Below are 57,671 nucleotides of genomic sequence, written 5' to 3'. Positions count from 1 at the left end.
TCGGCCGAGCTGAACTGCGCCTTGCCGTCCTCGACGAGCTGCTTCCCGCCGGTCTCGGCGATGAACAGCGGGTAGAAGTCGAACCAGGACTGGAAGAACTGGCTGGCCGGCGAGGGATAGATGGCCGCCTGCGCCGCACCGGAGGACTTGATCTTGCGGCTCGTGTCGAGGAACTCCGCGTACGTGCCGAGCGGGGGATTCTCCGGGTCGACGCCGGCCTTCTGCATGACCGCCTTGTTGTAGACGATCATGACGGGGTTGGCCTTCCAGGGCATCTGGTAGTACTTGCCGTCCGGCGACCGGTACTGCTCGGCGGCCGAACCGGTCCGCTGTTCGAGGTGGCCCTTGGCGCCGTCGAAGTCGTCCAGCGCGACCAGCCCGCCCTGCTTCTGGAACTGCGGCACGGCGGCCGGGGCGGTGTTGAAGATCAGGCAAGGCGCGTTCCCGGCGGTGATCGCGGCGCCGATGACCTCCTCAGAGGACTTGCCGGCCGGGATCTCCTGCGCGGTGATCTTCTGGTCGGCGTGCTGGCCGTTCCACGCCTCGACCATCGCGTTGCCCCAGGCCAACTCCTCCTTGTTGTTCGACAGCCAGATCGTGATCGGCCCCTTGGTCGAGGAATCGGCCTTGGTGCCGGAGCCGCCGTCACCGCAGGCCGCGGTGAGGCCGAGGGAGAGGGCGAGGAAGGCAGCGGGGACGGTACGTCTCATATCGGTCTCCGATCTCGACTGCCGTGACGTTGCACCGACCAGGCCGAGGCGATGCCCGGGCGGTGGGTCACGGCGATTGGTGTGGTGTGGGTGGTGGTGGAGCGGTGGAGGCGCGGACGACGAGCTGTGCGGGGGGCATCTCGACGTCCGGGCCGCCCTTGCCGTCGATGAGGTCGAGCAAGGTACGGGCGGCGACGCCGCCCCAGCCGGACGGATCGGTCCGGACGCTGGTCAGCGCCGGGCTGATGTGGGCGGCCAGTTCGGTGTCGTCGAAGCCGGTGACCGAGAGTTGGCTGGGGACGTCGAGGCCACGTTCCCGGGCCACGGCCATGCCGGCCATCGCCATCACGTCGTTGGCGTAGATGATCGCGCTCGGCGAGTCGGCCAGGTCGAGCAGGTGGTGGGTGGCCCGAGCCCCACCGGCCGCCGAGAAGTCGGACGGCACGCAGGGACCGGGGGAGAGTCCGGCGTCCCGTAGCGCGTTCTCCCAGGCGTCCCGCCGCGCCGAGCCGTGCAGGAAGTGGTCCGGGCCGGCGACGTGCGCGACGTGCCGGTGCCCGAGCTCCACCAGATGCCGTACCGCGGCGGCGATCCCCGGCCGGTCGTCGACGAGCACCGCCGGGAACGGGGTGGGCACGTCGGGACGGCCGAGGGTGACGGCGGGCAGCCGCAACTCCTCCAGCAGGGCGATCCGCGGATCGGCGACCCGCAGGTCCAGCAGGAACACCCCGTCCACTCGACCGTCGGCGGCCAGCCGCCGGTAGCCGTCCTCCTCCGCCCGCTGACTGGTGACCACCTGGAGAACCAGCGCCTGGCTCTGCTCGACGAGGACGCGTTCCACACCGGCGATGAAGGCGGGGAAGAACGGGTCGGCGCCGAGCAGTTCCGGCGGGCGGGCGAGCACCAGGCCGACGGCGAACGCCCGGGAGGTGGACAGGGCCCGGGCCCGATGGCTCGGGGTCCAGCCCAGCTCCTTCGCCACCGCCAGGATCCGCCGGCGGGTCTCCTCGGCCACCCCGGGCCGGCCGTTGAGGGCGAAGGAGACCGCTCCCTTGGAGACTCCCGCGGCACGGGCGACGTCGATGATCGTCGGTCGACGTTGGCTCACCGACTCGACCTCCTTCCCGTACCTGCGGGTCCTGGAGCGAGCGCCGGTCGCTAAACCGGTTTTGGAAAATGCTAGACCGGTTTAGCAAGCGGATCAATGGCTGGCTCCGGTGGACTCTCCGCCGGGCGCAGTCCTTTCTGGTACGCCGCACCGTCCGCTCCGGGATCGGGCAGCCCGTCGACGAGCCGCTCGACGTACCTGCGGGCCGCCCCTTATGGAGTGGAGGTAGGGGTCGGGGTGACCGCGCCGATCACGCCGCCGAAGAAGACCATGACGGTGAGCGCGACCGCCGGGGCGACGAAGACGTAGCCGAGCACCAGCCCGGCGACGGCCATGCCGCGCCCGGACTTCAGACCGTCGCGGGTCTCGTGCAGCCCAATGTGCCCGAGGATGACGGCGAGCAGGCAGGGCAGGCCGAACACACACCATCCGCCGAGCACGCCGACGATGCCGAGCACCATCGCGGCGGTGGCGCTGCCGGACGTGGGCAGCGCCGCGACCAGCAGCGGCGTCGGATACCGCACGGCCGGCGGAGACTGCACGGCGGGCGGGTAGGGCCTTGCCGGCGGGTACGGGCCGGCCGGCGGATAGGGACCTGTGGGGACGGCCGAGATCGGTGGCAAGGGCCGGGTCGGCTCCTGGCCGGGCTGAGGGTAGGTCATCGTCGGGATTCCTGTCCTTTGTCGAGTCGGTGCAGCAGGGCGGCGACCTCGCTGTGCAGGCGGCGCAGCTCCGCCGCCGTCGGGGCCAGCTCGTAGCAGTGGTGGTGGGTGACGGCCGACAGCGTCGCCCAGGCGTAGGTGACCCGGCGGGCCACCTCGGCGCCCGGCCCGAGCCGACCGCGCAGCATCAGCTGCTTGGCCCGGCCCTGCCGGCACGCCGCCACAGCCGGCCGGACCCGCCGCCAGTAGTCGTCGATGCCGCCTTCGAGGGCGAGCCGGATCAGGCAGGCGCAGGCCCGTGGCCACCAGCCGGCGGTCACCGCCGACGCGCCGAGCGAACCGGCGCCGCGCAGGAGCTGGTCGGCCGCCGCCAGGCAGCGGCGGGGCATCGGCGCGGTCACGCCAGCACCTTCGCCAGGGCGCGGGCGTCCGTGACCAGACCGGGCAGGTCCGCCAGGTACGCCCCGTGCACGCCCTCCCGGCATGCCCGGTACGCGCCGACCGCCCAGCCGCCGTGCCGTCCCAGCCAGCCGAGCACGTCCCCGCCGCGGTCCGCGTCGTCGAACACGGCCAACGCGACGATCGTGGTCAGCCGGCGGGAGGCGTCGACGATCGCCGCCTCGATGTCGTCATGGGGCACTCCACGAGTCACCCGGAGCCGCCACACCCGCAGGTGGCAGGCCGCCTCGATCGCCGACCGGCACAGCTCCGCCACCACCGGCCCACGTACGTCGGCGGGCAGCTCGTCGTTGCGGGCCAGGGCCCACGCGTCGTCGAGGTAGCGGGTGACCGGGTCGGAGCCGGCCCGCAGGGTCACCACGGATCGCTCGGCGCGCTGCACCTCCAGGATCCGCGCCCGCCCCAGGTCGAGCCGGCGCACCGCGTCGGGCAGCCGGGTGTCGTGCGTGAACACCACCACCTGCCGGTCCTCGGCCAGCTCGGCGAGTACCCGGGCCAGCCCGTCCACCTTCGACGGGTCCATGCTCTGCACCGGGTCGTCGACGACGATGAACCGGAACGGGCTCTCCGGGGCGCAACTGCGCGGCAGGAACGTCGCCAGCCCGAGGGCCTGCATCTCACCCTGGCTCATCACGCCCAGCGCGGTGCCGTTGTCGGCGCCGTCCACGCTCACCGGGAAGACGACCCGTCGCCGGGTGTTCGTCCCGGCGAGGGTCATCGCGCCCAGCTCGACGTTGCTCTCCTGCCGCAGCTGCTCCCAGATCCGCTGCGAGTGCGCGGCGAACGGCGCGATCCGCTCGTCCCGAACCGCCGCGCCGGTCTCCTTCAACCAGGCCCGCGCGGCCTTCAACCGGGCCAGCGTCGCCTCCCGCGCGGCCACCCCGCGAGCGGCGGCGACCCACTCGCGCAACTCGGCCGCCGCCGCCCGCCACCCGGTGTCGCGCTGCCGCAGGAACCCCTCGGCGTACGCACGGGCCGCGTTCGCCGCCGCCACCACCGCCGGGTACCGCGCGGCCAGGTGGTCGGCCAGGTCGGCCGGTTCCCCGGGTACGCCCCGCAGCGCGGCCACGGCCTCCCGCAGCGCCCCGAGCAGCGCCTCCGCGCCGTCGCGCTCGTTCAGGACCGCCATGCCGGCGCTTCCGCTTTGAGCTCCTGCGCTAGCGTGTTCGCTCCGGGCTCCCGCACCGCCGTTTCCGCTCTGGGCTGCCCCGCCGGCGTTTCTGCTCGGTGCAACCATGCCGGCGCTTCCGTTCGGGGCTTCCGCACCGGCGTTCCCGCTCGACGCCCCCGTGGCGATGTTCTCGGCAAGGGCCGCCGCGCCGGTCCCGTGGCGCGGCGCTTCCATACCGACGCTCCTGAGCGGCGCCCCGATCGCCGGCTGCGGGCCGGGGCCGGCGGGCACGGCCAGGTCGTCGATCAGGTGGTGCGCCTGGCGCAGCAGCGCGGTGAGCCGGGTCGCCGCGGTCTGGGCGGCGACGCTGCGCTGCCGCAACTCGATCAGGCTCTTGGCGGCGGTCGCCCGCCAGCCACCGTCGAGGGCGCCGGTGGCGCAGACGGGACAGGGCCCGTCGCCCCGGTCCTCGTGGTGTTCGATCGCGAGGCGGAGCAGTTCCGCGCTGCGCAGCGCCGCCCGGGACCGACCGCCGTCGTACCGGAGGGTTTCGGTCGCCGCGTCCCGCAGCTGCCCGGCCAGCCGCGTCACCTCGTGCACCGGCGGCGGGTCGAGGGCGGCGAGTTCCCGGCAGAGCAGCACTGCCTCGTCGGCGGTCGCCTCGTCCGGCTCGTCGAGGATCGCCGTCATCGCCGGCAGGTCGACCGCGCCCCGTCCGCGCAGCAGCACGGCGGCCCGCCGGGCCCGGTCGTCGGCGACCTCGGCGAGCATGTCGGCCAGGGCGGCGCGCTGTGCGCGTACCTCCTTGACGGCCGTGTCGTGCGGCCGGGCGGCGCGCATCAGACGCTGGTCGGCGTCGGTCAGCGCGTCCAGGCCGAGGATGGCGAAGAGCGCGTCGAAGAGTTGGCTCTGCGTGCCGGCGGCGAGCCGGCCCAGCTCGGCGGCGGTGAGGAACGGCCGGTACAGCTCCAGCGGGCGGGCCAGGCCCAGCTCGGCGAGGCCGTCGCGTCGCCCCCGGGCGCTGGTCACGGTCACCTCCGCGTCGGCCAGCTCGCCACCGGCGGGCCAGGCCCGCGCCACCCGGGTCGGCGTGGCCTCGCCGTCGACCCGCAGCTCCACACCGATGCGGCACGGGTCGGGGGCGTGCAGGTTGCGCCACCCGGTACGCCACACGCTGGTCTTGTCGGCCCAGCGGGCGCTGTCGCCGGTGAGGGCGAGTTCGACGGCCTCGGCGAAGCTCGACTTGCCGGAGCCGTTGCGGCCGACGACCAGGGTGATGCCCGGCCCGGGGGCGATGTCGAGGGTGCGCTCGGGGCCGACGCCGCGGAACCCGGCGACGGTCACCGACTTCAGCCAGATCCGCTCCGACGGCTCGTCATTCGCGGGGGAGCGTGGATCGAGCTGGGTCGGGCTGCCGGCGAGGGCGGCGGTCAGGTCGTCCTCGCCAGCGAGCGCGGCGAGGACCAGCTCGGCGGTGTCGGCCGGCACGTCGCTGTCGGCGGCGAGCCGGTCGAAGATCAGCTCGATCAGCGGCGCGGTGGGCTGTTCGGGGAGGGTCATGGTGGTCTCCAGGCGCGTGGTGTCCGCAGGCCGACGGGTCGTCGGCCCGCCCGGGCTGAGCGGTGGAAGTGGGGAGGCCGCTGTCGGCCCGGCTGGGGCGAGCAGTGGAGTCGGGAGTCGGTGGTGGCCGTCGGACGCTGTGGAGCTGATGTCGCAGACGAATCAGCGGCTCAACGCCGGCCGCCTCCGCTTCGGGCGCCGTGAATGAGCGGTCAGAGCGTGGCGTTCGCGTGCCAGTCGCGCAGGAACGCGTCGACCAGGGCGTGCGCCCGAGGACGCAGGTCGAAGGACTCCTCCCGCCGGCGGCGGGCCATGTGCGACAGACCGTCGGCGGCCTCGTTGAGGGCGTGGCCGCTGTGCCCCTTGACGTGCGCGAACGTCAGGTCGGGGCGGCGGGCCACCTGCTCGGCGAGCCGGACCAGGGTCGGCTGGTCCGACCAACGCCGCTCCCGCAGGCTGTAGCCCGCCGGCATCGCGCCGGTCTCGCCGGCCTGCCAGCGGTGCAGGTAGCGCAGGGCGGCGAGGCAGTCCAGCAGCACCGTCATGCCCACCGGCGCCTCGTCGTACCCGGTCAGCAGGTAGTCCACCGCGCGCAGCTCGTTGATCAGCACCCGGGAGGCGCCGGTCGGGTCGAGCCGGCCGGTGCCCCGGCCGAGCAGGCCGTAGTGGCCGTCGCTGACGACGTACCCGATGCCGCCGACGCGGCCCTTCCAGCTGGCGTCGGTCGCGGCGACCAGCGGCGCGGACGTCGCCGCCCAGCGGACCACCCGGCCGCGGCCACGCTGCTGGTCGTCGCCCGACCGACGGTGGATGCCGTGGTCGGCGGCCAGCCGCTCGGCGGTGTCGAGCAGCTCGCCGGCGGAGGTCAGCTCGTCGTGGTGGGCGGCGGTGAGCGCCAGCCGGACGGCGTCGCCGATGCGCTGACAGTCGTCGCAGCGGGTAGGGCGGGTGAAGGCACGCAGGGTGAGGGCGCGGTCGTGCAGGGGAGCGGGGAGCAGGGCCAGGGTGCGGAGGAACTCATCGGGACGCACGACGCCTCCTGACGTCTCGAGGGGACTTGTCTCAGCGGGCGGGGCGCCACTCGCCGCAACGCTCCGAGCTGAAGGCGTAGTCGGAGGAGCGGATGGTGACCTGCACGCGGCGGGCGCTGTTGGTGAAGTAGTTGTCGATCGTGCCGCCGGAGCTGTTCTGCCGTTCCCAGTAGCAGCCGTCCACGTCGGTGGTGACGTAGGTGCCGGGCTTGATCTCCTTGCCGACCCGGAACGTGCCGGAGCCGAAGAGCCGGCCCTGGGCCGCCAGGTCCACGTCGACCTGGCCGCGCTTCACCGTCTCGCGCCACTTCTTCGCGTACGGATAGGTGGGGCAGAGCATGAGGGCCGCGTTGATCTCCGGGATCTGCTCACTGCTGGCGGCGAAGCCCGCCTCCACGTAGGTGTCCTCCGGGTCGACGGCGGCACACATCTCGTACAGCGTGGAGATGTCGCCGCCGTCGTACTTGGAGGTCTTGAGGGCGGCCTTCTCGGTGGCGCTCACTGCAGTGATCGCCTCCTGGGCATCGCAGGACGTCGGCTTCGCCGCCCACACCTCGGTGAAGTCAGGCCTGCCGTCCTTGCCAGGCTGCACCGTCAGAAGCACAGGAATGTCGTTGCCCATGTCGCACTCGAAAGTGAGCGGCGCTTGCTGCGGGATGTTCTTCGGGTCGTCGGGGTAGGTGTCGCTGGAGTCGGGGATGCCGTCACTGTCCCGGTCGGGCAGCGGGGTCGGGCTCGCGGTCGGCGACGCGCTGGGGACGGCGGACCCGCTCGGGGAGGCGGTCGCCGACGCAGCGGTCGGGTCCGCCTCGTCGCCGCAGCCGGTGAGGGTCGTGGCCAGCAGGGCGGTCGTGAGCAGGGCGCCGGCGGCGCGGACGGTTCGGCGCAGGTGGATGGTGGCGGCCGAGGCACGCCGGGTGCCGTGCGGGTAAGAGAGGGCCATGGTCGTCTCCAGGCAGGGAAAGTCAGCGGTCCGGGGAGGCCGGACAGGGGGAAGGGGGAATCAGACGCTGTAGAGCTGATGACGTGAACGAATCAGTCGGAGAGAGTCAGGACCATCTGCAGGCCACTGTCCGGGTGGTAGCTCCACGACGCGTGGATGTCCCCCCAGTCGCCGGTCTGCCGTCCGTCGAGGGCTCGGGTGGCGCCGACCTCGGCCTTCACCGCGTCAGACATGTCAAGCGCCGACCAGTAGCACTCCAGCATCGAATAGCTGAGGCCGCTGCTCTCCTTGCCGGCGCCATGCAGGGTGAGCGTCTTTCCCTGGTCGCCCAGCTCGGCCCCGCCGGCGGAGGCGCTTCCGCACCTCTCCTTCGCTGCAACGAACGGCGTCTTCGTGTCAGTCGGGCCACTCTGCGTCTCGTCTCCCCGCGTCGCAGCGATGACACCGACGAAGACCAGGAGAAGGGCAGCAGCGCCGGCCGCGCTCACCAGTGCGAGAGTGCGTCTGCCGCGCTTGTGCTCAGCGGCGGCGGTTTCCGTCGACTCGTGCGGCGCGGGTCCGCCGTCGACCGCCGGGACAGCCGGCGGGCTCGCGGGCGGAGGTAGCGGCTGATCGAGCGGCATCCCGGCGGTCGGGTCGGTCATGGCGTGCTTCCTTCTGTGAACAGGTGACGGTGTGAACAGCCGGGGCGGGTCGTCCGGACCCGCCCCGGGGCGCGGGGAGAGGTCAGCTGAGGGCGACCTCGATGCCGCCGGAGAACATCGAGTCGTGGAGCTCGAGCTTGGTGAGCTTCACGTTCTTCGGGATGTCGAAGACGAACACGCCCGTCACCTGGTTGCCGGGGTTGATCTCCTCGAAGAAGGTGCTCTGCTCCTTGTTGGCGTAGAGGCCGGCCTCGGTGTCGGACGAGTACTCCGTGCCGTCGGCGGCGTAGGCCTTCTGGCTGCTGCCGTCGAGGGTCTGCGGCTCCTTACCGATGTTCTTGACGTTGATCGTGACCAGGCAGAACTGGCCCTGGGCCTTGTCGCCGAGCATCGAGGTGCCGACCTTCGAGACGCCGCACTTCGACGACTTCACCGTGAACTCAAACTTCCCGTCGCGGGCCGCCTGGCCGATCTTCGCGGTCTTCGCCGGCTTGTCTTCGCCCTTGGCGCTCCCGGCGTCGTCCTTGCTGCTGGTGGCGTCGTCGGTGGCACCGGAGCCGCAGCCCAGCGCGATGAGGCCGGTGGCGAGCAGGGCGAGAGTGGTGGTCTTGCGCATCGTTGTCCTCCTGATGTGAACGTTGCGGCGTCAATGAGAGCATCATCCGTGAACACTGTCAACAAGCAGCATGCTTGACAGGTGTGACACACTTCGGAGGTGCAGGAGACCCCGACCATCACGGCAGCGGAGATCGCCCGGCTCGCCGGGGTCGGTCGGGCCGCGGTCAGCAACTGGCGCAAACGGCACGCCGACTTCCCCGCCCCGGTGGGCGGCACCGCCGCCAGCCCTGAGTTCGACCTGATCCAGGTCGAGCAGTGGCTGCGCGCGCAGGGCAAGCTCCCCGAACTCGCCACGGCCGACCGGCTCTGGCGGCACCTCGCGGCAGCCAGCGAATCCCCGGCCGCCGGCCTCGCCGCCGTCGGTGCCCTGCTGCTGGCCCACCAGCGCGGTGGCCGTCCCCGCCGGGCCGACCCGCACCTGGCGCCACTGTTGCCCGACGTCGACGCACTGGCTGACGAGCTGGGCCCGCAGGGCGCGTTCGACGAGTTGTGGCAACGGTTCTCCGCACCAGGCCCGGGCCGCCCGTTCGCCACCCCCGACGACCTGGCCGACCTCATGGTCGGGCTCGCCGACGTCGGCGGCGGCTCCGTCCTCGACCCCGCCGCCGGCTCCGGCGCCATCCTGCGGGCCGCCGTACGCGCCGGCTGCACCTCTGCGTACGGGCAGGAGTTCGACGAGGACCTCGCCACGCTCGCCCGACTCTGGCTGGCCCTACGCGAGGTGCCGGGTGAGCTCGTCGCCGGGGACTCGCTGCGGGCGGACGCCTTTGCTGGACGCGCCTTCGACGCGGTCGTCTGCCATCCACCGTTCGGTGCCACCAACTGGGGCGACGAGGAACTTGGTCACGATCCCCGGTGGATCGTCGGCACCACGCCACGTACCGAACCGGAGCTGGCCTGGGTGCAGCACGCGCTCGCCCGCCTGCGGGTCGGCGGACACGCCGTACTGCTGATGCCGCCCACGGTGGCCAGCCGGCGGGCCGGCAAAAGGATCCGCGGCGAGCTGCTACGCCGGGGTCACCTGCGCGCCGTCATCGCGCTTCCAGCGGGGGTGGCCGCGCCGCACGGGGTACCGCTGCACCTGTGGGTGCTGCGGCGGGCTGCGGCCGACGCGCCGCCGCCGGCGCGGGCGCTGCTGGTCGACGCCGCTGGCGGCGACCTGGCCGAGACCGCGCCGCGAGTGCTGACCGCATGGCAGGCCTTCGCCGCCGCCCCGGACGCCGAGGTCGAGGAGGCCGGCTTCGCCCGCTCGGTCCCAGTCATCGAACTGCTCGACGAGGAGGTGGACCTCACCCCCGCGCGTCGGCAGCCCGCCGTCGGGGGCGAGGCCACGGGAGAGTATCTGGTACGTACGAGAGAGCAGCTCAGCTCGGTCGTGGGGAAGCTGCCAGCGTTGATGCCGCAGGTCGCATCGGCGGCGGACGGTGCACCAGCGTCCGACACCCTGACGATTGCCGAGCTTGCCCGCACCGGCGCCCTGCAACTCATCGGTCCGGTCCGCACCGTGGCCGGCGTGGAGCAGCCCGACCAAGCGGCCACGGGCGGCGAGGGTCTCGTGCTCACCGGGCGGGACGTCGTCGAAGGGGTCGAGGCATCCGGGCGCGACGACGGCAGGCTGCCGGAACGCGTACCGCTGGCGGTCGGCGACGTGGTCGTACCGGTGGCCGCACGCCGGCTGACCTCCCGGGTCGTCACGACGGAGGGGATGTTCCTGGGGAGTGGCCTCTACCTACTCCGTCCCAACCCCGCCGCGTTGGACCCGTGGTTCCTGGCCGGGCAACTACGCAGTTCCGCCAACGACAAGCAGGCGACCAGCCTGTCAGGTACCCGGATCGACGTCCGGCGGGCGCAGATCCGGCGGCTGTCGCTCGACGAGCAACGCGCCCACGGAGAGGAGTTCCGGCGCCTCCTCGCCTTCGAGTCGGCGCTCAGCGAGGTCGGGTCACTCGGCGCGGAGCTGGTACGCCTCGCGGCAGACGGCCTGGCCGGAGGCACTCTCCGACCCAAGGGCGGCGCGAAGTGAGCGAGGTGTCAGTGACCGACCCATGTGTCGAAGCGATAAAGCTTCCCGAGGACGCCTCGGCCTACGACGCGGGAGTGGTGAACGAGGGGCTACGACGTGACGAGCGCGACTGGCTCGTGCGCCAGCGCCGGGTATGGGAAGCCGGGCACGGCGGCACCCCGGGCGAGGCCGAGAGGCTGGTGGACGCCCATCGCATCCTTGTCATAGCGACGAACTGGGAACGGTTCGGTGATGATCTGCGCGTTGCCGGGAGCGATCAGCCGCTCTTGGTGAGCCGAGGCGACGTCACGGGCGTGGCGCGGCAGTGCCGCGAAAGAGGTGACTGGCTGCCGCTCCTGGTCACCTCGTTCGCCTGGGGCTGGGGAACCCGCAGCATCGGCCCGACCCGGCTGTCCTGGGTCTTCCACGGCAGTCGGAGGATCCGGGCGCTGCCGACGGTGGAGATCGGGAGCCGACTGGCCGCCGCCGTCAACGTCCTCGACCGTCAGAGCGCCGAAGCCGCCTACCGGTGGCTGCTGAAGGACGGGCACATCCCCGCCCTCGGGCCGGCGTTCTTCACCAAGTTTCTCTACTTCGCCAGCCGGGCCGGCGGCGGGCGCTATCCGGCCCTGATCCTGGACGCGCGGCTGGCGCGGCGCATGCAGTGGTTCTGGGAACGGCGTGCGGGCGAAGAGTACGCGGTGGGCGGCCAGGCCGCCCGGTGGCTCTGGCGGGGGCCGCGCTGGTCGGCGTACCGCTACCAGGTCTACCGCGCGTTCATTTGCCGAGCGACGGCGCAACTGTCGGAGCCGGGGGAGCGGTGGACGACCGAACTGATGGAGCTACTGCTCTTCCAGTGCGATCCCCGAGAGGCCCTCGGTGGAACAGTGTCGCGTACATGACTGAGCGGTCCGATTGACGGGACGTCGGCGAGATGCTCGTCTTGCTGCCCGTGGCCGCGCTGTGAAGTGAACAAACAAACCTTTTGGCGGACTCCGGCGCTGTCAGCACAGGCGTACCGTGCGGATCGGCTTCGAGTGGGGCGAACCAAAAATGGGGGATGAATGCCGAGCGTGACGACGGCAAAGCCGGAAATCGGCAATCTGGTCGCGGTACGCGGCCAGCGCTGGGTGGTCAGCGACGTGCAGGAGGGCGAGCACAGCAGCCTGGTCAGCCTGCAGAGCGTCGAGGACGGCCGCTACGGCCACCACCTGGACGTCATCTGGGAGGTCGAACCGGGGCGCCAGGTGCTGCCCAGCGGCTCGCTGCCCGACGTCATCGAGGGAAAGTTCGACTCGCCGCAGCGGCTGGCCGCCTTCCTCGACGCCGTGCGCTGGTCGGCGGTCACCTCCGCCGACGTGAAGACGTTGCAGTCCCCGTTCCGCTCCGGAGTCGCGATCGAGGACTACCAACTGGAGCCGGTGGCCCGCGCGGTCGACGCACCCCGGGTCAACCTGCTGCTCGCCGACGACGTCGGCCTGGGCAAGACCATCGAAGCCGGCCTGGTCGCCCAGGAGCTGCTGCTGCGCCAGCGGGCCCGGCGCATCATGATCATCTGCCCGGCCGGTCTGACCCTCAAGTGGCGCGACGAGATGGCGGAAAAGTTCGGCCTCGACTTCACCATCATCGACGCCGAACGCTGCGCCACGGTCCGCCGTACCCACGGCTCAGCGGCGAACCCGTTCGAGGTCTACCCGCTGAGCATCATCAGCCTGCCCTGGCTGCGCGGGCAGAAGGCGCAGCGCCTGCTCGACGAGGTGCTTCCCGCCGACGGCCCCACCTACCCGCGCACCTTCGACCTCTTGATCCTCGACGAGGCGCACCACGTCGCCCCGGCCGCCCCCAAGCAGGTCTACGCGGTCGACTCGCAGCAGACCAAGCTGATCCGGCGGCTGGCGCCGCACTTCACCCACCGGCTATTCCTCTCCGCCACCCCGCACAACGGCTACCAGGCGTCGTTCACCGCCCTGCTGGAGATCCTCGACAACCAGCGGTTCGCCCGGGGTGTCGAGCCGGACCAGTCCGCGGTGCGGGACACGGTCGTCCGGCGGCTCAAGCGCGACGTCACGGACGCCGACGGAAAGCCCCGCTTCGTGGAACGGGTCGCCACCGCGATCCCGGTCACCTACCCGGAGAGCGAGCGGCAGATACACGCCCTGCTCACCGAGTTCGCCGAGCTGCGACGCAAGCGGCTGCACTCGCAGCGCGGACGCAAGGCGACCGACCTGGTCACGCTGCTGCTCAAGAAGCGGCTCTTCTCCAGCCCCGCCGCGTTCGCGCACACCGTCGGCGTCTACCTGGAGACCCTGCGCAGCCGCAAGGCGCCCGCCGTCCTGCCGGCCGATGACGACGTGCCGGAGTGGATGGAGGACTTCTTCGACGACGTCGCCACCTATGCCGACGATCAGCTCGCCGAGGCCGAGGACGACGCGCTCGGCCGGACCCGGGCCATGCAGCCCGACGCCACCGCCGACGAGATGGCCCTGCTGGAGAAGATGTACCAGTGGGCCGAGGCGAAGGAGGCGCTGCCGGACGCCAAGGCCCGTGAGCTAATCACCTACCTCGGCGCGGTCTGCAAGCCGGATGGCCGGCACTGGACCAACGAGCGCGTCGTGGTCTTCACGGAATACCGCGACACCCAGATCTGGCTGGCCGAGCTACTCCGCCAGGAGGGCCTGGCCGGGCAGGGGCTCGTGCTGCTGCACGGCGGTACGCCCGCCGAGGAGCGGGAGCAGCTGCGGCTGGCTTTCCAGGCTGACCCGACGAAGCAGCCGGTGCGCATCCTGCTCGCCACCGACGCCGCCAGTGAGGGCATCGACCTGCAGAAGTACTGCCACCGGCTGGTCAACTACGACATCCCGTTCAACCCCAACAAGCTGGAGCAGCGGATCGGTCGGGTCGACCGGTACGGCCAGACGACCGCCCCCGAGATCAAGCACTTCGTGGGCAGCGGCTTCGGCAAGGCCGTCGACTCCTACGAGGCGGACCTGGAGTTCCTGTCCCGGGTCGCCACCAAGGTGGCCCGGATGGAGGCCGACCTTGGTTCGGTCAACGCCGTGCTTGCCGAGGCCGTGCAGCGCCGGATGCTCGGCGAGCAGGTCACCGTGGACATCGACAAGGCGGGCAAGGCCAAGAGCACCCGCAGCCTGCCGACCGAGGCCAACCTGCGCGAGCAGGTCGTCCGGCTCCGGGCGGAGTTGGACAAGACCGTCGAGGAGCTGGGCATCACGCCGCCGGCGGTCAAGCGGGTCGTCGACACGGCGCTCGAACTGGCCCGTCAGCAGCCGCTGAAGCGGCACATCGACGACCGGCACCTGGTCGACGGCCTCTACACCGTCCCGCCGCTGACCGGTTCCTGGCAGCGGGCCGCCGCCGGGCTGACCGCGAAACTGCAGCGCGACGACGAGCCGCCCCGACAACTGCCGGTCACCTTCGACTCGACGGTTGCCAAGGACCAGGACGAGATCGTGCTCGCCCACCTGAACCACCCGCTGGTCGCCATGTCGACCCGGCTGCTGCGCGCCGCCGTCTCCAACCCGGACATCGGGCTGCACCGGGTCACCGCCGTGGTCAGCGACGACCCGGCGCTGGAGGACGTGCTGGTCGGGGCGTACTCCCGGTTCGTGCTGGTCGGCGCCGACGGCGTGCGGCTGCACGAGGAGGTGCTCTACGCCGGCGGCTGGGCGCCCGAGCACGGTCGGTTCCGCCGGCTGGAGAACCTCGGCACCCTCGGCGGCATCCTCGACCGGGCGCTCACCACCGGCAGCGCGGCCTCCGGCCTGGTTGAGGCCCGGCTCGCCGAGCGCTGGCCGCGGGTCGCCGACGGCCTGCTCTCCGCCATCGACTGGCGTGCCGCCACCCGCCGCGAGGCACTGGAGCGCAAGCTCGACCAGCGGCAGGCAGCTGAGCAGCAGCGCATCGTCGACAACCTTGACCAGTTCGCCGCCACCCTGCGCGGCGCGCTCGCCGACGACGACGCCGAGGACGCGCTGTTCAGCGTCGCGGTCGCCGCGAAGAGCAAGGAAGAACTGGCGCAGTACCGCAAGGATCGTCAATCCTGGGAGGAACGCTTGTCGGCCCTGGAAGTCGAGCGCGACCGCGAACTCGCGGCCGTCGCCGCCCGCTACCGAGACCCGAAGCCGCACCGGTTCCCGGTGGCCGTGGTCTTCGTCGTGCCGAAGCGGGAGGCCATCCGATGAGCCGTACCTTCCGACGTCCCGCCGCGCCCGACGGCGCCGAGCAGCATCGCAACTGGCTGAGCCTGGTCGAGGTCAGCGGCCCGTTCCTGAGCCTGCCGGTGCTCCGCGCCACCTGGCCGAGCCTGGACGCGCTCGACAAGAAGACCCGCGAGCGGCTGCGCCAGGAGCACGCCACCTGGCAGGCCGACATCAACGCGGGCCAGCAGCCCTGGATCGGGTACGTGCTGCGTGAGCTGCTCGGCTGGGGCGACACCCTGCACACCGACGGGCTCGACGGGCTCGGGCACACCGTCGCCGAGCACGACACCGAGCTGCGCCCGTCGTTCGCGCTCGTCGAGCCGGGCGAGGAGATCAAGCCCGACAGCGTACGGATGCTGGGGATGATCTGCCCGGCCGGCAGCCAGCCGACCGCCCGGATTCGTGATTCCGCGTGGGCGGCGACCCCGGTCGACCGGCTCGCCCACCTGTGCCGGCACCACAACATCGAGCTGGGTCTGGTCACTGACGGACGCTGGTGGACGCTGGTCTGGGCGCCGCGCGGCGGCGTCACCACCACCGCCGTCTTCGACGCCGTGGCCTGGCCCGAGGCGGCCGAGCGCGACGTGGTCCGCGCGTTCGTCTCGCTGCTGTCCCGGCACCGGTTCTTCGGCGTCCCTGACGCCGAGCGGCCGGTGCCGCTGCTGCGGGCCAGCCTCGGCAGCCAGGAGGAGATTACCGAGGCGCTCGGCGTGCAGGTCCGCCAAGCCGTCGAACTCCTGGTGGCCGCGATGGGCCGCACCGACGTCCGGGACCGGGAACTCGGCGGGCGCGGCCTCCAGGACGTCGACGCGCACGAGGTCTACCGGGGCGCTGTCTCCGTGATGATGCGGATCGTCTTCCTGCTCTTCGCCGAGGAGCGCAAGCTGCTCCCCGCCGACAACGAGCTGTACGTGAAGGCGTACTCGGCGGGGCGGCTCTGCGCCGAGATGGAGCAGCGAGTCATCGAGGGCAGCGAGGAGGACCTGGAGCACAGCTCCGCCGCCTGGCACCGGCTGCTCGCCCTGTTCAACGCCGTCTACCGCGGCGTGGACCACCCCCGGCTCACCATGCACGGCCACGACGGGTCGCTCTTCGACCCGGAAGCCACCCCGTGGCTGCCGCTGACCATCGACGACCGAACCGTGCTGCACATGCTCCGTGCCGTGCAGTACGTCGAGATCGGCACCGGCCGGTCCCGGGAGCGCCGAACGCTCAGCTTTCGCGCCCTCGACGTGGAGCAGATCGGGTACGTCTACGAGGGCCTGCTCTCCTTCGAGGGCTTCCGCGCCGAGGACGTGACGGTCGGGCTGATCGGCAAGGAGGGGCTGGAGGAGGAGGTCCGGCTCGCCGACCTGGAGGCCGTTGCGTGGCAGGTTGATGACGTGCCGGCGCTGGCCAAGGTGCTCGCGGAGAAGTACAAGGACTCGAAGATCGGCTCGGTCGCGGCGCTGACCAAGCGGCTGGCACCGCTCGACGGGGTGGAACGCGAAGAGGCTCGCAAGAAGCTGCTCGCCGTCACCGGCGGCGACTACCCGCTCTCTGAGCGGCTGCTGCCCTTCGTTGGGGTCGTCCGTGAGGACCTGCGCGGGCTGCCAGTGGTGATCCTGCCCGGCGCGCTCTTCGTCACCGAGTCGGCGCTCCGCAAGAACAGCGGCACCCATTACACCCCGAGGAAGCTCGCGGAGAAGGTGGTCGAGGGCGCCCTGAAGCCGCTGCTCTACGAGCCCGGACCCCTGCAGACGGCGGACAAGGATCGGTGGAAACCAAAGACCAGCGAGCAAATCTTGTCGCTCAAGGTCGCGGACATCGCGATGGGCTCGGCGGCTTTCCTGGTCGCCGCCGCTCGCTACCTCGCCAAGCACCTGGTAGGGGCCTGGATGCGGGAGGGCGACGAGCGGGCGCTCGGCTACCAGCAGCGCGCCGTCGATCGGCCCGTAGACGCCGACGATGACCCGCTAATCGTCGAGGCGCGGCGCCAGATCATCGAGCACTGCCTCTACGGCGTGGATATCAATCCGATGGCCGTGGAGATGGCGAAGCTGTCGCTATGGCTGGTCTCCATGGATCCACAGCGTCCCTTCACCTTCCTCGACGACCGCCTGGTCGCCGGCGACTCCCTGCTCGGCATCACCTCGTTGGATCAGCTCGAAACCATGCACATGGACCCGACACTGGGTCAGAAGCTCCACGAGGACAGCATTTTCGACTGGACGTCCGGCATCCGGTCGCTCGTCAAGGAGGTCGCCGAAGACCGGCGCAAGATCGCTCAGGTAGAGCTGGGTGATGACCCGATGGCGGCGCTGGCCAAGAAGCGCGAACTCCTCAAGACCTCCACACGTAAGACTGAGCAGCTTCGATTCTTCGCCGATTTGGCGGTTGGTGCGGCGCTCGCGTACGCCGGCAAGGGGGATCGAGGTCTCAACGGCGGCTCCGTTGAGGCGGCGAAGCTTGCTAACGATATTACCGACGGCCACATTGAGGGCAACGGTATTGAGCACCGGGCCACTTGGCTGGCAAAAGATAGCGTCTCGGGTGGCTTTCACCGCAGCCCCCTCCACTGGCCCTTGATGTTTCCGGAGGTGTTTGTAGACGGGGGCTTCCATGCTGTTGTGGGGAACCCGCCGTTCCTGGGCGGTGTTAAGATCTCGCCCGCTCTCGGTGACGCGTACCGAGAGTACCTCGTCCAAGTCGTTGCTGGTGGCCGCCGAGGAACTAATACTGACATCGTTGCCTACTTCGTGCGCCGAGCGGTGGCGTTGCTGCGTCGTATGGGCCTAAATGGCTTCGTCGCGACAAACTCGCTGGCGGAGGGTGCGACAGGTAAAGTGGCCTTTCACGACGTTGGTGGTCCTCTGACGATTATTCAGGCAGCTTCCAGCTTCGCTTGGCCAGCGAAGGGCGCGAACTTGACCGTAGTTAACTACACCGCCGTTAGGGCTGAGGGTATTGAGTTGCGTGGGTCGCGGACCTTCGACGGCCGTGTAGTGCAAGTGATTGATGGGTCACTCAGGCCGGCAACTAGCTACGCGAAGCCCTTTTCGCTTGCGGCAAACGCGGGGATCGCGTTCAATGGCGTCAGTCATATGGGCGACGGCTTCATTCTATCCGAGCAAGAGGCGAACGTACTCAGGTTCTCCGAAAGCGGGAAGGTGATTCGGTCATTCCTTGGCGGCGCCGACGTAACCGACAATCCTGGCGTAAAAGCCAGTCGGTACATCGTCGACTTCGGCGAAATGACTGAGTTGCAGGCGCAGAATTTCGTTTCTGCCTACCGCCTTGTAAAGGAGCGAGTACTTCCGTTCCGGCTCGGCAAAGACGCTAAGAAGTACCCGCGCATGGTTCATGAGTGGTGGAAGTTCTGGAACGGTAGGCCCGGCCTGCGCTCGGCCCTTCGTAACCGGCAGAATGCTCTCGTCATAACGCGGCACAGCAAAATTGCTCTACCGGTCCGAGTCTCTGCCGACCAAGTGTTCAGCGAAGGTGTCATTATCTTTGTCCCGCGCGAGGCCTCCGATGAGTTTGCGCTGCTGGCCTTCCTTTCCAGCGCTCCCCACTTTCTCTGGATGCTAGATCGGGCTTCGAGCCTTGAGACTCGAATCCGATATACGCCGTCTAGTGTTTTTGATCCCCTGCCCCTGCCGCCCTTCACGGCCGAACTGCACCAGATGGGCGAGCGGTTGGATAATTTGCGAAGAGATATCATGCTCGACAGGCGCAATGGAATGACTGACATCTACAACCTCTTCAACAGGGAGGACGGCCAGAGTTCGGATATCCGAGCACTCCGGGAAGTGCATCTCAGGATTGACGAAGCGGTATGCCGCGCGTATGGCTGGAGCGAACTCTTGGAGAGGGGGCTGGCTCACGGCTTTCACCAGCTCAATGGTGAGAGTCGATACACCGTCGGCCCAGCGGTGCAGCGGGAAATTCTCGATCGCCTGCTCGAACTCAACCATCAGCGCTACGCCGAGGAAAGGGCCAAGGGGCTGCACGACAAGAAAATCAGCCGCAAGGCGACAGTCGCCGAAGGGACGTTGTTCTGATGGTCGACGTACAGGGCGGTCTCTTCCCGCATCCCCGTGGCGAGCAGCAGATACTCTCCATCTCGGGCTCCAATGACGCCGATCAGTCGGTATTGATCCCGCCGTTGGACGTGCCGCAGACGTTCCCCAACGTGTCTTCCTACCAGGTCCGCGACGAGCTGGAGGAGCTGATCGGGCGGGATCTGCTCGGCCCGTGGGACGGCGAGCGCGAGGAGTTCCGCCCTGGTGCGATGGGCCCGCGCGAGCGGTACCTCGTCGGGATGCTCGGCCCGAAGCAGCGCCCGCGCTCCGACCGCCGCGAGGCGGCCGAGGTGGCGGACGTGGACGCCGCCGTCCAGGGTGACGGCGCGGAGGCCGAGCTTCCTGAGGTCGTCACCCCGCAGAACCTGGGCAAGATGTGGGCCTCGTCCATGGGCCTGTCGTTCGCCGTCCCCGGCGACGTCGACGTCCTCACCGTGACCGCCGACTGGGGCCGCTACGACCTGCGCGAGTCTGAGGACGAGAAGGGCAAGAAGCGCCGGGTCTGGTACCGCGAGCCGCTGTCGTATCGGAAGGAGGTCCGCCTCGACAGCGAGTCGTCCTACCGGATGCCGCTGACGGTGCCGGACGAGGACGATCCGGGCGTGCACCTGGCCGTCGAGGTCCGGCCGCGCGACGGCAGTCGGGTCGTGCAGCTCGCCCTGATCAATACCCAGCTGGAGGCGACCAGCAACGGTGACACGGCCTGGTTGTTCCAGGCCGCCCTCATGGTGAGCGCGCTGGACGGCGCCGCCGCCGTCTTCCTGCCGATCGACGACCCGCTGGACGGGGTGCACGGCGTCGGTGACGACTTGGAGGAGACGCACCTGCGGCTGCTCTACCGGTCGCAGCGCCGCTATGCCTCCGGCCGCAACGTCGCCGTTCACCCGTCGGTGCGCGAGGGCGAGCGCTGCGCGTACCGGCTTGCCACCACCTGGCTGCCCACCCACAACGTGCCGGCGACCGTCGCCCAGGTCGGCGCGGACAGCGGCCTGGCGGGCGTGGAACTGTCCATGGACGCCCTCGCCACCGCCGACATCGACCGGCTCCGCACCCGGCTCGCACCACTGGCCGACGGGTACGAGGACTGGCTGGACGACGAGGAGGCCAAGATTCCTGGCCTGCCGGAGCCGCTGCGCCCCGCCGCCGTGACTGCCGTCTTCAACGCGCGTCGAGCGGCCGAGCGGATCCGTGCCGGCATCGCGCTGCTCACCGATCCGGAGACCGAGAAGCACGCCGACGCCATCGCCGCTTTCCGCTTCGCCAACGAGGCGATGGCGCTGCAACGTCGACACAGCGAGGTAGCCCGGCTCCGCGAGGAGCAGGGCCTGTCGTACGCGAAGGCCAGAGCTGCCATCGAGGCGCGCGGCGCCGCGGCCGCCTCCTGGCGCCCGTTCCAGCTCGCGTTCGTACTGCTGAATCTGCCGTCGATCACCGACCCGGCGCATCCGGAGCGCGCCGCCGACCGGGACGCCACCGTCGATCTGCTCTTCTTCCCCACCGGTGGTGGCAAGACGGAGGCCTACCTCGGGCTGACCGCCTTCACCTTCGCGATCCGCCGTCTCCAGGGCGTGGTCGGTGCCGGTGCGGACGCCCGTAGCGGCGCGGGCGGTGTGGCCGTGCTGATGCGGTACACGCTGCGGCTGCTCACCGCGCAGCAGTTCCAGCGGGCCGCTGCCCTGGTCTGCGCCGCCGAGGTGCTGCGTAGGCTGGCGGAGCGCACCTGGGGTGCGGAGCCGTTCCGGATCGGGCTCTGGGTCGGTGGCGGGGTGTCGCCGAACTGGTTCACCGAAGCCTCCGAGCAGATCGCGGAGGCGCGCGAGGTCGGCAACGGCAAGTTCACCAACGTCCTGCAGACGTTGAGCTGCCCGTGGTGCGGGTCGAAGCTGCGCGCCGAGCGTGACCTGACCGTCCGCGAGGACGAGCGGCGGGTCCTGGTCTTCTGCCCGGAGGCCGAAGGCGCGGATGCCTGCCCGTTCTCCCGGACCCGCTCCGCCGAGGGCCTGCCGATCCTCACCATCGACGAGGAGATCTACCGGTACGCCCCGAGCCTGGTCATCGCCACCGTCGACAAGCTCGCCCAGCTGCCCTGGCGGGGCTTCGCCGGGATGCTCTTCGGCCGGGTCCGGGAGCGCTGCCCCCGGCACGGCTACCGGCACGACGACCTCGACGCGAAGACCGGCTGCGGGGCTCGGCACAACAAGAAGGGAAAGCTGCCGGCGGTCACCAGTGAGCCGGTCGTCCGGCTGCGCCCGCCGGACCTGATCATCCAGGACGAGTTGCACCTCATCTCCGGTGCGCTCGGCACCATCGTCGGCCTGTTCGAGGCGGCCGTCGATCAGCTCTGTACCTGGTCGCTGCCGGGCGGCCGCGAGGCCGGGCCGAAGATCGTGGCGTCCACGGCGACCACCAAGCGGGCCCGGGAGCAGGTGCTCGGCGTCTTCGGCCGACAGCTCGCCGTCTTCCCGCCGCCGGTCATCGACATCACTGACACGTTCTTCAGCCGGCAGGTACCGGTCACCGTGCAGAACCCCGGCCGCCGCTACCTGGGCGTCTGCGCGCACGGGGTCCGGATGAAGTCGGCGGAGATCCGCGTCTCGGAGATCCTGCTCATCGCCGGGCAGACTCTCTTCGACACGTACGGGCAGCCGGCCGACCCGTACATGACCACCGTCGGCTACTTCAGCGCCACCCGTGAACTGGCCGGCATGCGCCGTCTCCTCGACGACCAGGTCACCACCCGCGTCCGCAGCCACGGCCGGCGCAAGGGCCTCTCCGACCGGATCGCCGGCACGCAGATGCTCAACGTGCAGGAACTCACCTCCCGGGTCTCCTCCGCCGACATCAGCGAGGTGCTCAAGCGGCTGGAGAACGGCTTCGACCCGGAGCTCGACACCTCTGCCCGACGGCGGGCCGTGCTGGAGGACATGCGGGACGCGTTCAAGGCCAAGACCGCGTCGAACCCGAAGCTGTCCCTGCACCCGGTCACCCAGAGCTTCTACCAACGGCAGGACGAGAACCGGGTGCCGGTCGACGCGGTGCTCGCCACCTCGATGCTCCAGGTCGGCGTCGACGTGTCCCGCTTCGGCCTGATGGTCGTCACCGGGCAGCCGAAGAACACTGCCGAGTACATTCAGGCTTCCTCTCGGGTCGGCCGCGACGCGAAGCGGCCCGGTTTGGTGGTCACGCTCTACAACTGGACCAGGCCGCGGGACCTGGCTCACTACGAGGACTTCGAGTACTACCACGCGACCTTCTACCGTCAGGTGGAGGCGCTGTCGGTCACCCCGTATACCCGGCGGGCGCTGGATCGGGGCACCACCGCGACCCTCGTCGCGGCCGTGCGCAACGGCGAGGACAGCTTCTCCCGCAACACCGACGCCCACGACGTGCCGCTCGACGGCCCGGAGGTGCAGCGGGTGATCGGCCGGCTGCTGGCCCGCGCCGAGGCGATCAGCGGGACGCGCGGGCGCGACTACCTCCAGGAGCGGATCAACCGGCTCCGCGACGATTGGAACAAGAAGAAGACCGGTTCGTCGCGGCTCGGCTACTCCGAGGGGACGTTCAAGCAGCAGAAGCTGGACGGCCTGCTGACCGTGGCCGGTGGCGGGCGGTGGACCGGCCTGACGGTCGGGCAGTCCATGCGGGAGACCGAGAACGAGATCAACCTGGTGCTGCCTGCCGGTGGGGAGATCTTCAACCCGCAGTACGGCACGCCAGAGTGGTCTTTCGGCCCGCAGACCGACGGTAAACGGGATGAGGATCTGCCCGACGGGGATGAGCTCGGCGAATCGACGCTGACCGGGAAGGGCAACTGATGGCCGCCAACTACTTCCGGCGGGTCGGTGCCGTCCGCCCCAGCCACCTGATGTTCACCACCGGCGTCGGCTCGATCGTCGACCTGCCCAACTTCTCCGTTCTCGTCCGAGGGCTCGACGACTGGAACTACTCGGTTGTGCCCCAGTGGGAGGAGATCGTGGAGCCCCGGCTGCTCGCCGCCGTGCGGGCGCTGGGGTTGCGTTCGGTCAAGGAACTGCGTCCGGCGCCGTGGCTGGACGGTACCGACCGAGAGCCGACCGGCCCGGCCGGCCGCGTCGGGGTGCCGATCACGCCGTTTCCCGGGTGGTTGCGTTGCACGGCCTGCGACGACCTGGCGCCAATCGACTCGAACGTCTTCGGCTTCGAGAACTCCAAGCCGCGTAAGCCACACGAAGCCCGCTTCTTTCACACCGTGTGCAGCCGCAAGAAGTCGGGGCGCAGACCGATGGCGGTGGGTGCCCGGTTCGTGCTCGCCTGCACCGCCGGCCACCTCGACGACTTCCCGTACGCCCACTTCGTCCACCAGGGCGGCGCCTGCCCGAACGCCAGCCATCCGAAGCTGAAGATGGACGACCGCGGCGGCAACCTGGGCGCCAACGTCGAGATCAAGTGCGCGCCCTGCGGTGCCCGCCGCAACATGAAGGAGGTCCTCGGTCCGCGCGGCGCGGAGAAGCTTCCCCGCTGCCGTGGCCGTCGGCCGCACCTGGGCGACTTCGACCCGAAGGGCTGCGGCGGTGCCGAACTCAAGCTCCTGGTCGTCGGCGCGTCCAACCAGTGGTTCGCGCAGACCCTCTCCGCCCTGGCCGTGCCGCGCACCGGCGCGAGCGAACTCCAGGCAAAGGTGGAACAGCACTGGGCCGCCCTGGAAGGTGTTCCCAACGTGGACATGCTGCCGTACCTGCGCACGGTCGTACCGGCTTTCCGCGAGCTGGAAAAGTGGAGCGACCAGGAGATTTGGGCGGCGATCGAGCGGCACCGCACCGGCGCCAAGAGCGACGAGGAGGAGAAGGGCTACCCCGACCTGCGTACGCCGGAATGGGAGATCTTCTCCGCCGGGCAGCTGCCGCCGGCCACGGACGACTTCACCCTCCGCCGCGACCCCGACGGTGTGCCCGGCGAGCTGAAGAACGTCTACGCCGACGTGATCCAGGCCGAACGGCTTCGCGAAGTCCGCGCACTGGTCGGCTTCACCCGACTCGACTCGCCCGACCCGGAAGACCCCGACCTCGTCACCCGCGCGTCGCTATCCAAGGGCGCGGCGACCTGGGTGCCGGCCAGCGAGGTACGCGGAGAGGGCATCTTCCTGCGCCTGCCGGAGGACCTGCTCGCCGCCTGGGAGCAGCGAATCGAGTACACCGAGGTCATGCAGGAACACCGGGACGCGTACGCCCGGTTCCGCAAGAACCGCTACTCCGGTCGCATCGCCGGACCGTTCGACCCGATGCACCTCTGGCCCGGGGAGCGCTACATCGCCCTGCACACCCTGTCACACCTGCTGATCCGCACCATCTCCCTGGAGTGCGGCTACAGCTCGGCGAGTCTCTCCGAACGGATCTACTCCGGCACCGAGGCCGACCCGCAGCGCGCGGGCATCCTCATCTACACCGCCGTGCCGGACGCCGAAGGCACTCTCGGCGGGCTGGTGTCGCTCGCCGAGCACGACTCGCTTGTCCGGCTCACCCGGCGGGCCCTCGCCGACGCGATGCACTGCTCGTCGGACCCGCTCTGCGCCGAACGGCTGCCCCAGGACCCGGCGGACTTCCTGCACGGCGCCGCCTGCCACGTCTGCCTCTTCGTCTCCGAGACGACCTGCGAACGCGGCAACCGGTTCCTGGACCGGCGATTCGTCGTACCGATCGACAAGCCGGACCTGGCGCTCTTCCCCGAACTGCCATGAGCTGGCACCCGGCGTTCGAGGCGGCGGCCGAGGCCGCGGTGCACCGGCTCGGCCCGGGACACCTGCGGGTGCTGGCCGACCGCCTCGGCGACGGCTCGCCGGAGCAGGCCGTCCGGCACGCCGTCCCGGTGCCCGGCTTCGCCGAGGCAGCCGGGGCGGTGCTGGCCGCGCAGTGTGCCTCGGGGCTACCGAGCGTGCAGGCGGCGGCCTACCTTCGTGGGCTGGCCGCCGGGCATGCGCAGCGGTCGGCGGCGGTACGCATCGAGTCGGTGTGGAGCGGACCGAGCAGCCACCCGGTGCCGGTGCGCGCCACCGCCCAGGTGCTGGTCGACCTGGTGGCGGAGGCTCATGCGGAGCTGCTGCTGATGACGTACTCCGCAAAGCCCTACCCGCCGCTGCTGGCCGCGCTGACGGCGGCGGTCGCACGCGGTGTGGCCGTGACCGTCGTGGTCGAGACGCTCGCCGGGGCCGGCGGCGCGTTGAACGGTGCGGAACCCGCCGCCGCCTTCGCGAACCTGTCCGGCGTTCAGGTGTGGCACTGGCCGGTCGAGCGGCGGGCCGAGGACCACGCCAAGATGCACGCGAAGATCGCCGTCGCCGACCGGCGGGTCCTGCTGGTGTCCAGCGCCAACCTGACCCAGTCCGGCGTCAACCGCAACATCGAGGCGGGGCTGCTGGTACGCGGTGGCACGGCACCGCAGCGGGCGGCCGAGCACATCGCGGAGCTGCAGACCCGCGGGGTACTGGCCCGACTCCAGACGTCCGGGCAGGGACGGTGACCATGTCCGACGGTTCCACTGTCGCCACCGGCGACATCGCCCGGCTGGCCGGCGTCGGGCGCGCGGCGGTCAGCAACTGGCGGCGGCGCTTTCCCGACTTCCCGACGCCCGTCGGCGGCAGCTCCGCGAGCCCCCTCTTCGCCCTGGCTGAGGTCGAGGACTGGCTGCGCCGCCACGACAAGCCGTTCCAGCTCACCCTCGTCGACCGTCTCTGGCAGTCGCTGCGCGGCGCCGCAGACCTGCAACTGGGCGACCGGATCGGTTACCTCGGCGGCTTCCTGGTCTTCCTCGAGCGGGATCCGGCCGGCTGGAAGAGCCTCGCCGATCAGCCTGACGCCGTCGTGGTGCACCGGCTGGCCGAGACCGCACGGGCGGTCGTCCCGGAGTTCGCGCACCTCATCACCGACCCACCGGACCAGGATGCGGTGACCATCGTCCGCCTGGCCGCCGAGGCAGCCGCCCAGGAAGGGTCCCTGGCCGTCTTCGACTTCCTCTGCCAGCGTTACCTGGAGGTCAACTCCCGCCGCCACACCGTCACGCCCGCTGCGTTCGCCTCGCTCATGGTCGCACTGGTCGCGTCGGAGGCGGAGACGATTCTCGACCCGGCCTGCGGAATCGGCACCCTCCTGTTGGCCGCTACCGACAGCCCGGCCCGGAAATTCCGCGGTCAGGAGGCGAACCGGACGGCTGCCCGCATCGCCACCGCCAAGCTCCTGCTGCACGTTGGCGACGCCCGGGTCGCCGTGTCGGACTCGCTGCGATCCGATGCGTACGCCGGGGAGTTGTTCGACGCGGTGGTGTGCGTCCCGCCCTTTGCAGACCGGTCCTGGGGCCACGACGAGTTGACCGGCGACGCCTGCTGGGAGTACGGCCTGCCACCCCGGGGAGAACCGGAACTGGCCTGGGCGCAGCACTGCCTGCGGCACGTCAAGCCCGGGGGGCGGGTCGCGCTTCTCGTGCCGGGCGCGGTCGCCAGCCGACGTTCGGGCCGACGCATCAGGAGCAACCTGCTTCGAGCCGGGGCGCTGCGCGCGGTGATCTGCCTGCCGGCGACCGGGCCGGCCGGGGCGGTGGCCCCGGATCTGTGGCTGATGCAGCGCCCCGACGGAGCGCGGCGCCCCGACGAGGTGCTCATGGTCGACGCCTGCTCCGAACCAGCAGGTGCCGTCCAGGCCTGGGCAGCCTTCTGCGCCGGGTCCGAGCTGCCGGCCGGGAGCCGGGCAGTGCCGATCATCGACCTGTTGGATGACGACGTCGACCTCTCGCCGGCACGGCACCTCGCTGCCGCCGGCACGCCACCGTCCGCGTTCCCACCCGTTCTGGCGGCGCTGAGCAAAGCGGTCGATGCCCTCGTGCCGACACTGCCAGGTCTGACCGACATCCCTTCGCCCGACGTCCCGATGATGACCACAGTCGGCGACCTGGTCAGAACGGGCGCGGTCACGATCCGGCAGGCTCCGATGAAGATGGGTACGGCCGAGGACGGACCCGCGCCGGTGCTCACCGCCCGGGACGTACGGCTCGGGCGTCCGGCATCCGGAACAGCCGTGCCCCTACCCGGTGCGGTCACTCTGAAGGCGGGCGACGTGGTGACACCCCTCGCACCACGAGCGTCCGCTGTCCATGTCGTCGCCGAAGGCGGCCCGCTGCTCGGCCCGCGGCTCTACCTGCTCCGGGTCGACCCGGACCAGTTGGATCCGTACTTCCTGGCCGGCTTCCTGCGGGCCGCTCAGCCTGCTTCGGGTTCCGGCGGTTCGTCCCTCGCGAGCCGCCTCGACATCCGTCGGTCCCGGCTGCCCCGGCTGCCCCTGTCGGAGCAGCGCCGGATCGGAGCGGCGTTCCGTCGGTTGATGGCATTCGAGGCGCAGTTGCGGGAGGCGACGGCTCTGGGGGAGGAACTCGTCGAGCGGGGGTTCGTCGGTCTCAGCGACGGGACCCTGCGCCCGACGGTGGCGGACTAGCCTGCGCATGCTGGTGGATCGAGAACGGGAAGGGCTGTCGCGGTGGGGATGCTGATCAACGGCCGGTACGAGCTGGACGACCTGCCCATCGGCCGTGGCGGCATGGGCGAGGTGTGGCTGGGACACGACACCAAACTGGACCGGCACGTGGCGGTGAAGTTCATCCGCTTCCCGAACGGTGAGCAGGACAAGGACTACATCCGCCGGTTCGTCCGCGAGTCGCGGATCACTGCCCGGCTCGAACACCCCGGTGTCCCGGCCGTGTACGACGTCGGTTCACACGAGGGTCGCCCCTACCTCGTCATGCAGTGCATCCAGGGGATCAGCGTCGCCGACCTGGTAGCCGAGCAGGGTGCGCTGCCCATCGGCTGGGCGGCCGGGATCGCCGCCCAGGTCTGTGCGGTCCTCACCGCCGCACATCAGGCCTCGCTCGTGCACCGCGACCTCAAACCGAGCAACCTCATGCTCCAGCCCGACGGTGCGGTCAAGGTGCTCGACTTCGGACTCGCTGCGGCGCCCACCCTCTCCGACTTCTCGAAGATCACCGCCACCGGGCTGCCGCCCGGCACGCCGGCCTACATGGCGCCCGAGCAGATCGAGACCAATATCAGCGGCCCCGCCACCGACCTCTACGCGCTGGGTTGCACTCTGCACGAGATGTTGACCGGAGAGCGGCTCTTCACCGGGTCCACCTCCTACGACGTGTGGAGCAAGCAGGTCAGTCACAAGCCGCTGCCGGTGCGCGGCGTACGGGACGACGTACCCGCCGGCCTGGAGGAACTGCTGCTGCATCTGCTGCAGAAGAAGCCCGAGGACCGGCCGGTGAGCGCCCAGGTCGTCTACGACCGTCTGCTTCCCTTCGCCACCGGTCTCGGGCCGATCCCGGGGATCCTTGATGGGGTGTCGACGGTGAGCCCCACCCGGATGTACGGCTCGATGCTGGCGCGGGTGTTCACCTCAGCCTCCGCGCCGCCGCCCGCCGGGCCGATCCTGCCGCCCGCGCCCACCACTGAGCCGGTCAAGCCGCCAGCACCGCCCCAGCGGCGGCGAGGCGAGGCGTCGGGGATCGGGCGCTCGGATCTGCGGCGTGCCCGGGCGGAAGCCGGTCGGCTGGTCGGGTCGTCCCGCTACGGCCAGGCCGCGGAAGTCCTCGCCGCCGCGGTCGCGCCGGCGATCACCGCCCTCGGCGGGGCCGACGAGGACGTGGTACGTGCCCGGCTCGACCTGGCCGACGCGCTCTTCGAAGAAGGCGACTACCGGCGGGCTGCCCCGGCGTACGAGAGTCTCGCCCAGGATGTCGCCCGGGAGCAGGGTCCCCGTGTTGATCTCGCGCTGCACTGTCGGCTGCGGGGCGCCACCTGCCGCGCGCTCCTCGGCGAGACCAGCGAGGCGTTGCGGCAGCTCGAAGCACTCGTGCGGGACGAGACCGAGGCGTTCGGCGCGGACGACCCACGCACGTTGGAGCTGCGCCGCCAGATCGGCCTGCTCCAGCTCGGCGCCGGTCAGCGGCACGCCGCCGAGCAGACCCTGACCCGCCTCCTGGCGGACCTGACCCGGCTGCACAGCGCCACCCACCCCAGCGCTCAGGAGATTGCCGACCTGCTCTCTGGGCTGCGCCGGCCCGACTCTCGATAAAACACACCACCGATCGGCGAACCGCACCGCAGCACCGAACCGTTCACGTGACCGCCGCCGGGGGCGGCGTCGACTGAGGAGAGCGTCATGGGTGAGACCGCGGCACAGATCGAGCACATCTCCATTCGCGTGCCCTGGCACGACAGCGGCTGGAGGGGAACGGTCTGCGCCGAACCGCACGGCAACGGCACCTGCGTGCTGCTCAAGAACATCGGCCAGAACCGCCGTGACGACCATGAGCAGCGCAACGCCGGGCGGGACATCGCCGACCTCCCCCTCGCCGACGCTCCGCCCTGCGTGGCGGAACGGGCCACCTTCATGTCGCCCCGGGTGATCCCGTTCCAGCGCACGCACCCCTTCACGCAGAAGTCGCCGGCCTTCGCGACGTTTCAGCCCACCGCGCAGACGATGCCGCCGTACTCCGCCCAGGCGGTGCCTTTCCGCTGGATGTCCCGCGAGGGAGCCAAAGCGGTGAACGAGGAGCGCCGGCTCGGCCTGCTGCCCGAGCTGGAGGAGCGGGTGGACACCATCACCGGCTGGGGAGACACCACGTGGACGATGCACGGCGACAACCAGCGGGCGATCCTGGACGCTTTCTTCAGCTCCGTGCAGCCGGAGCGCAGCATCGTCTTCTTCTACGCCAAGCACAGTCCGCTCACCGACGACTCCCGCCGGCTGCTCGTCGGTGCCGCGATGGTCACCGCTGTCACGCCGACCGGGGCCTACCGCAGCAGCGGTGGGGAGCCCTTCCCGGCACAGATGTGGGAGACCACCATCGGGCACTCCCTGCGCCCCGACCAGCAGCGGGGTTTCCTGTTGCCGTATCAGGCGCTGCTTGAGGCCCGCGACCGGAAGGGCGTCGACATCAGCGATGCCCTGGCCTTCGCGCCGGAGGGCGGCTGGGAGGCGTTCTCCTACGTCACCGAGCACGTCAGTCACGACCTCGCCATCGACGGACTGCTCGCGTTGATGGCGGCGGGACGCGCCGCCAGACGGATCCTCGGCGACGATGCGGGCGTGCTCGGCTTCGACTGGCTGGAGGAGCAGCTCAACCGGCTGTGGAAGCTGCGCGGGCCGCGTCCCGGCCTCGCCAGCGTCCTGGCCGCCCTCGGCGTCCCGCAGTACGTGACGTTCGCCCACATGGTCGCCGCAGCTTCTGGCTCCGGTACCGATCCCTGGCAGACGCTCGAGGCGGCGATGGCGGACCCGGACCGGCTCGGTCTGACCGCGAAAACACACCTGACGCCCACCCTGCGCACGACCTGGAAGGCCCTCAGGCCCGAGCGGAGGCAACTGCTGCAACTGCTGAGCCGCTTCTCGCTGACCAAGGATCAGGCCGAGAGGTTCTTCGTCGTCGAGCGACGCGACCCCGCGCTCCACGACGACGACATCATCGCCAACCCGTACCGGCTGTATGAGGCCGACCGCGACCAGCCCGAAGGCGTACCTCTCGCCGTCATCGACCGGGGATGTTTCCCGGACACCGCCCTGGCTTCCGCGTTCCCGCTGCCCAAGCCCAGTGCCATGGACGACAGCCTCGACGCGCGCCGGTTACGCGCCCTCATCATCGACGAGCTGCAACGGGCGAAGGCGGTCGGGCACACACTTCAACCTCAGGTCGACGTGGTCAACAGCATCCGAGAGCGGACGCTCAGTGCGCCGTGCCCGGTCACGGCGGACGTCCTCGACGCCCATCACCTCTCCGCGCAGAGCCTGCCCACGGATGCGCCGCTGACCGGGGTGATCCTGCCCAACGGTGCGCCGGCCCTGCAGCTCGCCGAACTGACCCGGGTCGGGGACGTCATCCGCGATCAGACCGAGCGCCGTCTCAAGGCGGCTCCCATCGCCGGCGCACCCGACTTCGCGGTACGTCTCGACGCGCTGCTGGGCCCCATGGACGACACCCTCTCTACGGACGAACGGGACGCCGAGGAGCGTGCCCGGGCAGAGAAGGTGGCGGCCCTCAACACGCTCTACTCGTCGAGGATCAGCGTCCTCATCGGCTCGGCGGGAACGGGAAAGACGACTCTGTTGCAGGTGCTGCGGCACACCGAGTCGGTGGCCGCCGGGGGAGTGCTCCTGGTCGCCCCCACCGGCAAGGCCCGGGTGCAGCTGGCGCAGCGGGTCGACGCCCCGGCGGTCACTCTGGCGCAATTCCTGATCTCGACCAAGCGATACGACCCGTGGACCGAGCGCTACCTGGTGACCGGCGACGTGCAGACCCGGTCCAAGACCTACAAGACCGTGGTGGTCGACGAGGCGTCCATGCTCACCGAGGAGCAACTCGCAGCATTGCTCGACGCGGTCACCGGGGTGCAGCGGCTGGTGCTGGTCGGTGACCCCCGGCAGCTCCCGCCGATCGGCGCCGGTCGTCCCTTCGTCGACATCGTGCGTCGACTCGCGCCGGACGACATCGCCACCCGCTCACCACGGTGCGGGCCCGGCTACGCCGAACTCACCATCCCCCGCCGTCAGGTCGGCACGGAACGCGATGACCTGGTTCTGGCCAGCTGGTTCGCCGACGGGGAGCTGTCCCCGGCGGCCGACCTGGTCTGGGAGCGGCTGCGAGAGGGCGAGCAGCTGCCGACGCTGCGCGCCGTTCGGTACGGCCGTGGCGAACTGTTCCCGACCCTGCTCGCCGTCCTGCGGGAGGAGGTCGAGGAGATGAGGACGGCGTCCGACGAGGAACTGGCGACGGCGTTCGGCCGCAGCTACGGCGGCACGGTGTCCGCCAAGGGAAATCTCTACTTTCCGCCCGGCGCGGGAGGCCGCGCCGACGCCTGGCAGATCCTGTCACCGGTCCGTAGCCGGGGCTGGGGCACCATCGAGATCAACCGTGCGCTGAAGGACGCCTTCGGCGCTGGCGCCCTCGATCAGGCGGTCGGGCCGAAGCGGCGGAACGCCAAGCCGATCGGCCCGGAACGCATTGTTGTCGGCGACAAGGTGATCAACATCCGCAACCACCAGTTCAAGCAGTCCCGCATCTACCCGAAGGACGCGGAGCGCTTCGTCGCCAACGGTGAGCTGGGTGTAGTGGTCGGTCAGACCCGCTCCAAGTGGGTCACCTGGCCGCCGAACAAGACCGAGATCGAGTTCAGTGGCCGCGAGAGAGTCAAGTACGACTTCTACGACTGGTCCGACGACGCTCGCGCGCCGATGCTCGAACTCGCCTGGGCGATCACCATCCACAAGTCGCAGGGCAGCGAATTCGGTATCACCGTTGTTGTGCTGCCGGCGGAGGCTGCGGGGCTGAGTCGGGAACTGCTCTACACCGCCCTGACCCGGCAGAAGGGCAAGGTGATCCTGTTGCACGAGGCCGACCTCGACGAGGTCGCCAAGCGCGGCTCCGCCGTTTACTCCGACACCGCCGGTCGGCTGACGAACCTCTTCGTGCCGTCGGAACCCATCCAGGTCGGCGACGCCGTGGTCGACCGCGGCCTGGTGCACCGCACCGACCGCGGTGAACTGGTCCGCAGCAAGAGCGAGCTGCTGATCGCGAATCTGCTGCACCAGCTCGGTGTGTCCTACGACTACGAAACCCCGTTCACCGGCGCTGACGGCAGAACCGTTCGACCCGATTTCACGATCGACACGGACCTGGGCGAGAAGGTGGTCTGGGAGCACCTGGGCATGCTTGCCGACCCTCGGTACGCGGCGAAGTGGGAGCTCAAGAAGGACTGGTACGCCCGCAACGGGATCCGGCCGGCGGAGGATGGCGGCGGGGACCAGGGCATGTTGGTCGTGACAGACGATCGGGGTGGGGTGGACTTCCCGGCCTGGCGGAACCTCGCCCAGAAGGTTTTCGGGCTCTGACTCCGCGGGCTGCGGCTGACGTCGGTTGCTTTGTCGGACGTTGATTTGTTTTCTTTCCGGCTCGGGTGCCGGTCCGAAGTAGAGGGGGTCGAGGATGGTCGCGGCAGCGGAGACCACGCTTCAAGGTCTGTTGGAGGGGACGAAGCAGTATCAAGTGCCCTTGTATCAGCGCACCTACTCGTGGACGAAGGCACAGTTGACGCGACTGTGGGAGGACGTGCGCAAGCTCGCCGACGATCGGCTGGACAACCCGGGCGCCACGCACTTCATCGGCTCGCTCGTGCTCGCGCCCAGCCCCGCGAACGGTCCGGCGGGCCTCGCCGAGTTTCTGGTGGTCGACGGCCAGCAGCGGCTGACCAGCCTGACCATCCTGCTCTGCGCCATTCGCGACCATCGGGCGCAGCACGAGGACCCGAAGCACCGCGACCGTCTCAACCAGCAGTACCTGACGAACCCATGGGAGCAGGGGCAGCGCCGGTGGAAGCTGGTTCCCACCCAGGCCGACCGGGACGCCTACGTGGCCTGTCTGGAATCCACCCCGCAGGCCGGGGGCGTCGACCCCGTGGGTGTCGCCTATCAGTTCTTCGCCACCCAGCTCGCCGCGGCCGACGACCCGGACGACCCGCTGGACATCGAGCGCATCGAAAGCGCCGTCATCTCGGGCCTGGCACTGGTGTCGGTCACCGCGCAGCCGGGGGACAACGTCTACCGGATCTTCGAGTCGCTGAACAACACCGGTTTGAAGCTCACCCAGGGCGACCTGCTGCGCAACTACCTATTCATGCGGCTGCCGACCCGGGGCGAGACGGTCTACCGGGCCCTATGGCTGCCGCTGCAGAGTCGGCTGACGTCGGCGGAGCTGGAGCTGCTCTTCTGGCTCGACCTGGTCCACCGCGACCCGCGGATCAAGCAGACCGACATTTACGCGGCGCAGCAGACCCGGCTTGAGCGGCTGCGGTCCGAGGAGGAGATCGAGGCGGAGGTACAGCGGTTCAGTCGCCTCGGGGCCCTGCTCCGGGTGATCCTCCATCCTGGTGAGGAGCAGGACCCGGACGTACGGCGGCGGCTGGAGCGGCTGAGCGCCTGGGGTACGACCACGGTCTACCCGCTGCTGCTGCACCTGCTGGACCGCCGCGAGCACGGCACCGCGACGTCCGCCGAGGTCGCCTCGGCGATGCTGTACGTGGAAAGCTTCTTCGTTCGCCGCCTGGTGATCGGTCGGGCCACCGCGAACATCAATCGGATCCTGCTGTCCGTCGTTACCGAGATGAACCGGGACCTGCCGGTGGACCAGGCGGTGCATGCCTACTTGTCGGTCGGCCGCAAGTACTACGCCACCGACGACAGTGTGCGGGCCTCCGTCCGGTCGATCCCCTACTACCTCAACGGCCGTCCGCACCAGCGCAACCTGGTGCTGCGGTGGCTGGAGGAGTCGTACGGCAGCAAGGAGCCGGTAGCGCTGGACTCGCTGACCATCGAGCACGTGCTGCCGCAGACCCCCACCAGCGAATGGCGGCAGATCCTGGCCGCTGACCTCGGACCAGAGGAGAACTTCGGTGAGGCGCACGAAGCCCTGGTCCACACGTTGGGGAACCTGACCCTCACCGGCTACAACTCGGAGCTGAGCAACAACTCCTTCCCGGTCAAGCGCCTCCAGCTCGGCCAGAGCGGGATCATGCTCAACCAGGAGATCGCCGCCCAGAACCGCTGGGGCCGGCCCGAGATCCACGCCCGTGCCGATGCGCTCGCCGAGCGCATCGTCTCCCTCTGGCCGGGCCCCACGGAGCAGTCTGTCGACCAGTCGGTGGTGCCCTGGGACGTGATGAACAAGGCCCTCGCCGAGCTGCCGGCAGGCTCATGGACCACATACGGCGACCTGGCTGCCCTCATCGGCACCGCTCCAGTGCCCGTCGGTGCCCGGCTCGCCAACCACCCTGTCCCGAACGCCCACCGGGTCCTGCAGGTCGAGGGCACGGTCTCCCCGGGCTTCCGCTGGTCCGACCCCAACCGCACGGACGACCCGCGCGACGTGCTGCGCGCCGAGGGCGTGCAGTTCGACCAGTACGACCGCGCGGACCAGGCCCAGCGGATCGGCACCGAAGAGCTGGCGCAACTGGCCGGGGTGACGCCGGATGATCTGCCCGAGCGCCTGCCCCGGCCGCGAGTCGACCAGGAGGTCGACTACGCCGCACGCTTCCTCGAGCAGTTGACCGCCCTGCAGGGACCGGCGGTCGCCACCGCTACCCAGGTCGTGCTCGAGGCCTGGACCGCGATCGGCGGCACGCTCCTCTACGGCACGAGGGGCGAAACCTCCTGCTTCCTCATGGCCCGCGATCGCAGGCACGAGCTCGGTGACATCTGGCCGGCGACGATCTACCCGAGCGGGAAGTTCGAAGTCGTGTTCCAGCACCTGAGCGTCCGGCCCCCGTTCGGGGACGTCGCCGTGCGGGAGGAGCTGCGCGAGCGGCTGAACCAGTTGCCGGGGGTGGACATCGCCGCCGCCAAGATCGCGCTTCGGCCGGGCTTCCCGCTGACCGTCCTCACCGACTCCGACGCCCGGGACGCTCTGCTCGACCACCTGCGCTGGTTCTACGACCAGGCCCAGTTGCCCGTCTCGGACGAGCTGATCATGGTCTAAGCTCCGGCACCGACACTTACGGTTCCGCGGCCCCGGACCTGGGGTGCCGTGGGAACCGGCCCAGCTGCCGTGGCCGGTAGTGCCCCCGCCGTCGACTCCCCACCCCTGGAGGTTCGCCCGTGCCTCAGCTCGCCTTCGCCAACACCTTCTGGGAGAGCTTCGACGTCCTGGAAAAGCCGGTCAAGGCCGGCGTACGCAAGGCGATGGCGAAGTTCCAGCAGCTCACCATCGCCGAACTGTACGCCGACAAGGGTCTGCACCTGGAGTCGGTGAACAATGCCCGCGACCCGAGGATGCGGACCATCCGCATCAACGACTTCTGGCGTGGAGTCGTGCTGGCGCCGGACGACGGCAGCGACACCTTTCTCCTGCTGAACGTCGTCCGGCACGACGGCGCGTACACGTGGGCGGCGAAGCGCCTCTACACGGTCAACACGGCGACGCGGGCACTGGAGGTCCGCAACGTCGTCGCCCTCGAGCAGCTCACGCCAGCCCTGGAGAAGGCGGCGGCGCAGGCACCGACACTGCTGTTCGCCCGCCACTCCGATACGGTGCTGCGCCACCTCGGCATCGACGATCAGGTGTTGCGGGCCGTCCGCACGATCATCGACAAGCCCCAGCTCGAAGCATTCGGCACGCTGCTACCCGAGGACCAGTTCGAGGTTTTGCAGTACCTCGCCGAGGACTTCTCCCCGGATGACGTCTACCGCGACCTCGTCGCCGAACGCCGGCCGGCTGCCGCGACGCTGGAGCCGAGCGGGAGCCTGGCGGCGGCGATCGCCAACACCACCAGCCGCATCATGCTGGTGACTCGGCCCGACGAGCTGGCCGAGATCCTCGACAAGCCGTTCGCCGCCTGGCGGGTGTTCCTCCACCCGTCGCAGCGGCGGATCGCCTACCGGGTCTCGTACAAGGGGCCGGCGCAGGTGACGGGTGGTCCGGGAACGGGCAAGACGGTGGTCGCCCTGCACCGGGTCAAGCACCTGCTGTCCCGCTCGGCCGGCGGCCGGGTGCTGCTCACCACGTACACCAATGCCTTGGCCGCCGCCCTGCGGGAGAACCTGGCGCTGCTCCTCGGCGACGAGCAGCAGTTGGCGCGGGTGGAGGTGACCACGGTCAATGCCTTCGCCAACCGTGCCGTGCGCACCATCGCCGGCCGGGTGCCCACTCCGATCGGCGATGCCGACGAGCGGCAGGTCTGGCGACGGGTGTGCCGGCGGCTGACGCTGCCCTGGACCGAGCAGTTCCTCGCCCAGGAGTACCGGCACGTCGTCCTCGCCCACGACGTGCGCAACCGTGAGGAGTACCGCGAGGTCAGCCGGCGGGGGAGAGGGTCGGCGCTGGGCCCGCGACAGCGGGACCGGGTGTGGGAGGCGGTGGAGATGTTCTCCGCCGAGCTGGCGGCGGCCGGCACCATCACCCACCTTCAGGTGTGCGCGCGAGCCGCGCAACTGCTCGGGGAGGCCGACCTCGGCGTCAACGGTTTCGACCACGTGGTGGTGGACGAGGCGCAGGACCTCCATCCTGCTCAGTGGCGGGTGCTGCGCGCCGCGGTGGCGGTCGGCCCCGACGATCTGTTCATCACCGGTGACCCGCACCAACGGATCTACGACTCCCGGGTGTCGCTCAGCTCCCTCGGCATCTCCGTCGCGGGGCGCAGCAGCCGGTTGCGCATCAACTACCGCAGCACCGAGGAAATCCTGTCCTGGTCCACGGGTGTGCTGGTCGGGTCGCGGGTCGAGGACCTCACTGGCGAGGGCGAGGACAGCCTCACAGGCTATCGGTCGCTGCTGCACGGCAAGCGGCCGCACGCGCAGGGCTATCCGACACCCCAGGCCGAGGTCGCGGCGCTCGTCAAGCGGGTAGGGGAGTGGCTGGAACAGGGCGTCCAGCCGAGCGAGGTCGCGGTCTGCGCGCGGTTCAACACGGTGCTCAGCAGCGTTCAGGATGAGCTGACCGAGGCTGGGATCCCGGCGGTGCGGGTGCGGGACCAGCCCGGCGCGGACGTCAATGGGGTGCGGCTCGCCACGATGCACGCGATGAAGGGCCTGGAGTTTCGCTGCGTTGCGGTGGTGGGCGCCACGGCACGGGCGGTTCCCTTCGCCAAGGAGGTCACACCGAGCGAGGTCGATCAGCTGCAGCACGAGAGCGACATGCTCAGGGAACGGTGCCTCCTCTTCGTTGCGAGCACGCGGGCCCGGGAGGCCCTGCACGTGTCGTGGAGTGGGCCGCCCAGCCAGTTCCTGTCGTTCGTCCCCGGGGGCCAGTCCAGGTGATTCGTGCATGCCGGTTCGTCGTAGCTGTAGCACTGAGGCATCAAGGCAAGGGACGCCGGGTCGGACTCGAAGGAGAAGGACCCAGTGATCACCAGGAAGGGATCAGATGCGGGAGATCACAATCCGCCTTGGCGGGGTGAGCGAGGAGCGGTACGCAGACATCGTGAACGCGATCTGGATGCACATGGAGACGATCGGCTGCGACTTCACCGTCACTCCGGACGAGCAAGCTGTGCCAGCCCAGCTCGACAAGCGATGGGACGACTACAGTCAGGTGTCGTGGGAGGAAGGTGGTCGACGCGGCACCCCGCAGGCAATCGCCGCCGGTGCCAACCGGCGCGGCATCCGTGATCGCGTCGATTCAGATGAATGACCGAGTCGAGTGAGAAGCGCGAGTAGTCCTACGGAGTTCGCCTGCGTCAACTGCGGCGATCACGTCTACGGCCGTGCGAACTCGCGCCACCGCGGTCCGGACATCGCGTGGTTCGTCCACTGTCGCCCGTGCGCAGCCTTGGCCGCCGACCAGATGGAACCGCTCGATTACCTACCGGCGCACAGCGGCATCAACATCCACCAGTGCCGGTACTGCGGCAGCCACCGGGTCTGCCGTAGCGGCTGGCGGACCCGGTGCCACGTCTGCCTGGACGAGCGCTCATCCGGCCTGGCCCTTGCCTCCGGCGAGCAGTTGCTGTCCCGGCTGACGCACGAGCCGGCTCTCGCCGACCAGGTTCGCCGATTCGCTGGCCTCACCGACACCGCCGCCGTCCCCGTGCGTGCCGCCGCCGAGTTCCAGGCCGCAGTCGCTCTCGGCGAGGAGCTCGACCGGCGCGGCCGCGACGGCTGGACCGACCTGGTTGGTGACGTCCACGGGCTCCCGTGGTACGGCGAGAAGCGGGGAATCTCGTCCCACGGAACCTGGGGTATTCACATCCGGTGCGGATCATGGCAGAGGCTCGGCGACGCGTGTACGGAGTGTCCGCCCGAGCAGGGCGACCGATCGTTCGCCGCGTTGCGGGACACGTCCTACCTGCTGTATTTGGTCCGGCATCGTGGCTTGCTGAAGTTCGGGGTCGGCGGCGCACGTCGGGTACGGCAGCACCTGCTGGCGGGTGCCGAGCTGGTGGAGGTCGCCGAAGGCCGGCACGCCGACGTGATCGCCGCCGAGGCGATCCTCAAGCGGCAGAAGCGGGATGCGGCGGTGCCGCTGCGAGTCTGGCGTACATGGCGGATGCCGGCCTCGTTCGGGGCCGGCACCGAGGTCGTCCGGGCCGGTGTCAGGATCCGGCTCGCGGACGTCCTGCCCGACGGCCGAGACGTGACCGGCCGCTTCAAGAAGTAGACAGCAACTGCCGGAGTATGACGCCGCCGGTGGGGGCCGCGGCTGCGAACGCGGCCCAGGCGGACGGTGTGAAGCTGAGTGCGGGACCGGCCCGGTCCTTCGAGTCGCGTGCGGCGACGATGCCGGGGAGGTTGGTGGCGACCTCGACGCAGTTGCCGCCGTTGCCGCCGCTGCGGCTGCTCTTGCGCCAGATGGCGCTGCTCAGGTCAGTCATGCCGCATCTCCCCGATCACCCTCTTGATCGTGTCCGTCGATTGTGCTTCATCGTGAGCCAGCGTTCCAGGCTCTTCCACGTCGATCTGTAGGCCGTCAGCTTGTCCGGCTTGTCGAGATACAGCGCCCCGGTCAGCGACTCGCTGTAGGCGACGGATGGTTCGGGCTGGGCCCGGCCGCCTTTCGTGACGGGGAAGTCCAGGATCACGAACGACCCGGCGACCGAGCCGATGGCGATCGCGCAAATCGCCTAGGAGCAGGGTGTGAGCCCAGGGCGCTCGGTCGACGAACTGGGAGGCGCCCCGGAGGGCGACATGGAGCTTGTCACGGCTCGGACGGCAGCCAGGGGCGACGGCGAGATTGGGTGAATGCATCTCCTGGCCGACGGTCGTCAGGCAAGACACACACGTCGTGTCCTGTCTTAGGGGTGACGGAAGCGGCATCGCTGAGCGCGACGCAGCCTCGGCCAAGATCGCCTCCGGTCGTCAACGCCGGCTGCACCTTGGATCTGGATTCCAGTATTCACACGGTGTCGAGAAAGTCGAGGATGGATGGCTGAGCGATCTATTGAGGTTGCTGACCATCTGGTGGATCCTGTCTGGAACGCAAGGCAATCGACCGACGACCCTAAGTGAGGCCACGCCCTTTCTTGCCCACCCGCTGATCCCTGTTTGACTGGCGGAAGGTGTGTGTCATGGCGCGCATGTCGGATGGATCCGCTGGCCAGGTCCCCTACGAGGTTGTGCAGGCCGTCTCCAGGTTCGGTCGTTCTGTCGCCCCGCTGCTACGCGCTGGTGTGGGCCAGGCCGAGGCGAACATCTCGGTTGCCGTGGAACTCCTCCTGCGTGACATGGCAAAGATCTTGAAGTTGGAGCTGCTCGCACACCGTGAGGCACCCGACAAGGCGCTCGGCATCCGGCCGGACCTCGCCATCGACGTCGCGGGCGCGAGAGTCGGTGTGGTCGAGCTCAAGGCGCCGGGCAAGGGAGTGCCCGGCGGCCCTCGCTGGGGAGACAGGCGCGACCGCGCGCAGTGGGAGCGGCTCAGGAACCTACCGAACGTGCTGTACACCGACGGGTCGAGGTGGGCTGTCTACCATTACGGCGTTCAGGCGGGCGAGACCGCCACGCTGGATGGCGACCTGACGCGTTCAGGTGCGAGTCTGCGCCCGGCTGACAGCACATTGACGACTGTGATCAAAGACTTCTTATACTGGAAGCCAACTCCACCGCGCAGCCTGCGGGACCTGATCAAGGTCTCGGCAGGCCTATGTCAACTGCTGCGTGACGAGGTCAAGCACGAGCTGGCGCGGGAGAGCGTCGGCGTCTCGAAACCACTGTTCTCGGAACACCTGGCCGACTGGCAGGAATGGCTCTTCCCCGACCTCACCGAGGACGAGTTCGTCGACGCCTACGCCCAGACCATCACCTTTGGTCTGCTCCTCGCGCGTCGCGAAGGAGTCATCTTCGAGGGTCTGGAAATCCACGACATCGGCGAGAAGCTGGCCAAGAGGCACCTGCTGGTCGGGCGAGCGCTTTCCATCCTCACCGCGCGGCACGACCGCGGCCGAAGCATCGAAGAGCGCAGCATCGTGCTCCAGACCATGCGCCGCGTCATCGGCGCGGCCGACTGGGCGAAGTGGCCGGCAGCGGGTACGTACCACTGGCTGTACGAGGAGTTCCTCGACACGTACGACCCCAGGATTCGGCGCCAGATGGGCGCCTACTACACGCCGGCGGCCGTCTCGGACTTCATGGCGCGCTTCGTCGACGAGGTGCTTCAGATAGAGCTCGGCGTCGGCCGCGGGCTGGCCGACGACAGCGTCGTGGTGCTCGATCCGGCGATGGGCACCGGCACATTCCTGCAGAGTGTGCTGGACAGGGTCGCCGAGACAGTCACCGCCGAACGTGGGGACGTGCCGGCTTCTCTCCGGGAGCTGCTGCCCCGGCTCATCGGTTTCGAGCGTCAGATCGGTCCCTTCGCGGTCGCCGAGCTGAAGCTCGATCAGGCATTGGAAGCCCATCGGTCGCAGGCCAAGGACGAGGACTTCCGTCTCTACGTGGCGGACACCCTGGACGACCCGTACAAGGCTCCATTCGCGGTCCGCGCGCGCCTGTACGCGCCCCTGGCCAAGTCCCGGAGCGACGCCAACACGGTGAAGGTGGACAGGGACGTCACGGTCGTCATCGGTAACCCGCCGTACCGGACTAGGGCGAAGGCCTTTGGTAAGTGGGTTCTCGCGGCCAACCGCGGCCAGAGGCCCCTGCTTGACGACTTCCGGATGTCCGGCAACGGGCGGTTCGACCACAAGCTCCATGACATGGCGGTCTACTTCTGGCGATGGGCACTGTGGAAGGCGTTCGAATCGACTCCCGACCAGCCCGCGGGCGTCGTCGCCTTCATCACCACGCACGGCTACCTGAATGGTCCCGGCTTCGCCGGGATGCGCCGGTACCTTCGACGGCACGCTGACCGCGGTTGGATCATCGACCTTTCCATGGAGGGCCACCAGGCGGACACCCAAACCCGGGTGTTCCCCGGGGTGCAGCACCCGGTCTGTATCGGGATCTTCGCCCGCCGGTCGACGCCGGATCCGGAGACGCCCGCGATCATTCAGTACGTGGCTATTCCCGGCACCCGGGCGGAGAAGTTCGCCGGACTGGGTTCAGTCCGACTTGTGGATTCGCGATGGCGGGACTGTCCCAGCGGATGGACAGCATCCTTTCGGCCGATCCAACCTGGCTCCTGGACGCAGTTTCCGTCAATCGACGATTTGCTGCCATACACCTCGCTGGGCGTTAAGTGTAATCGGAATTGGGTGCATTGCCCGGATCCAGACGTCCTGGCCCGACGCTGGCGCAGGCTCATCGACGCCGACGCGGCCAACAAACGGATGCTGTTGAAGGAGACGATTGATCGGACAGTCGACAAGGCCATGCCCTCGCTGCCGGGCGGACCCGCCTCGCTTCCCCTCGTCGAGGAAACCTCGACCAATCCGCGAATCGGACGCATGGGCTTCCGCAGCTTCGACCGGCAGTATCTGATCTTCGATCAGCGGGTCGTCGATCGCCCGCGGCCCGACGTTTGGAGGATCGCCGGACCCCAGCAGGTCTTCGCGGTCACACAGCTTCGGCAACCTCTAACGAACGGGCCCGCGGTGGTTTTCAGCGCTTACGTACCTGACTCCGACCACTACAAGGGCAGCCATGGCGGTCGGGTAATTCCGCTGTACCGCTCGAGCGGATCGGCAACCAACGTGGCACCTGGCCTCACGGGGCTCCTGCGGCGCCGCCTCGAATGCGAGGTCGCCGATCAGGACGTGATGGCGTACGTCGCTGCGCTCCTCGCCCACCCCGGCTACACCCGTCGGTTCTTCGCCGAGCTCCGCCAACCGGGTGTCCGGGTGCCACTCACCGCCGCCCCTTCGCTGTGGCAGGAGGCGGTCGCGTTGGGTAGGCGGGTGATTTGGCTGCATACGTACGGACAACGGTTCGCTGACGCTTGTGCAGGCCGACCGCTCGGCCAGCCGATGTCGCACCGACCCGGGGTGATCGGGTCTGTGGTCGGCGGCTTGGACGACATGCCTGCCGAGGTCGACTACCTCGACGATACGGGCGTCCTGGTGGTGGGCGGAGCCCGGATCGCGCCGGTCAGCCGTGCAGCTGCGACATACGAGGTCTCCGGCATGAAGGTCGTCAAGCACTGGTTCGACTATCGGAAACGTGATCCGGCCGGGCGTCGCGGCGGTTCACCACTCGACGAGATCAACGCCGAGCGTTGGACGCGGTCGATGACCGAGGAGCTACGCGATCTCGTGGCCGTGCTCGAAGGGTGCGTGGAACTAGAGAGGCAGCAGGTAGACCTCCTCGACCGGATCGTGACGGGACCGATGATCACAGTGGAAGATTTGGAGGAAGCCGCAGTGCTTCCCGTGCCTGCCGACGCGAGGCGGATCATCGACCGAACCTCCGATCTCACCCTGTTCTGAGCCGCCGGTCTGTGGACCAGCGGCCTTCTCTGCCCAGCGGACCCGGCTGAAGCCGGGCGCCGGGAGCCGATGCTTATGTCCTGTGGATGAGCGCTGGGAGGACGGCCACCTCGACCGGCGGGTCGCTGATCGATGAGTTCGCGCGGGGAGTGGCACGGCGATCCTGGCCCGCACGCTACAGGCCGAGGTAGCCGTGTTTACCGCAGCGCAATTGGCGAGCTCGACGAGCCCGGCCGGCATCTGGTAGTGCGCAACGGCCTGGCCGAGCCTCGGCACGTGCTGACCTCGGCTGGCGGGCTTCCTGGGCAGCGGTGCGGGCCGGTCGGCGACGACGGAGGCTCAGCTCATCGCGCAGCGGTGGGACGGCACCGGCACGTTCGCCAGCCGTCGATTGTCCTCAATGAATTGAAATACGTGTGGGCCGATCGGGACGCGCCCTGTAGTAAATTATTTCGACGATCTCCGGGTCACGGCGGGTTCGGCCCACGGCGAGCCGGAGTGGGACTAACGGGGTTGGCTCTTGACGGCGATGACGAAATGTTGCCAAGCCCCGGACGCGAAGACCAATGCAGGTCCACCATCGTCCTTGGAGTCGCGTACGGCGACGATGCCGGGGAAGTTGTCGGCGACCTCTACGCAGTTGCCGCCGTTGCCGCCACTGCGGGTGCTCTTGCGCCACATGGCGCCGGTCAGGTCAGTCATGCCGCTGCTCTCCGATGATCCTCTTGATCATGTCGGTCGATTGTGCCTCATCGAGTGCCAGCGCATCCAAGCTTTTCCAGGCGCCCTGGTAGGCGGCCAGCTCGTCGGGCTTGTCCAGGTACAGCGCGCCGGTCAGAGACTCGCTATAGGCCACCGACGGCTCCGGCGCAGCCCGGCCTCCCTTCGTCGCCGGGAAGTCGAGGACCACGAAGGATCCGGCGACCGCGCCGGAGTGTGGGCCGACGGAGAACGGCAGTACCCGCACCGTGACGTTCGGAAGTTCGGTGGCTTCCAGCAGTCGGGTGAGCTGCCCGATCATTACTCCTCGGCCGCCAACGGTCCGACGCAGCACGGCCTCCGACAGCATCGCGTCTAGCTGGGGCGGTTGCGGCAGCCGGCGCGAGAGCAGACCCTGACGTTGCAACCGCACCTCGACCGCCCGCTCGCGCTTCTCCTCGCTGACTGCGGGGCGGTCGAGTCGGGCGAGCCCGAGCGCGTACTGCCGAGTCTGGAGCAGTCCGGGAATCAAGGTTTCTTCGTATTGTCGAAGGTGGGCGGCGGCGGATTCCAAGCCGACGTACAGCTCGAACCAACTCGGCACCGCGTCCCCGTACGCGTGCCACCACCCCTTGGACTTTGTCTCGGCGGCTAGCCCCCGCATCGCCTCGGTCATCTCCGGTGACACGTGGTACAGCTCGCACATTGCCTTGACGTCAAGCACCCGCACCGGCCCCAGGCCGCTCTCGATGCGCCAGATCTTCTGCCGGCTGTATTCCAGCGCCTCCGCGGCGGCGTCCAGCGTCACCCCCGCCTCGGTGCGGAACTGGCGCAGCAGCCGCCCAAGCTGTCGACGTGGCACGGTCGATCCGACGTCCTCTGTCACCCGAGCACTCCTTGATTCCAAGGTGCAACAGTGTGCAACGCAGCCATGTAACAGCTACCGGTATCGTTAAAAAAAGTCAATGCTTCTCACAAGAATTCTGCTGTGGAACGTTGCGTCTCCACTTCGGGCCGTCACAGGATGACTACCAAGCCCTGGTGCCGTACCGCTGATCGAAGCTGCGGTGGCAGGGCGGGGTGGGTCCGTACGTGCGGGGAGGGCGGGTGGGCCCACCCCTTCCAACCGCGAGAGAGGCAGGCACCCGATGAGCGCCCGTAACCAGCGGCCAGCCGCGGAAGGTGGCGGCACCTACCGCTCCTCCGCGTACAGCCCCGTGCTGCCATGGCAGGTGCGCGAGCGCCGCTTCAAACTGGTCGGGCTCGGGCGCCGCGGCTTGGAGCCCGCCGACGTTTACTCCTATCTCGAGCGGGTCGCCAACGACATGGCCGCCGTCTACGCAGCGCTGGCCGCGAGTCGGCGGGAGACCGCCGTCATCAAGGACGCGCTGCGCCGCTGGCAGTCCGAGCAGGCCCGCGCCCGCACCGGCCGGGGGCCTGAGGCATGAGCCAGCGGTACGTCATCCACCTGCCGGTCGTCACCACCGACCTGCCCGCCGCGCAGCGCCTCGCGCGGGTGATCGGCCGCTGGCTGGTGGTGCTGCCGCAGACCGACCCGGGGGAAACCACCGTCTCGGCCGAGGACCAACAGAACGTCCGTCACCGGGTCTTCTGCGACCTGCTGATGCCCGGTGGTCGGCGCTGTCTGCTCCGCGCCGACCACGACGGTGCCTGCTCCCGCCGCTTGCGCCGCTGAGCAACGGGCGGTTTAAAACGAGCGGGCCCCGGCGGACTCGTGGACGCATGTGTAGTTCCTCGCCGCGTGTCTGCACGCGGGGTGGCCGCCCGTGAGGGGGCACGGCGGTGAGAGACGTATCCGGGCAGCCAGGTTGCCGGCCCGCAAGCGTCGGTCGGTCCTGATGATCGATCAGGACGCCGAGAGGGAAGAGCAACTCCTGGCCGACCTGGCCTGCGGGCCGTTGCGGGACACTGTCGCAACGACCACGAGGAAGTCGTTGTATCGCCACTGGCCTCATGAGCAGGTGTGGCGGGTGCTGGCGCGAATGGCAGGCATCGCCACATCGAGATCGGAGCGTGACCCCACCGCGCCAGGATGCTTCGGCCGCCGCCAACGTCCTCATCTCGACCAGGTCGGGTGGCTGGAGCGTCGACGCCGCCCTGCAGCACACGTGGCACGGCGTCAGCCCCGCCGTCCGCTCCTGGCTGCACTGCGTCGCGTCGGAAGTCGAAGCCCGCGCCGGAGCCGGAACGGCCAGCCGCCACCAGATCGACCTCGCCACGGCGATCGGCACCGAAACCACCCCACCAGAATGGCTCGACTTCTACGACGCCGGGCGGCTGCACTCCTTTGCCGGCTACGCCGCCCTCGCGTCCGGCGACCACGCCGAGGCCACTAAACAGCTCACGGAGGCCCTCGCCGGCCTGCCCGCGGCGGGCGCCAAGCAGCGCAGCGTCGTCCTCGCCTCCGCACACAGCGACAACGGCGACCGCGCCGCCGACTACCTCAACCAGGCAATGGACGCCTTGAACACCGACTGGTATGGCACCGGCCTGGATCGGGTCAGGGCCGTCCGGCCCGTGCTCAGGGACAGCCGGCACGGCGCTCAGCTCGATGAACGCATCGCCGCCCTCGCCGCGAGCCGAGCCGCCCTACCAGGAAGCTAGGCCGCCGACTCGTTGTGCTTGCGTACCAGCTCGGGCAGCTCAGCCAGCGAGTCGAGCTGAAACAGGCAGCGCTCGCTGACGGTTTTGTCGTCGAGGATGTGTCCCCATGGGCCGCGCCGCACCAGCGCGGTCGCGATTCCGGCCTGCTGCGCCGGCCGGATGTCGTTGTCCAGCCGGTCCCCGACGTAAAGCACCTGATTGGCTGGGCAGCCCGCCTCTGCGACAACGCGTTGGAAGAACGCCGCCGACGGCTTCTCCACACCCCAACCGTCCGATGTGCCGATCACGTCCACCGGCAGATCCAGGGCACGCAGGATCGTCTCGGCCCGCGCCGTCTGGTTACCGGCCAAGCCGACCTGCACGCCCAACTCACGCAGCGCGGCCAGGCACGGCCGAGCATCCGGGTACAGGTCCTCCTCGGAGAAGTGCTCCGGCTGGCCGGCGGCAGCCCTGCGCTCCCGCTCCTCGGCCAGATCGAACCCAGGTCGGAAGACCTGGAAAGTCTCCCGATAGTCCAGGCCACGAGCGATCACCGCACCGAACACGGCCGAAAAGGTGTGCCGAGGCACGCCCAGCCAGTCCGCCCAGGTTCCGTACTCCCGGGACTCGTCGACGATCGTCTCGCCCACATCGAAGAACACGCTCGCGATCACCATGCGATTGTGCGTTTCCTGGGCAAAGCGATCAACAGGGGCGACGCTCCTCGCCGATCGACTGCCATGCAAGCGGCGGCTCGGTGTTCCCGATTTACCGTCTGGTCTAAGCCCGGCCGGATCACTGGAACGCTGGACCGTTGCGAATGAATGCCCTTGACAGCGGCACCGCGGTCGAGCGGTACTGGATATACGTTCCCCGTGCGGCGGTCTCGTTCGCCGGGCCATATCGGTCGATGCGTGGGCGCTCCGTAGGGGCGCTCGCGGTCGTTGTGGCCCGCACTTGAGCGGCCCGTCGACCGGGTGCCGAAGGAACGACAGGAGGACCGCGATGAAGGATCTTCTCCCGGCGAGTTGAGCCGGTGCGCCGCGGCGCCGCGCTTCGGCGTCTGGGCGTGTAGGTGCCGTCTTGTCCCGGGCCGTGTGGGTCCACAGGCCAGCCGGGGCTGACCCCTGCCGGCTCGATTCGCCATTGTCCGAGCATCTCCCGTACACGGCCGTGCAGGTCACGGCTGCGGCGGCCGATGCTGATCTCAACCGCACTGCCGTCCCGGTACTGGGACGGCGGATTCCTGACATCTCCACAGTGGTCAACACCTGCTTGCCGTCCGGCCGCCGAGACCGGCGTGGCCACGGCATCAGCTGCCCGCCGCACGGCCTCGGTATGCCCCGACGGGGCAGGGCCTGCCGCTCCGACCGGTGCCGACCGCGGCGCCGACCACATCTTCGACACGACAAAGGAGTTCCGTTGTTCTCCCGAGTAACTTCGGCCGCCGCCGTGTTCGGTGGCGGTGACAGATTCCGGCTTGACCCACGTTCGGGGGTCGGGCTTGACGTCGGTGTTGGCGTCAGTCTTCAGCCGGACCCCCGAACCGACCCCAGATTCCGTCTCACACCGCAGCTGAGCCCGTCTGTCAGCGTTGGAGCCTTGTCCTGCGACAGACCCTGCCTGGTCTCGGGTCTCTCCCCCTGGGGAGCGGCATCCGCATCGAGGGGAGGGGGTGGCTGGTGGATGATCCGGTTCTGCGGGTGCAGTCGCAGCTGACCGACCGGGACCGGGTGCTGCTGGGCTGGCTGTACGACCACGGGGTGCTTACCTCGTTCCAGATCGCCCGCGCCCTGTTCTCGTCGCTGGACTTCTGCCAGCGCCGGCTGCGCACCCTGTACCAGTTGCGGCTGGTCGCCCGGTTCCGGCCACAGCGCGCCGACGGAGGCTCGTACCCGTACCACTACGTCATCGACCAGCTCGGCGCCGAGGTCGTCGCCGCCGCCCGTGACGAGCGGCCACCCCGCCGCGACCACGCCCGGGCGGAGCGGCGACGCTGGACCTCAAGCCGGAGCTTGGCTCACCGCCTCGGGGTGAACGGATTCTTCACCGACCTGGCCGGCTACGCCCGCACTCACCCCGGCGCTGACCTGGTCGAGTGGTTGTCGGAGGCGGCGTGCCAACGTTCGGGTGCGTTAACCCGGCGGGCGGATCCCGGCCTGGTGCGCGCCTACCAGCCGCGGGTCCGTCCGGACGGCTACGGCCTCTGGGTGGACAACGACGTCATGGTGCCGTTCTTCGTCGAGTACGACACCGGCGGCGAGCAGCTCGCAGTGCTGACCAGCAAACTGGCCGGCTACCGCGAGCTGTTCGCCACGATCGGGCGGGTGTGGCCTGTGCTGTTCTGGCTGCACTCCGCCGCGCGGGAGGCCAACCTGCGCCGTCTGCTCGCCGACACACCACCACCGGTGCCGGTCGCCACCGGCGCCCGCGACCACGCCGCATCGGCGGGTCTGTGTCCCGCTGAGGCGGTCTGGGCCGTGGCCGGCGGGGGAGGGCAGCGGCGGCGCATGGTCGACCTTTCCCGCTACGTCGCCGATAGCCGGGACCACGAGGCGGCGGCATGATCGGCGACAGCGAAGCGGCCGCGGAAGGTACCTCGCCCGCTCGCCGGACAGCAATACGCGTCCGCTCTCAATGTTCTGTCAGCGTCAAGTGGGCCGTGACTGACAGACGGGTGAGAGTGGCGGACCGTTCCGGCGGCGGCAGGGTGGAGGTATCGTCCCGCGTCCGATCCGCGACGAGCGGCCGGTCCGTCTTCGTCACGGTCCCCGACGACGGCTTCCGGACCGTCCACCCGCTTGTCGAACGTCGCTCCGCTGGCGGACGAGTCTCCGCCACGGTCCGGCCGGGGGAGGTGGTCCACCACGACCTCACCAGCACCTGACCCAGACGCCGGTCCGCGAGGCAGCCGCGTCGAGGGCGGCGTCCAGATCGTGATCATGCTCGCCATCGGCGGAGCCGCTGGAGCGGCCAGTTTCACCCACGTCCACAACGTCGCCGCCGCCCACGGCCAACCCGGATGGCTGGCCTGGGCCGACGCGATCGTCCTCGAGCTGATGTCCATCGCCTCGGGCCTCGAACTACGCCGCCGCAAACACGCCCACACGTCGACGGTGTTCCCCGCGAGTGTGCTGGCCTGCGCGGTCACGCTGTCCCTTGCGGCGCAGGTCGTCGAGGCCGAACCGTCACCGATCGGCTGGATTGCCGCGGCCGTGCCCGCGCTCGGCTTCCTCGTCATGGTCAAGATCGCCCTCGGCTACGCCAGCACCGCGACCCCGACCACCACATCCCGATCGACAGAACATGTTCCGGACCGGATCGCGCAGACAGGACATCACGCTGGACCGACCGACCAGAACCGGTCCGGCGGGACGGCGGGGGAGCGGTCCACGGTCCGGACCGTCCACCCACCGGACGCCGGCTCCCCACCTCGCGGACCGGACCGCCGTCACCGCAGAGCAGGCCGCGGACGGTCCGCCTCGCACACCCGCGACCTGGCTGAGCTGCTCCCGGCAGCGCGACACGTCCGCGACCAGCTCGCCGCCGACGGACGCCCACTTACCCGGGCAGTGCTTGCTGAAGCCCTCCGCCATACGGGCCACACCGCCTCCAACACCCGCCTATCCGAACTCCTCAAGATCCTCAAAGCCGAGACGCCCTCGGCGCCCGGAGCGCAGCGCGACCCGCCACCACCGGCTCCGAGCCCCGCACCACCACCGCTGCCACATCGGCAGCAAACGGCGGACAGCAGCCCGATGGACGCCGAGAAACCGGCACGGCCGGGGACTCCCCCTGGCAGCACGTCCCTGGAACCCACGAATCCCCAGACATCCGCAGAACGGTCAGGAGAACACCGATCATGAGCCCCTCCGTGAACCCAACCGAGCAGACCTCCGGCGCCGCGACCGACACCACGGCCATGCCGGTCTCCGGCGAGGTGTGGACCGGCATGCCGCGTCCGCGCCGTCGGCGTGACCACCACCCTCGCCACCGCCGCCTCCGTTCTCGGGATCAGGCGATCCCAGGCCGACCGGCTCGCCGCCACCGACGCCTTCCCCGCGCCCCTAATCCGCGCCGGCAACCGCATCATCGTCCCGCTCGCCGGCCTCCTCCAGCTCCTCCTGCTCGACAACCCCACCCCGCCCGTCGACAGCCGGCCACTTGAGCCCGACGCGAAGGTGAGCGTGGATGCGACGACCACGCCACCAGCGGACTCTTAATCCGCGGGTTCGGGGTTCGAGTCCCTGGCGGCGCACAGGTGATCAAGTCTCTGGCCTGGTGGTTCTCCACCAGGCCGGAGCCTTTTCGTGTCCGTGGCGATGGCTGGGTGCTCGGTGGGTGATCGGGAGCGGTGGGACCGTTCCGGCCGGCGGTGGACGCGGTGCGGTGGTCATGGAGGCGTGCTCTGATGTGGCCGCAGTCCGCCGTGTGGTTCTCGCCGGGCGGGCTGCCGTAGCGCGTCGATGGCGCGGGACTGCTGGTGTCACCCTCGGTGACGACCGTGATGGTGGCTCCGATGCGGCGGTGAGCCTCCACCGGGCTGGCGAGGCCGCTGTATGGCGGGTGGTGCGAGGCGGGCACTCTGGCCTTAAAGATCAACTCGCCGCGGTCCGGTTTGCCTCCATCGTTGTTTTTGCCCTCAGCTCTTCGGCCGGTTCTCTGAACAGTGATCTCCAAAATCGGCCCCAAAACCCCGGTTTGGAGACGAGGGGTGCTTGCAGAGCCCGCCAGTGCTTCGTCCGATGCCCCGCAAGAGGCTCGTCCTCGGCCTCGGTGATCTCGGTTGCGCTGCCCCGAGGCGGTTCCTCTGACCACCCTCCGTTACCGGTCGGCGAAACCGGCTGTCCAGCTGTCGGTGTCTGGAGGGATCATCACAGGATGGGTGACGACGCGGCCGTGCTGCGGTTGTCGCCGCGGCGGTGGCGGATCTTGTCGTTCCTGGCGCAGCACGCTCTGGCGTCGACGATGGATGTGGCCCTGGTCTGTGACGTGTCGCGGCTGACGGCTCACCGGGACCTGGTCTGGTTGCACGAGGCGGGGCTGGTGAGCCGGCAGCGCTCGGAGGAGGACCGTACCCACACCTGGTGGTACAAGGCGACCGCCGAGGGGACCGAGCGGCTCCGCCGTGATTTGGCGGCCTCGGGGCGGCCGGTGCCTCTGCAACTGGGCCGGCGGCATCCGAGCGCGTCGGACGATCTGCTGTTCCTGCCGCTGGTCGAGGTGTCGCGGCGGAATCCGGGGCGGTGTGGGCTGTTCCAGTGGCTGGCGACGATGGACACCTCGGCGTGGCTGCGCCAGCACGATCTGGCGTACCTGCGCGCCGACGGCTATGGCGTCTGGCTTGAGGATGGACGGTGCCTACGGTTCCTGGTGCACGTCGACCGTGGCCCGGTAGGCGAGGTAGTCGCCGAACACGAGAAGCGGACGTACGGGCTGGGCGGGCTGCTGGCCGGCTACCGGCGTACCGATCCGGTGGTGCCGGTCGGGGCCGTGTTGGTCGTCGCCGAGGACGCCGAACGAGAGGAGCAGTTGCTGGCCGGCCTGGTCCGCGAGCCGCTGCGGGCGCTCATCGCCACGACCAACAGGAACATGTTGTATCGGCACTGGCCGAATGAGCAGCTTTGGCGGGTACCGGGCGAGGACGAGCACCGCAGCCGACTGATCGAGATCGCCGGCTGAAATAGAAGGACGTTCCGACGCCGACCAGCATGAGTCGATCCGAGGAGACTCGGAGTGGCGTCAGGTGGCGGCGACTCGTCGGACGCGCTCATCTGCCGAGTTGAGTGTGTCGACCCATCACGATCTTTCTAACGTCCGTCCGTTTTCCCGACATTGGACGACGCTGAGTATCCCTACGATTCTGGGCATGACCCCTGAGGTTGTTTTCTACACTCGCCCACGCTGTCCGTATAGCTTCCGGCTGCGTCGCGCGTTGCGCCGACGCGGGCTTCCGTTCCGGGAGATCGACATCTGGCGAGATACCGATGCGGCTGCTGCGGTCCGCCGCGTTGCCGACGGCAACGAAACCGTACCAACCATCCACGTCGGCGATCGGTGGCTCGTCAACCCGACTGCGGACGAGGTATGCACGGCAGCCGGCTACCAACCGCCGAAGCAACCGCCTGGTAGGGGTTTGTTGGCGCGTCTGCGCGGCCTCATGTAACGCCTCATTGTCGGCGCCTACGGCCGTCCGGGTCCCTGCGGACACGCAAGAATTGACCTTGCCCCTTATTGGTGGTCGGCTTGGCCCTTCGCGCGTTTGTCCGACTACCAAGATCAAGACACTCAAATGCCGCCGACCGTGCGCGCTGGGCCTCGATGCGCCGTGACGCTCGGTCTTCAACAGCAGCTGGCGCGGCTGGGAATCATCCGAGTGGGTCGTCACCGAGCGACCGGCGGCGGTCTTGCGGAACCCGCAGCATGGCGAGCTGTTCATCGTTGACCAGCCGACGCAACCCTGCCCTGCCCGCGCGGACGCCCCGGGCCCGCGCTCAGTCCATGTCGGCCGGGATCGGGTCGAACGACGTCCCGTCCGCCGGGCCCACCTCGTGCAACCGCCCGTCCCGCACCAGGTACACGAAATTGTGCCGGGTCCGCGTGGCGAAGTCGGCCCGCTGCTCGTCGGTCCAGTCGTCGCGGTGGGTGCGGGGGTACTCGGCGTGGTCCGGTTCGGTCAGCAGCCGGACCACGTAGACGGCGTTGGCGCGCACCTCGATACGCCAGCGGTCGTCGGGCCACTCGCCCTCGGCCTCGATGACGCCGTCGACGACGTGGTCGAAGGTGAACCTGTCCAGCGCGGGCGGATACACCCGGCCGGGCACCGGGTCGACCCGCTCGCGCGCGACGGTGGCGTCCTGCTTCAGGAAGGTGTGCACCAGGTACCCCATCCAGAATTCGGCATCGTAGAACTTCTCGTGCTCGTTCCAGGCGATCGCGGTGCCGTCGGCGGTCGGCGCCCACTTGCACCAGTACCCGGGCTTGCTCGGGTCTGGATCCCTGGCGTCCTCGATCTCGTCGCCGTAGCCGAGGGCGTAGGGGCCGGTGGACCGGGGTTCGTGCCTGGTCTCGGCGAACGCCAGCAGGTAGTCGATCTCGTGCTGGTTCAGCGGAGGAGTGATCGTCACCTGGCCGGTGAACGTGGTCTCGTAACCCACGGCGGTTCCCTTCCACGAAGCGCCGCATGTGTATACCAAAGCGTGGAATGCGCTGATCCGAGCGTGCAGGAGTTCGGGAGTGGAGCTGACCGACACGTTGGCGGAGACCCACTGGGACTCGCATCGACCTGCGATTCTCGGGGCGGCCTACCGGATCCTCGGTTCCGAGGCCGAGGCCTGCCTGTCGGCGGCGTGGCAGCGCAGGAGCCGAACGCAAGATCTGAAATCGGCGAAGGCATCCGCTTCTGCCGCAGGTCGTGCGTTGGCAGCTTGAGGGGTTAACGGGCATCCGAAACTGCCGATGAGAGGGTGTGCCGCTGGTCCGGTCTTGACAACTCCAGAAACCCTCGGACTGCATCCTTTACGGCGTTCATCATCCGGCTGCGCCGGTCGGTCTTGGCGGCCCGCCTGACAATCGGGATCCGCCCGGCGGCTCCGCTTCCGTCAGGCATGAGGGCTCGGATCTTCGTCCGGTGACGGCACCCGGGTGGGCGGTACCGGAGACAGATCCCGGCGGGTGCCGGTGATCCCGGCCGCCTGTTCGTGCGCCCGGTTCAGGATCGCCTCCGCCTCCCGTCGGGCGGTGGTTACGATCCCCTCGGCTTCGAGCCGCGCCTCGGCGCGGTGGTCGTTGGCCTGCTCCTCGGCAAGTTTGAGGATCTGTTCTACCCGGGTGCCCAGGCCGCTGAGGGTTGGCCGCTGCCGGTTCCGCCGTCGTCGTTCCGCTGCGACCGCGGTTCCTGTGGTCGTCCCGTCGCCTGCCACACCGGCGTCCTCGTCGCGGTCGACCAGGCCATCCCCGACGAGATCGGACTCGGTCGTACCGACCAGGGAGAGCGCGACGCCGAGCGCGGCGATCGCGACGCCGGACCAGACGGCGGCCGGCCCGAGGGATGGACCGACCGTGGCGCCGACGCCGAGCCCGAAAAGGACGGCGGCAGTCTTGGTCGGCTTGCGCATAGGTCCTCCTCGGGTGGTGCGGGCGTGGGGGCGTCCGGGTTCCAGCATGACGAACGAGTCAACCCGGGTCGGTCCCCGACGGAAGGTCCCGGCGCAAGAGGGGCGCTGGATCAGCCGAGCTCGAAGTCCCCAGTGGCGGACAATCGAATATCCGGATCTGCCGCCGACCGAGCGCTACCTTCTGCCACGGTCGCCTGGCGGACTGCGCCACCCGCTCGTGCCGAGATGAGTGTGTTCATGGAGTCCCCGTAGACGCAGACTGCCGTCATCGCGGTATGGTGCTCGGCCGGCAGGTGATGGCGAGGCGGCGTGGCGTGGCGAGCGGAACGTTCCGAATAGCGGCGGCGCAGACGGGTCTGCGCCGGTACTGGCTGGCCCTGGGCGGGCTGAACGGCGGGCGTTTCGAGGTAGCGGATGGCAACCTCGATGTCAGCTTTGCTCACGCCCGGATCGTTGATGTCGACTTCTCCGGGCTGAGGTTTTCCAGCTTCGGGGCGCATGACTCGATGTTCGAGCGCTGCGACTTCACCCGGACCGCGTTCGACCATGTCTCATTCGGCGCTACGGGCTACGGCGGCGAGCGGTGGGACAGACTGACGTGGCCGGCCACTGTGTACCGGGAGTGCGTCTTCGCCCGCACCCGCATACCTCCGCAAGCCTTCTTCGGCAACGCCCGGTTCGAGCGCTGCACCTTTGACGGCGCCCGCCTTCGCGGCTTGACCTTTACGCACCAGGCGCAGTTCGTCGGGTGCACCTTCCGGGGCAAGATCCAAGACGTGAACTTCTGGGGTACGCCCTCTGAGCACACCGCGGTGCTCGGCCGAGACCGCAACGCCTTCACTGGTAACGACTTCACCGGCGGAGACCTGCTCGGTGTCGCGTTCAAGCACATCGACCTTCACGCCCAGAGATTTCCGGGCCTGCCCGACTACGCCGTCCTGGACCGGGTTGATCAGCGTGTGGCGGCCGCGCTTGCCGCCATGGCCGATTGGCCGGACGAGGAGATCAAGACCGAGGCGGCGTCGTCCTTGCGGTTCGGGGCCAACGACGCGACCGAGTACAACGACGGGCACGCCCTGGTGTCTCGAAGCTGGGTCGGCCGGCGGCTGCCACCGGACGTCCGAGACCAGATCTTCTGGATGCTCGTCAACTACAGCGACGACCAGCAGTAGAGGTCCCGATCGTTGGCCCCTGCCGACCGTGCCAGGTTCCGCAGCTGGGCATACTGATCAGCTTCGTGCTCGTCCAGCAGCTCTTCCTCGGCGTACTCCGCCAACCGTTCGTCGGACACGCCAGCCAACGCCAGGCCGACCTCCGGCCGCACCCGCGTCAGCCACGGTCCGTCAGCTTCGGCGGAGATCACGACATCGTCACCGAACTCGCTGGGATCCCGGCCAGTCAACTCCGCGACCCGACCGGCCAGCCCGTCGATCCACCCCTTGCAGCCCACATACGGCCAGCCGATGCCCGCCGGCCCCGCCGAAAGATCGACACGGTCCAGCTCCACGCTCGACGCCGCGAAGTAATCAACGAGCACGCCCACGGCAAGCCACGGTAGCGGCGGCGAACCAAAGCCGCGAAGCTCGGTCCGGTGAGGCGCCCGAGACTCCGACGCGCACTGATCTGCCGCAGGCGGCGCGCCACTGTGTCTGAGATCGTCACTACCCTCTGCTCGCTGCTTGACCGCTGCCAGGGGTGTTATGCCTGCAGAGAGAAGTGCTTTCAGTCTTCGGGGCGTGCCAAGCTTCGCGGGTGATCTTCTCTTCGGAAGTTCTGGATTCCGCGGCGGCCGATCCAGCTTCTCCGGCCTGGAGTCTGATCTGGGACGAGTCGTGTCACCAGGGAACGTTTGACCCTGCCAGCGGAGCGTTGCTGCCCTGGCTGGCACGAACCTGCGCCAGCTTCGCGCCGGAGAGGCGGGACGGGGTGGTGGCGCTCGCCGGCTTCATCGCGGTGGATGCCACCGACGCGGACCGCGTCGCGTACAGCCAAGAGATCGCTACGTTGCGTAGGCTCGCGGTCGAGTGCCTGCCGGGCGCGTCCACCGACAGAGACTTCGTGTTACTGCAACAGGCTGTGCTCGGCTTCGACGGCGACGAGATCTGGGGCAAAGAACCCGACCTCGTCATCGACGGAGAAGTCGACGTGCAATGTCCCGAATGCGAGGACGAACTGTGCCTGGACCTGATGGCCGAGGACTCCCCAATCGAGCCGTGGCTTACCTCCCATCTTGCCGTTCGCATCCATGCTGAGGCCGTCGAGGCGGGCCGGAACTCGTTGGCGACTGCCTTCACGTACCTCTTCGGCCGGGTCCACTGCCCGAACTGCGGTACGCGATTCGATCTGGCTGACCAGGTAGGCCGTGTTTCATGGGGGTGAAGTGGGCATCCGCATCTGGCACCCCTCTGTGTCAAGTGATGATCAAGAGGGATGTTCTAGGCTGGGGTGTGGCGGGTCCGGGAAGTGACTTTTCCGAAGTGTCGATCTCGGGGTTTGGGTCGGCCGCGCTGGATTGCAGAGTCGCCCCCACGTGTCCTCCCGGACCCGTCCCGACCAGCTTCGCGTCGGCGACCATCTGCCGGTAGACGATGTCGGACAGCCGCCGTTTCAGTGCCCGTAGGGCCTCCATCGGGGTTTTGCCCGCGGCCAGTCTGCGCCGGTAGTAGCGGCGGCCTTCGGTGTCACGGCGCAGCTGGACAATGGCCATGATGTGCAGCGCGCGGTTGATGCGCCGGTTCCCGGCTCTGGAGAGGCGGTGCCGGTTCTG

Annotated in this window: 41 protein-coding genes, 1 tRNA gene and 2 pseudogenes (1 of these 44 running past the window's edge); 25 read left to right on the top strand and 19 right to left on the bottom strand. The window is 69.4% G+C overall.

What is annotated here, in order from left to right:
- The 9 genes from M2302_RS22470 to M2302_RS22430 all read right to left on the bottom strand — a co-directional run.
- Positions 1 to 710: the 5' portion of an extracellular solute-binding protein gene (locus tag M2302_RS22470; protein ID WP_280839828.1), read on the bottom strand. The gene continues 574 nt to the left of window position 1, outside the view; the window shows 710 of its 1,284 coding nt (coding positions 1-710); its start codon is at positions 708 to 710; its stop codon lies beyond the left edge, outside the window.
- 67 nt (positions 711 to 777) lie between these two features.
- Positions 778 to 1,818: a LacI family DNA-binding transcriptional regulator gene (locus M2302_RS22465; protein ID WP_280839827.1), complete on the bottom strand. Its 1,041-nt coding sequence runs from the start codon at positions 1,816 to 1,818 to the stop codon at positions 778 to 780.
- Positions 1,819 to 2,030: 212 nt separating this feature from the next.
- Positions 2,031 to 2,360, bottom strand: a complete 330-nt coding sequence (locus M2302_RS22460; protein WP_280839826.1) for a DUF4190 domain-containing protein — start codon at positions 2,358 to 2,360, stop codon at positions 2,031 to 2,033.
- A gap of 116 nt (positions 2,361 to 2,476) precedes the next feature.
- A complete protein-coding gene (locus tag M2302_RS22455) occupies positions 2,477 to 2,881 on the bottom strand; it encodes a hypothetical protein (RefSeq protein WP_280839825.1) in 405 nt (134 codons plus the stop codon).
- Complete coding sequence (locus M2302_RS22450) at positions 2,878 to 5,610, bottom strand: AAA family ATPase (RefSeq protein WP_280839824.1); 2,733 nt, start codon at positions 5,608 to 5,610, stop codon at positions 2,878 to 2,880. The genes M2302_RS22455 and M2302_RS22450 overlap by 4 nt, the downstream gene beginning before the upstream one ends.
- A gap of 212 nt (positions 5,611 to 5,822) precedes the next feature.
- Positions 5,823 to 6,641, bottom strand: coding sequence for an RNase H family protein (locus M2302_RS22445; protein ID WP_280839823.1), 819 nt, complete (start codon positions 6,639 to 6,641; stop codon positions 5,823 to 5,825).
- 31 nt (positions 6,642 to 6,672) lie between these two features.
- Positions 6,673 to 7,584, bottom strand: coding sequence for a hypothetical protein (locus tag M2302_RS22440; protein ID WP_280839822.1), 912 nt, complete (start codon positions 7,582 to 7,584; stop codon positions 6,673 to 6,675).
- A gap of 92 nt (positions 7,585 to 7,676) precedes the next feature.
- Positions 7,677 to 8,228, bottom strand: a complete 552-nt coding sequence (locus M2302_RS22435) for a hypothetical protein (RefSeq protein ID WP_280839821.1) — start codon at positions 8,226 to 8,228, stop codon at positions 7,677 to 7,679.
- Positions 8,229 to 8,310: 82 nt separating this feature from the next.
- Entirely contained in the window at positions 8,311 to 8,844 is a 534-nt protein-coding gene (locus M2302_RS22430) for a DUF4352 domain-containing protein (protein WP_280839820.1), read from the bottom strand.
- 99 nt (positions 8,845 to 8,943) lie between these two features.
- Between M2302_RS22430 and M2302_RS22425 the strand changes: the two genes are divergently transcribed.
- The 13 genes from M2302_RS22425 (at position 8,944) to M2302_RS22365 (ending at position 38,317) form a co-directional block, all read left to right on the top strand.
- Positions 8,944 to 10,869: an N-6 DNA methylase gene (locus M2302_RS22425; protein WP_280839819.1), complete on the top strand. Its 1,926-nt coding sequence runs from the start codon at positions 8,944 to 8,946 to the stop codon at positions 10,867 to 10,869.
- 5 nt (positions 10,870 to 10,874) lie between these two features.
- Positions 10,875 to 11,750, top strand: a complete 876-nt coding sequence (locus tag M2302_RS22420) for a hypothetical protein (protein WP_280839818.1) — start codon at positions 10,875 to 10,877, stop codon at positions 11,748 to 11,750.
- A gap of 171 nt (positions 11,751 to 11,921) precedes the next feature.
- A complete protein-coding gene (drmD, locus tag M2302_RS22415) occupies positions 11,922 to 15,047 on the top strand; it encodes a DISARM system SNF2-like helicase DrmD (RefSeq protein WP_280839817.1) in 3,126 nt (1,041 codons plus the stop codon).
- Positions 15,044 to 19,108: a DNA methyltransferase gene (locus M2302_RS22410; RefSeq protein ID WP_280839816.1), complete on the top strand. Its 4,065-nt coding sequence runs from the start codon at positions 15,044 to 15,046 to the stop codon at positions 19,106 to 19,108. The genes drmD and M2302_RS22410 overlap by 4 nt, the downstream gene beginning before the upstream one ends.
- Positions 19,108 to 22,944, top strand: a complete 3,837-nt coding sequence (drmA, locus tag M2302_RS22405) for a DISARM system helicase DrmA (RefSeq protein WP_280839815.1) — start codon at positions 19,108 to 19,110, stop codon at positions 22,942 to 22,944. The genes M2302_RS22410 and drmA overlap by 1 nt, the downstream gene beginning before the upstream one ends.
- Positions 22,944 to 24,842, top strand: coding sequence for a DUF1998 domain-containing protein (locus M2302_RS22400; protein WP_280839814.1), 1,899 nt, complete (start codon positions 22,944 to 22,946; stop codon positions 24,840 to 24,842). The genes drmA and M2302_RS22400 overlap by 1 nt, the downstream gene beginning before the upstream one ends.
- Positions 24,839 to 25,621 carry a DISARM system phospholipase D-like protein DrmC gene (gene drmC, locus M2302_RS22395; protein ID WP_280839813.1) on the top strand — a complete coding sequence of 261 codons (783 nt, stop codon included), beginning with the start codon at positions 24,839 to 24,841 and terminating at the stop codon, positions 25,619 to 25,621. The genes M2302_RS22400 and drmC overlap by 4 nt, the downstream gene beginning before the upstream one ends.
- 2 nt (positions 25,622 to 25,623) lie before the next feature.
- Positions 25,624 to 27,582 (top strand): N-6 DNA methylase, encoded by a 1,959-nt coding sequence (locus M2302_RS22390; RefSeq protein ID WP_280839812.1) that lies wholly within the window; start codon positions 25,624 to 25,626, stop codon positions 27,580 to 27,582.
- Positions 27,583 to 27,630: 48 nt separating this feature from the next.
- Positions 27,631 to 29,217, top strand: coding sequence for a serine/threonine-protein kinase (locus M2302_RS22385; protein ID WP_280839866.1), 1,587 nt, complete (start codon positions 27,631 to 27,633; stop codon positions 29,215 to 29,217).
- An 87-nt stretch (positions 29,218 to 29,304) separates the two neighbouring features.
- Positions 29,305 to 33,030, top strand: a complete 3,726-nt coding sequence (locus M2302_RS22380; protein ID WP_280839811.1) for an AAA family ATPase — start codon at positions 29,305 to 29,307, stop codon at positions 33,028 to 33,030.
- Positions 33,031 to 33,124: 94 nt separating this feature from the next.
- Positions 33,125 to 35,668 (top strand): DUF262 domain-containing protein, encoded by a 2,544-nt coding sequence (locus M2302_RS22375; RefSeq protein WP_280839810.1) that lies wholly within the window; start codon positions 33,125 to 33,127, stop codon positions 35,666 to 35,668.
- A 119-nt stretch (positions 35,669 to 35,787) separates the two neighbouring features.
- Entirely contained in the window at positions 35,788 to 37,944 is a 2,157-nt protein-coding gene (locus M2302_RS22370) for a UvrD-helicase domain-containing protein (protein ID WP_280839809.1), read from the top strand.
- Positions 37,945 to 38,050: 106 nt separating this feature from the next.
- Positions 38,051 to 38,317, top strand: coding sequence for a hypothetical protein (locus M2302_RS22365; protein ID WP_280839808.1), 267 nt, complete (start codon positions 38,051 to 38,053; stop codon positions 38,315 to 38,317).
- Positions 38,318 to 38,596: 279 nt separating this feature from the next.
- Here M2302_RS22365 and M2302_RS22360 read toward each other — a convergent pair whose 3' ends face one another.
- The gene (locus tag M2302_RS22360) at positions 38,597 to 38,812 is read right to left on the bottom strand and encodes a hypothetical protein (protein ID WP_280839807.1); all 216 of its coding nucleotides are present in this window, start codon (positions 38,810 to 38,812) and stop codon (positions 38,597 to 38,599) included.
- Positions 38,813 to 38,953: 141 nt separating this feature from the next.
- Here M2302_RS22360 and M2302_RS22355 point away from each other — a divergent pair, with 141 nt between their 5' ends.
- Positions 38,954 to 39,283: a hypothetical protein gene (locus M2302_RS22355; RefSeq protein ID WP_280839806.1), complete on the top strand. Its 330-nt coding sequence runs from the start codon at positions 38,954 to 38,956 to the stop codon at positions 39,281 to 39,283.
- Here M2302_RS22355 and M2302_RS22350 read toward each other — a convergent pair.
- Both M2302_RS22350 and M2302_RS22345 read right to left on the bottom strand, forming a co-directional pair.
- On the bottom strand, positions 39,273 to 39,497 hold the full coding sequence (locus tag M2302_RS22350; protein ID WP_280839805.1) for a DUF397 domain-containing protein: 225 nt from the start codon (positions 39,495 to 39,497) through the stop codon (positions 39,273 to 39,275). The two genes, M2302_RS22355 and M2302_RS22350, sit on opposite strands and share 11 nt — an antisense overlap.
- A 15-nt stretch (positions 39,498 to 39,512) precedes the next feature.
- On the bottom strand, positions 39,513 to 39,704 hold the full coding sequence (locus M2302_RS22345) for a hypothetical protein (RefSeq protein WP_280839804.1): 192 nt from the start codon (positions 39,702 to 39,704) through the stop codon (positions 39,513 to 39,515).
- Positions 39,705 to 40,190: 486 nt separating this feature from the next.
- Here M2302_RS22345 and M2302_RS22340 point away from each other — a divergent pair, with 486 nt between their 5' ends.
- On the top strand, positions 40,191 to 43,484 hold the full coding sequence (locus M2302_RS22340; protein WP_280839803.1) for a type ISP restriction/modification enzyme: 3,294 nt from the start codon (positions 40,191 to 40,193) through the stop codon (positions 43,482 to 43,484).
- Between the two features lie 504 nt (positions 43,485 to 43,988).
- Here the strand turns inward: M2302_RS22340 and M2302_RS22335 are convergent.
- Both M2302_RS22335 and M2302_RS22330 read right to left on the bottom strand, forming a co-directional pair.
- Positions 43,989 to 44,186: a DUF397 domain-containing protein gene (locus M2302_RS22335; RefSeq protein ID WP_280839802.1), complete on the bottom strand. Its 198-nt coding sequence runs from the start codon at positions 44,184 to 44,186 to the stop codon at positions 43,989 to 43,991.
- On the bottom strand, positions 44,179 to 45,069 hold the full coding sequence (locus M2302_RS22330) for a helix-turn-helix transcriptional regulator (RefSeq protein WP_280839801.1): 891 nt from the start codon (positions 45,067 to 45,069) through the stop codon (positions 44,179 to 44,181). Before M2302_RS22330 ends, M2302_RS22335 begins: the two co-directional genes overlap by 8 nt.
- Before the next feature lie 262 nt (positions 45,070 to 45,331).
- Here M2302_RS22330 and M2302_RS22325 point away from each other — a divergent pair, with 262 nt between their 5' ends.
- The 3 genes from M2302_RS22325 to M2302_RS22315 all read left to right on the top strand — a co-directional run bounded on the left by M2302_RS22325 (position 45,332) and on the right by M2302_RS22315 (position 46,808).
- On the top strand, positions 45,332 to 45,631 hold the full coding sequence (locus M2302_RS22325) for a DivIVA domain-containing protein (RefSeq protein ID WP_280839800.1): 300 nt from the start codon (positions 45,332 to 45,334) through the stop codon (positions 45,629 to 45,631).
- Positions 45,628 to 45,879 (top strand): hypothetical protein, encoded by a 252-nt coding sequence (locus M2302_RS22320; RefSeq protein ID WP_280839799.1) that lies wholly within the window; start codon positions 45,628 to 45,630, stop codon positions 45,877 to 45,879. The genes M2302_RS22325 and M2302_RS22320 overlap by 4 nt, the downstream gene beginning before the upstream one ends.
- Before the next feature lie 338 nt (positions 45,880 to 46,217).
- Positions 46,218 to 46,808 (top strand): hypothetical protein, encoded by a 591-nt coding sequence (locus M2302_RS22315; RefSeq protein WP_280839798.1) that lies wholly within the window; start codon positions 46,218 to 46,220, stop codon positions 46,806 to 46,808.
- Here M2302_RS22315 and M2302_RS22310 read toward each other — a convergent pair.
- On the bottom strand, positions 46,805 to 47,464 hold the full coding sequence (locus M2302_RS22310) for an HAD family hydrolase (protein ID WP_280839797.1): 660 nt from the start codon (positions 47,462 to 47,464) through the stop codon (positions 46,805 to 46,807). The two genes, M2302_RS22315 and M2302_RS22310, sit on opposite strands and share 4 nt — an antisense overlap.
- Before the next feature lie 1,005 nt (positions 47,465 to 48,469).
- Between M2302_RS22310 and M2302_RS22305 the strand changes: the two genes are divergently transcribed.
- The 4 genes from M2302_RS22305 to M2302_RS22290 all read left to right on the top strand — a co-directional run bounded on the left by M2302_RS22305 (position 48,470) and on the right by M2302_RS22290 (position 52,469).
- Entirely contained in the window at positions 48,470 to 49,354 is an 885-nt protein-coding gene (locus M2302_RS22305) for a replication-relaxation family protein (protein ID WP_280839796.1), read from the top strand.
- A 375-nt stretch (positions 49,355 to 49,729) separates the two neighbouring features.
- A complete protein-coding gene (locus tag M2302_RS22300; protein ID WP_280839865.1) occupies positions 49,730 to 50,653 on the top strand; it encodes a DUF2637 domain-containing protein in 924 nt (307 codons plus the stop codon).
- A 309-nt stretch (positions 50,654 to 50,962) separates the two neighbouring features.
- Positions 50,963 to 51,045 (top strand) — tRNA-Lys (locus M2302_RS22295).
- A 623-nt stretch (positions 51,046 to 51,668) separates the two neighbouring features.
- A complete protein-coding gene (locus tag M2302_RS22290) occupies positions 51,669 to 52,469 on the top strand; it encodes a helix-turn-helix domain-containing protein (protein WP_280839795.1) in 801 nt (266 codons plus the stop codon).
- Positions 52,470 to 53,281: 812 nt separating this feature from the next.
- Here the strand turns inward: M2302_RS22290 and M2302_RS22285 are convergent.
- Positions 53,282 to 53,944: a hypothetical protein gene (locus M2302_RS22285; RefSeq protein WP_280839794.1), complete on the bottom strand. Its 663-nt coding sequence runs from the start codon at positions 53,942 to 53,944 to the stop codon at positions 53,282 to 53,284.
- 79 nt (positions 53,945 to 54,023) lie between these two features.
- On the opposite strand from M2302_RS22285, the gene M2302_RS22280 reads away from it, so the two are divergent.
- Positions 54,024 to 54,218, top strand: coding sequence for a hypothetical protein (locus tag M2302_RS22280; protein WP_280839793.1), 195 nt, complete (start codon positions 54,024 to 54,026; stop codon positions 54,216 to 54,218).
- A 272-nt stretch (positions 54,219 to 54,490) separates the two neighbouring features.
- Here the strand turns inward: M2302_RS22280 and M2302_RS22275 are convergent.
- Positions 54,491 to 54,643, bottom strand: a pseudogene (locus M2302_RS22275) (cell division protein DivIVA); the annotation flags it as partial.
- A gap of 536 nt (positions 54,644 to 55,179) precedes the next feature.
- On the opposite strand from M2302_RS22275, the gene M2302_RS22270 reads away from it, so the two are divergent.
- Positions 55,180 to 56,076, top strand: a complete 897-nt coding sequence (locus tag M2302_RS22270) for a hypothetical protein (RefSeq protein ID WP_280839792.1) — start codon at positions 55,180 to 55,182, stop codon at positions 56,074 to 56,076.
- Here M2302_RS22270 and M2302_RS22265 read toward each other — a convergent pair.
- Positions 56,055 to 56,447 (bottom strand): hypothetical protein, encoded by a 393-nt coding sequence (locus M2302_RS22265; protein WP_280839791.1) that lies wholly within the window; start codon positions 56,445 to 56,447, stop codon positions 56,055 to 56,057. The genes M2302_RS22270 and M2302_RS22265 overlap by 22 nt on opposite strands.
- 209 nt (positions 56,448 to 56,656) lie before the next feature.
- Here M2302_RS22265 and M2302_RS22260 point away from each other — a divergent pair, with 209 nt between their 5' ends.
- Positions 56,657 to 57,283 (top strand): hypothetical protein, encoded by a 627-nt coding sequence (locus tag M2302_RS22260; RefSeq protein ID WP_280839790.1) that lies wholly within the window; start codon positions 56,657 to 56,659, stop codon positions 57,281 to 57,283.
- Between the two features lie 31 nt (positions 57,284 to 57,314).
- Here the strand turns inward: M2302_RS22260 and M2302_RS22255 are convergent.
- A pseudogene (locus M2302_RS22255) lies at positions 57,315 to 57,671 on the bottom strand (IS110 family transposase); the annotation flags it as partial.

The organism is Micromonospora sp. A200 (assembly GCF_029893845.1).
GTDB lineage: Bacteria > Actinomycetota > Actinomycetes > Mycobacteriales > Micromonosporaceae > Micromonospora > Micromonospora purpureochromogenes.
Note: the sequence above shows the minus strand (reverse complement) of the source record. Positions and strands in the feature narration are given on the sequence as shown.

What these genes read in the sequence shown, in the direction of transcription:
- M2302_RS22450 (WP_280839824.1), bottom strand. Translation starts at nt 5,610, where the DNA reads ATGACCCTCCCCGAACAGCCCACCGCGCCGCTGATCGAGCTGATCTTC.
- M2302_RS22440 (WP_280839822.1), bottom strand. Translation starts at nt 7,584, where the DNA reads ATGGCCCTCTCTTACCCGCACGGCACCCGGCGTGCCTCGGCCGCCACC.
- M2302_RS22435 (WP_280839821.1), bottom strand. Translation starts at nt 8,228, where the DNA reads ATGACCGACCCGACCGCCGGGATGCCGCTCGATCAGCCGCTACCTCCG.
- M2302_RS22430 (WP_280839820.1), bottom strand. Translation starts at nt 8,844, where the DNA reads ATGCGCAAGACCACCACTCTCGCCCTGCTCGCCACCGGCCTCATCGCG.
- M2302_RS22410 (WP_280839816.1), top strand. Translation starts at nt 15,044, where the DNA reads ATGAGCCGTACCTTCCGACGTCCCGCCGCGCCCGACGGCGCCGAGCAG.
- drmA (WP_280839815.1), top strand. Translation starts at nt 19,108, where the DNA reads ATGGTCGACGTACAGGGCGGTCTCTTCCCGCATCCCCGTGGCGAGCAG.
- M2302_RS22400 (WP_280839814.1), top strand. Translation starts at nt 22,944, where the DNA reads ATGGCCGCCAACTACTTCCGGCGGGTCGGTGCCGTCCGCCCCAGCCAC.
- drmC (WP_280839813.1), top strand. Translation starts at nt 24,839, where the DNA reads ATGAGCTGGCACCCGGCGTTCGAGGCGGCGGCCGAGGCCGCGGTGCAC.
- M2302_RS22390 (WP_280839812.1), top strand. Translation starts at nt 25,624, where the DNA reads ATGTCCGACGGTTCCACTGTCGCCACCGGCGACATCGCCCGGCTGGCC.
- M2302_RS22385 (WP_280839866.1), top strand. Translation starts at nt 27,631, where the DNA reads ATGCTGATCAACGGCCGGTACGAGCTGGACGACCTGCCCATCGGCCGT.
- M2302_RS22380 (WP_280839811.1), top strand. Translation starts at nt 29,305, where the DNA reads ATGGGTGAGACCGCGGCACAGATCGAGCACATCTCCATTCGCGTGCCC.
- M2302_RS22375 (WP_280839810.1), top strand. Translation starts at nt 33,125, where the DNA reads ATGGTCGCGGCAGCGGAGACCACGCTTCAAGGTCTGTTGGAGGGGACG.
- M2302_RS22365 (WP_280839808.1), top strand. Translation starts at nt 38,051, where the DNA reads ATGCGGGAGATCACAATCCGCCTTGGCGGGGTGAGCGAGGAGCGGTAC.
- M2302_RS22350 (WP_280839805.1), bottom strand. Translation starts at nt 39,497, where the DNA reads ATGACTGACCTGAGCAGCGCCATCTGGCGCAAGAGCAGCCGCAGCGGC.
- M2302_RS22340 (WP_280839803.1), top strand. Translation starts at nt 40,191, where the DNA reads ATGGCGCGCATGTCGGATGGATCCGCTGGCCAGGTCCCCTACGAGGTT.
- M2302_RS22335 (WP_280839802.1), bottom strand. Translation starts at nt 44,186, where the DNA reads ATGACTGACCTGACCGGCGCCATGTGGCGCAAGAGCACCCGCAGTGGC.
- M2302_RS22325 (WP_280839800.1), top strand. Translation starts at nt 45,332, where the DNA reads ATGAGCGCCCGTAACCAGCGGCCAGCCGCGGAAGGTGGCGGCACCTAC.
- M2302_RS22320 (WP_280839799.1), top strand. Translation starts at nt 45,628, where the DNA reads ATGAGCCAGCGGTACGTCATCCACCTGCCGGTCGTCACCACCGACCTG.
- M2302_RS22310 (WP_280839797.1), bottom strand. Translation starts at nt 47,464, where the DNA reads ATGGTGATCGCGAGCGTGTTCTTCGATGTGGGCGAGACGATCGTCGAC.
- M2302_RS22300 (WP_280839865.1), top strand. Translation starts at nt 49,730, where the DNA reads ATGCTCGCCATCGGCGGAGCCGCTGGAGCGGCCAGTTTCACCCACGTC.
- M2302_RS22290 (WP_280839795.1), top strand. Translation starts at nt 51,669, where the DNA reads ATGGGTGACGACGCGGCCGTGCTGCGGTTGTCGCCGCGGCGGTGGCGG.
- M2302_RS22270 (WP_280839792.1), top strand. Translation starts at nt 55,180, where the DNA reads ATGGTGCTCGGCCGGCAGGTGATGGCGAGGCGGCGTGGCGTGGCGAGC.